Source organism: Streptomyces sp. NPDC001851, from assembly GCF_040297165.1.
Taxonomy (GTDB): domain Bacteria; phylum Actinomycetota; class Actinomycetes; order Streptomycetales; family Streptomycetaceae; genus Streptomyces.
Window position 1 is genome coordinate 59686 of the sequence record NZ_JBEOYR010000030.1, and the last position, 57271, is coordinate 116956.

The window sequence follows — 57271 nt, forward strand, 5'->3', positions numbered from 1 at the left end:
GCCGGGCTCCCCTCTGTGTCGGACGACAGGCGCCGCGTACGGTCGTCGCGGCGCTCGGTACGGCATGACGGTACGGGAGCGGCGCGGCCGGGGCACCTGGTTTTCCTGTACGGCGGCCGGTCGGCGGGGGTGCCGGTACGTCACCCGGTTGCTCTCGGGGCCCGCACCGGGGTCCGGGCGGCCGTCCTCCCCTTCCTCGCCGCGGGGGCCGCGCGGCTACCGCCGCGGGATGGCGAGCTCGCGGCCGCGGTAGAACCCCTCCCGCTCCTCGACGACGAAGGGGGCCATGGCCGCGCGCCGTTGCGCCTCGTGCTCGGAGGACCTCCAGGCGTCGCAGTCCTCCCGTGAGTCCCAGAACGACACACCGGTGATCTCCTGGCCGTCCTCGGACCAGTAGGCGTAGGCGCGGCGGAGGCCCTGCGGGGCGGGGGTCGGCCGCCAGGCCTGCTCGAAGTCCTCCAGGGTGTCCGGCCGGATGCGGCGTGTGGTCACCCAGATGTAGTGCTCTTCCATCGCGGCCTCCTCCGCCACGCCGGTCCGGTCGGCTCGCCGGCCTCTCTCCGCCCACCGTAGGCGCGGGCCGCCGCCTCCGCCCGCGTGACGGGCCCGGCCTGGCCCATCCGTGTCATGGCCCCGTGACATGGGCGTTCGCTGTCCGGCATGGGCGTTCCCCGGCTGCCGCCGACGGTGGACCATGGAAGCAGGACGCGTGCGGTCGCAGTGCACGAGTCGTCGGCGGTGAGGACGATGAGGGGTTCGATCCGGCTCGGGAGTGTGCGGGGAGTGGTGCTGCAGGCCCACTGGAGCGTGCCGTTGGTCATGCTGTTCTTCGCGTACGGTCTGGCCGCCCGCACCCTGCCCGGGTACGCGCCGGGCCTGGCGCCCGTGGTGTACGCGGTGGCCGGAGTGGCCGGAGCCGTGCTGTTGCTGGTGAGCCTGGCGGTGCATGAGACGGCGCATGCTCTGACGGCTCGCCGGGCGGGGATCGGTGTGCGGGACGTGACGCTGTGGGCGCTCGGCGGACTCACCCGGATGGACCGGCCGACGACCGCGCGGGCGGCCTTCGTGGTCGCGGTCAGCGGTCCCCTCGCCAGCCTGTTGCTCGGCGGGCTCGGGTTCGGCGCGGCGGCCGCGGTCCAGGCGGTGCCGGGCTCGCGGATCGTCGTCGCCGTACTGGGCTGGCTCGGTGGCACGAACCTGGTGCTGGGTGTGTTCAATCTCCTGCCTGCCGCGCCGCTGGACGGAGGCCGGCTGCTGCAGGCCGCGCTGTGGTGGCGTACCGGGGATCGTGAGCGGGCCCAGCGGGCGGCGGGGCGCAGCGGTCAGGCCCTCGGCATGGTGCTGGCCGTCCTGGGCTGGCTCGCCTTCGCCCGGGGTCTGTCGGGTGGCTTGTGGCTGATCCTCGTCGGCGTCTTCGTCGCGGGCGTCGCCGCGACCGAACGCCGGTGGGCCGAGCTGGCCACCGCCCTGCGGGGCCTGCGGGTCGGGCAGACGATGACCGCGCCGGTGGTCACCGGTCCCGACTGGCTGACCGTGGACCGTTTCCTCACCGAGGTGGCGGCCCCGGCACGGCACTCGGCGCTGCCGCTGCTGGACTTCGAGGGCCGGCTCAGTGGCGTCGTACGGCTGGACCGGCTGGCCGCCGTGCCGTCCGGGCAGCGTGCGTCGCTGCGGGCCCGGGATGTGGCGACCCCGCTGTCCCGGTGCGCGCTCGCCGCACCGGACGAGCTGCTGACCTCCGTCCTGGAGCGGCTCGGCACCGAGGGCCGCCCGCTGCCCATCCTGGTCATGGACGACAGCCGGCTGCTCGGGATCATCACCGCGCACGACATCGACCGGACCAGCCGCACCGCCCGGCACGCACCGGACGGAGACGCGCCCCCGTAGGGCACGGCGAAAGGGCCCTGCGCACACCGGTCGCCCACCGTGGCCGGAGGCCGGTTCCGCGGCGCCCGGCACCGGTGCGCGGCCACCCGAGTGTCTGAAAACGATCGTTGGTGGCCAGTGAACGATCGTTGATGCCCGGTGGCGGCATGCGTATGCTGCGAGGCGCATCACACCCGTAGATCCTCAACTGCCGGAGAACATCGGTGGAGTCACCCTCGCAGCTCCACGAGACTCTTCGACGCCTCACCGCCCTCATCGAAGAGCGGGGCCTCAAGCGATCGGAGCTTCTCAACCCGCGAGAACTCGCGGCCAGGACAGCTCTGCCCGAGACCGATGTCCGCGTCCTGCTGAAGGGCGGCACCCCGCCCGCCGACAAGGTCAACGACCGGGTCCGCACGCGGATCAAGGCGCTGGCCGACGCCCACCTCACCCGCACGGGAAGGCGCATGTCGGATCTGGCGGCGGACATCGGCAGCTGTCTGGGAGTCTCCGGCTACTGGGCGCGCCAGGTGTGCGACGGCAGGAAGGTGCCCAGCGTCGCGTTCCTGCACGGTCTGGTGGAGTACTTCGGGGTCGAGGGAGGAGAGGCCTTCTTCACCGCGCCGGCCGACGAGGCACTCAACCGTGCGTTGTTCCCCGCGCTGGTCAGGCTGGAGAACCCGCACACCGACCCGGTCCAGGCCCTGCTGGACCGCTACGGTGTGAGCACGACCGACCTGCGCACGAACGGCTCCCTGACACGCGGGCAGCTGGAGCGCCTGCTTGAGGGAGTCCTTCGGTCAGTACTGGCTCCTGAGGGAGAGAACAAGCCGTGACCAGCAAGGCGATGAAGTCCCTGCTGACCGCCCTGGGGCAGGAGGCAGCGCGGTCCCTTCAGCGGCCGGCGGAGCCGCGGGAGGTCATGGAAGCGTTCTGCACGGCCATGAGCGTGCGCTCCGGGCGGCCGATCCGGCTCGTGTTCCGGGCGTTCCCGTCGGACATCCCCGTTTCCGGCATGCGCCTGGACTGCGGGGACCGCTCGATCATCGTCGTGGAGGAACGTACGGTCCCCGAGGCCCAGTTGGTCATCCTCGGTCATGAACTGTGGCACGAGGAGGAGGGCGACTGCGGCCACCACATCGCCGGCATGCCCGCCGCCGCGCGTGCCCTGACCGCGGATCAGACGCCCGAGTCGATCCAGCGGGCCGTGGAGGAGATCCTCGCCGCGCAGGAGGAAGTCTCCCGCGACGCCCTCCTGACCGTGGCCGCCAGGGCCGGCTCGGTCGACGACCACGAGGTGGACGCGGAGACGTTCGGTCTGCTCTTCGGCCGTGAAGTCCGCACCTGGATGAAGGGCCGGTACGCCGAAGGCCCACTCCACCAGTCCACCGTCGAGGGGCGCATCAACGTGTCCCTCACCAGCCGGGGCGGTCGCATACTCTCATGACCCCGTCCCTCCACGTCCCCTACGCGGTCCCGACCGTGCTGCTGGCGCTCGCGCTGTTCTTCAAGCTCCCCACGTTCGTCCGTGCCTGGCGCGATCCCGAGGTGCGGGCGACCACCCTGCTGCTCTTCTGGGCCACGTCGGCCCTCGTCGTGATCATCCCGGTCAACATCGAGCGGCTCAACAAGCTGACGGGCATCCCGAACATCGCGGCCCCGTGGGCCTACTCCTTCCTCACCGCCTCGTGCGCCACCGGTCTGACCATGATCATGCGCTGGAGGGAGGAGCCGTCCGCGCGGCGCCGGCGCAGGATCCGGCTCATCTACTGCGTCTACCTCGGCATCATCGCCGCCCTGTGGCTGACGTTCTTCCTGGCCCACGTGCCGAAGCCGCGTATCTACGACCTCGACACCTACTACGCCACCACGCCGTGGATGCGCGAGCACATCCTGCTCTATCTCGTGGCGCACCTGGTCTCGTGCCTCACCGCGGCCGCCATGCTGTGGAAGTGGTTCCAGGAGGTGGCCAACCCCTGGCTGAAGGCGGGCGTCGTCTTCCTCCAGGCCGGGTACGCGCTCGGCCTGGTCTTCGACGCGGCCAAGCTGACCGCGGTGACGGCCCGCTGGTGCGGAACCGACTGGGACTGGCTCAGCACGAAGGCCGCACCGCCCTTCGCACTGCTGGAGGCCGGCTTCGCGGCTGTCGGCTTCATCATTCCCCAGTTGGGACCCGCTCTGAAGCGCTGGGGCCGGGACCAGAGCGAATACCGGCGGCTGTGGCCCCTGTGGCGGGCGGTGCGCGTACTCAGCCCGGCCGCCGCGCCCGCGCGCTTCGGTTTCTGGGTTCCTCTCGACCTCCGCGTGATGCAACGCCAACAGCGCATCCATGACGCACTGCGCATCCTCGCCCCGTACTTCGACACAGACCTGTACCGCAGGACGTACGCGGAGGTGGCGACCACCCGTCATGAGGCCAGGGCCCGTGCGATCGCCGGGGCCGCCGCCATCCTCGACGCGATCACCTCCTACCGCAACGGCACGCCCACCCACACCACCGCACAGCCCCCGCACATCGGCCCCGAGATCACCGACCACATCGCCGCCATCTCCGTCGCTCTCTACCGTCGTCGCTCACTCGACAGCGTCCACCGGCGGACGACCCACACAGAAAACCTCACCACACATGCCTGACAGCGCCACCGCAGGCCGGCCCGCCGCTCTCGTCATCGGCGCCAGCGCGGCCGGACTCTTCGCGGCCGCGGCACTCAGCGAGTTCGCCGATGTCGTGATCGTCGAACGCGACCACCTGCCCGACGGTCCCGTGCCTCGCCGCGGTGTCCCCCAGGCCCGGCACGCCCATGTGGTGTGGAGCGGCGGTGTCCTCGCCTTCAACGATCTGCTGCCCGGCCTCACCGACCGCGTCGTCGCCCGTGGGGGGCGCATGGCCCACATCATGGCCGACATGGTCTCCCGCGCCCCCAACGAAGTATGGTTCCGGCGCTTCCTGACCACCCGTCACCGCAACGTGGTGTGCTCCCGCGATCTGCTCGACGCCGTGATACGCGAGCGGGTTCTCGGCCACCCGCGGATCACCCTCCGTGAGAACACCACCGCCCTGTCGCTCGAAGGCAACGCCGCCCGGGTCACCGGTCTCCGGGTCAGGACCGGCGGAGAAGAGCTCACCCTCAGTGCCGACCTCGTCGTCGACGCCTCCGGCCGCGGCTCCCGCGCCGCTCAGTGGCTCGTCGACCTCGGCCTCCCGAAAGTCACCGAACGGGAGGTCAACGCCGGCGTCACCTACGCCACACGCCTCTACAAGGCCCCGGCCGGCACCGGCAGCGACTTCCCGCTGATCAATGTGCAGGCCAACCCCGCCAACCCGCCTGGCCGGGGGGGCATCATCCTGCCCATCGAGAACCGCCGGTGGCTCGTCACCCTGGGCGGCACCCGTGGCGGCGAACCCACGGCCGACCCGGACGCCTTCGTGCCCTTCGCCCTGAGCCTCGGCGACCCCGTCATCGGTGAACTCATCCGGAACGCCGAGCCCGTCAGCGACATCCTCACCACCCGCAGCACCGCCAACCACCGCCGGTACTACGAGAAGATGAAGCGCTGGCCGGACGGCTTCACCGTCCTCGGTGACGCCGTCGCCGCCTACAATCCCGTCTACGGGCACGGCCTGACCGTAGCCGCCCAGGGCGCCGTCGCCGTGCGGGACGTCCTGCGCTCCGCCGCCATCACCGCCCCCGGCACCGCGCGCCGTCTCCAGCGCGCGGCCTCGCGCCCCGTCGCCGCCGCCTGGGACCTGGCCGTCGGGCAGGACGCCTTCTACCCCGGCGCCACCGACGCCCCGCCCACCGCCGTGGAGAGGTTCCTGGCCCGCTTCGTCGACCGGGCTGTCGCCACCGGAGCCCGGAACCCGCGCGCCATGGGCGCCCTGCTGGACGTGATGAGCATGGAGAAGCCGGCAACCCGTCTCTTCTCGCTGGACATGCTCCTGCCCATGCTCGTCGGCCCGAAGAAGCGGCACCTGCAGGGGCCGCCCCTGACCGAGGCGGAGCGGAAGGCCGCCGTCCGCTGACCCGAGGGGCGCCTCGCGCGGGGAGCCCGTGCCGAAAGCCGTCTTCTCCGGGCGAACGATGACGTCACAGGCCGTACCCCGGCCAAGCCGGTATTCCTCGCTCGGGGTACGGCCGGTCGCTGCCGCCGCTCGCGGCACTGGATACTCGTTCCGTCACATGATCGGCTCGGTGTGCGGCGGTTGCCGTGCCCTGCCCGCCTCGGAGGAAGGTCCCAGCGTGTTCCAGGAAACCCCCATCTTCAACCGGCTCGTCGCAGAGCGCGGTGATGTGCCCGCGCAGGCTCGTGGTGAGGCCGACCGCGTACGCCACGAGCTGACGCAGGTCCTGCCCTCCGCACCCTGGCCTGCCGCCCACCTGCCCCGGCAGCAGCCGCAACTGCCCGGCGGGGGCGCGTCCGCCACTCTCTTGTGAGCCGTGCCCGGGCAGGGCGGCCGGCCTCGCAAGGGGACCCGCGCACACACCGGACCACAACGGCCCGCCGGAGGATCCGGCGGGCCGTCAGGCGGCGTTGCCCCCGGGAGATCAGAGCTGGAGCGACTTGGTCTGCAGAAATTCCATGAGGCCGTGCTCGCCGAGCTCCCGGCCGACGCCTGACTGCTTGTAGCCGCCGAAGGGCGCGAGCGGGTTGTAGGCGCCGCCGTTGACCGTCACCTGGCCGCACGCCATCGAACGCGCGAAGGCGACGGCCCGCTGCTCGTCGGCCGCCCAGACGGACCCCGCGAGGCCGTAGTCGGAGTCATTGGCCATGCGCAGGGCGTCCTCCTCGTCCTCGTACCGCAGGAAGGAGAGCACGGGACCGAAGATCTCCTCCCGGGCAATGCTCATCTCGGGGGTGACGTCGGCGAAGACCGTAGGACGGACGTAGTAGCCCTTGTCATGTCCGTCGGGGACCTCGGAGCCGCCCGCGACAAGACGGGCGCCCTCCGCCAGGCCCCGGCGGATGTGGTCGCGGACCTTCTCCTGCTGGGTGCGGCTGGCGACCGGGCCCAGACGGCAGCCGGGATCGGCCGGGTCCCCTGGAGGAAAGGCGGCGATCTCCGCGACGGCGATGCGAACGGCCTCTTCGTAGTCATCGGCGTGGACCAGCGTACGCGTCAGCGCGTTGCAGGACTGCCCCGCGTTGCGGACGACGTCGGCGACATTGGCGCGGACAGCCTGTGCGAGGTCCGCTCCGGGAAGGATGACGTTGGCGGACTTGCCGCCGAGTTCCAGGGCGACACGCTTGACAGCGGCGCCGGCGACAGAACCGATGTGCCTGCCGACGGCCGTGGAGCCCGTGAACGAGACCATGTCGACCCCGGGATGGCGTACCAGCGCCTCCCCGGCTTCGGTTCCCGTGCCGGTGACGAGATTGAAGACCCCCTCGGGGATGCCCGCGGCCGCGACGCACTCCGTGAACAACTGGGCCGACAGGGGGGTCAGTTCCGCGGGTTTGAGGACCACCGTGCAGCCTGCGGCGAGGGCGGGGACGACCTTGCAGACGATCTGGTACAGGGGATAGTTCCACGGAGTGATCGCACCGACGACACCGACGGGCTCCAGCAGGACGAGCGAGTTACCCGTCCGCTGCTCGAAGGCGAAGTCCGCCGCGAGCTCGGCATGCAGGCGCGTCACGGCGACCGGCAGCCCGGCCTGCACCCTGCGGGAGAATCCGATCGGGGTGCCCACCTCCGCTGTGATGAGCGAAGCCATCCGGTCCTGGCGCAGGGCGAGTTCGCCGGACAGCGCCATCAGTAACCCGGCACGGCGGGCGGGCGCTGTGGACGCCCAGCCCGGCAGTGCCGATCGCGCCGCGTCGACCGCGGCGTCGACGTCCGCGGCGGAACCGGCCGGAACGGTCCCGATGACCTCTTCGCTGGCCGGGTTGAGCACATCGATCGCACCGGTTCCGGCCGCAGGCCGCCAGTGCCCTCCGATGAACACCTTGTCGTACGCAGTCACCAGCGTCCTCCTCCATAGCTCCTGCCCACCGCGGGTGGACCGGCCGTCACGATCAGCATGACGGCACTGTCGCACACCCGGCCCCTGGCCCACGGGCCGGGCCTCGCCGTCCTCGCTCCGGGCGCCCGCGCAGCCGTGAGCGCGCGTCACATCGTGAGCGCGCCGCTCATGCGCGCCTTGCCCTGGCGTTCGGTCAGCCGGGAGCCGGACTCGCGCCGGGCGGCGCGGCGCAGCAGCGGGACGGCGAGCAGGAAGCCGGCGACGGCCCAGCCGGCCAGCACCAGCGCGACCGTCGGCAGCTGCCAGGAGCCGGACGGCTCGGCGGCCCGCGCGGCGTCCGGCAGCAGAGCCGAGCGCACGCCCTGCGCCATCCACCGGAGCGGGAAGACGGACGCCACGTCCCGCACCGCCGCCGGCAGCCGGCCGATCGGGAACATCGCCCCCGAGGTCACCAGCAGCGCCATCACGGGCAGCATGATCATCGCCAGCGCCTCACGGGCGTTGGGCAGCACGGCGCCGATGGCCGCGCCCAGCGGTACGACGGCGAGCAGACCGAGGGCGATGACCCATACCAGCGTCAGCCAGCCGCCGGGGCTGTGCGGCAGCGGCCCGTCCACGAACAGCGCGGCGGCGCCCAGCAGGACGGTGATGCTGCCCATCGCCATGCCGACGATCAGCACGGACTTGGCGACCAGATAGGCCGGTATGCCGCCGGGCGTGGCCCGCAGCCGCAGCAGGGTGCCCTCGTCGCGCTCGGTCACCAGGATCTGCGGGAGGCTGAGCAGTCCCACCTGGAACAGCAGATAGGCGGCGAACCCGGCGATCGTCAGGTGCGCGGCGGGGATACGGGTGCCGGGCAGGTCGTCGTGGATGAAGGAGGCGACCATCAGGGCGACCGCCACATTGCTGAGGTGGCTGGCCAACTCCTTGCGGTTGCGCAGGAGATGACGTACCTCGATACCGCCGCGCCGCAGCCCGGCCTGCCATGCGCGCAGCCGCCGGCCGCGGGCACGGCCCGGCCCCGCGGCGTCGGCAGCCCCGCCGGCAGCCCCTTCCGTCGCGCCCCGCGCGGTCCTGTGCCGCACCGCCGCTGTCATGTCCGTCTCCCTCATGCGGATCGTTCGCTCCCCGTCCCGGCGCCCGCCAGGGCTCTGTTGCCGGCCGTTTCGGTGTTCGCGGCGCTCCGGGCGCCCGTGGGGCCGCCGCCGTGCTCGTGCACCATGTGCAGATAGGTGTCCTCCAGCGTCGGGCGGCGGACCTCCAGGTCGGCGATCGGCCCGTCGGCCTCGCGGTGCAGCTCCCAGACCAGCAGGGAGGGATCCGCGGTGTGCTCGCGGCGCGCAGTGCCGTCCGGTGCCGTCCAGCGGACCTCCGCCCGGGCGGCGGCCCGCCGGGCGAGCTCGGCGGGTGTGCCGCAGACCCGGATACGGCCGTTGACCAGCATCGCTATCCGGTCGGCGAGACGCTCGGCCTCGGCCAGGTCATGGGTGGTCAGCAGGATGGTGACCCCCTCGTCGCGGGCCAGCCGCTCGACCAGGTCGTGGAACTCGCGCCGCGCCTCGGGGTCGAAGCCCGTGGTGGGCTCGTCCAGGAAGAGGAGCTCGGGGCGGCCGACGATGCCGAGCGCGACGTCGACGCGCCTGCGCTGGCCGCCGGACAGCTGGTCGACCCGGTGCCGGGCGCGGTGGGTGAGACCGACCAGCTCCAGCAGCTCTTCCGGGTCGCGCGGATCGGGGTAGTACGTCGCGAAGTGCCGCAGCAGCTCGGCGACCTGCCAGCGGTGGTGGTCGCGCCACGACTGGAGCACCAGGCCGATCCGGCCGCGCCAGGCGTCGCCGGCGTGCGCGGGATCCTCGCCGAGGACCCGGACCTCGCCGGCCGAGCGCTGCCGGAAGCCCTCCAGGATCTCGACGGTGGTGGTCTTCCCGGCGCCGTTGGGGCCGAGCAGGGCGAAGATCTCCCCGCGGTGGATGTCCAGGTCGACGCCCCGGAGCACCTCGGTGCCGCCGTACGACATCCGCAGCTGCCGTGCGGAGACGACCGGTTGGCGGGAGCCGGCGGCCGGGGTGGGGGTGCTGGTCATCGGCTCGCCTCCGCGTGCTGCTGTTCGGGGGCCGTCTGCCGCGCCGCCGCGGGGCCCGCGCCCTCGACGATGGCGCGGAGAGCGGCGACATGTCCTTCGAAGGCGGTGCGCCCGCGGGCCGTCAGCCGCACCCGGGTACGGCGTTTGCGCCCGCCGCCCTCCTTGCGGATCTCCAGATACCCGGCCTCCTCCAGGGTGTGCAGCTGCTTGGAGAGCGCGGAGTCGCTGAGCGAGAGGCTGTCGCGGATGAACGCGAAGTCGGCCCATTCCGTGGCGGACAGCAGGGCCACGACCGACAACCGGGTGGAGGGATGGATCAGTTCGTCGAAGCCCGTGGGGGTGCTCATGGGCCCGCCTCCTCGTGAACGGCCTGGGTGGCCTGGCCGCGCAGCGCGCGTTCCCGGAGCGGGCTGACCGCCCAGCGGTTCGCCGGTCCCGTGAAGAGGAGGAACACGGTGACTGAGGCGGTGGCCGTGATCAGGCTGGGGCCGGGCAGGGCGAGTGACTCCGCCAGGTGGTCGGAGAGCAGGATCGTGCCGCCGGTGAGGCACCCGCCCGCGATGAACGTGGCGCAGCTGCGCCAGCTGTACCGGGAGCGGTGCAGCCGCATCCGGGTGCGGCGGCTGTAGACGACGGCCAGGGTGCTCAGGGTGCCGACATAGGCGGCGAGCGTCACCCACAGCCCCCACGGCGGGAGCTTGAGTCCCATGCCGGCGAGGAAGACCCACATGATCACGGCCGTCACGTAGGTCGCCTTGGGATCACCGTGCGCGCATCGCTCGACCTCGTCGTACACCCGCTCCTGCGGCACCCGGATCCGCTGAAGATCCTGCCAGGCCCGCTCGGCATCCACCGATGTGGTCATGCCGTCGCCTCCCCGAAGACGTTGCTGGACCGCCGGGGCGCGTCGGACCGGAACCAGGCCGGACCGCCCCCGCGTTTACTTGCCTACTGGGAAAGTTAGCGCCGTGTTTCCCAACAGGCAAGTCGAAACGGCATCCGCCGGCGATCGAGGTCGGTGACCGCCCCGACCGCTCGGTGAGACCTCGACGGACACGCCTGTGTTCCCCGCTCCCGGGAACGCGCCCCCCGTCCTCCTCGCGGCGGCCCTGGTCCTGGCCGCCGCCCTCGGCCGGCAGTACCGGCAGGACAGGGCCGTCGTGCAGCTCTTCGTCAACAGGTCACACGGAGCACCCGGGTCCCGGAGCCCGGCTGGACCTGAACCGGGTGCGACTGACGCTCGGCGGCCGGCAGGTGAGCGGCGTCGGCGCCCTCTGAAGGGATCAGGTCAGGACGAGTTCCAGTACGGTGACGGAGAGCGGCGGCACGGTGCTGGTGAAGGACGCTGCCGCGCCGGTGACGGTACTGGTCCTGGGCACCAACGTGTCCGGTGCCGTCAGCGTGTTGGTGGCGGTGCGCGAGGGGCCGGTCAGGACCGTCGCGGTGGCCTGCCGCTCGACGCCCTTGGCCAGCCCCTTCAGTTCGACCGGCACCTTCACCTTCTGAGTCCCGCAGTTGACGACCGCGAGGTAGACGCGGTTCCCGGAGCGGGTGGCCACGGTGGCGAGGCCGGGCAGCGCCCGCGCGGCGGCCGGCAGCACCGCGGTGCCGAGCCTGCTCGTCAGCATGTGCTGGGCCCAGTAGCTGGGCGACACATAGCTGGTGAGGTTGTCGTAGGCGATCAGGTTGGTGGCCCAGCTGTTGTTCTTGACGTGGGAGAAGAGCGGCGCGTAGCACTCCATGAGGACCTGGTCGGAGTTGCGGATCAGTCCGGCCAGCCAAGCGGCGTCGCCGAGCGCCGCGTCGAGGTCGGGTGTGGGGCGGCCCTCCTGCGCGGCCCACTCTCCGACGAACACCTTCGTCGAAGCGCGGTCCCGGTTGTCGTACTTGTGGGTGGAGGCCTGGGCGGCGGACGGTGCGAGGTAGTAGTGCTCGTCGATCAGGTCCGGCGTGCGGCTCGTCACGGACGTCGTGGCGATCAGCTTCAGATGCGGGTACTTCGCCTTGATCGCGTCGTGGAAGGCCGCGAACCGCTCGTCGTACGATCCCGAGGAGTCGAGCCAGTCCTCGTTGCCGATCTCCACGTACTCCAGCGGGAACGGCTCCGGATGCCCGTCGGCGGCACGTCGTGCGCCCCAGGTGCTGGTGACGGGACCGGTGACGTACTCGATCTCGTCGAGTGCGTCCTGGACGAACGGCTTGAGCGCGTCGCCGGTGACGTGTTCGCCCTTGAGCGAGTAGCCGGCGTAGACGGCGAGGACCGGCTGGGCGTGCAGGTCCTCGGCCCATTGCAGGTATTCGAGGAGTCCGAGCCCGTCCGTGGACCAGTAGCCCCAGGCGTCGTCCATGTGGCCGGGGCGCTCCCAGACCGGGCCGATGGTGTTCTTCCAGTGGAACCGTGTCGCGACCGTGTTGCCCTCAAGGAAGTTCCCGCCGGGGAAGCGCAGGAACTTCGGTTTCAGCGCGACCAGTTTGTCCATCAGGTCGACGCGCAGGCCGTTGGGGCGGTTGCGGTAGGTGGGCGGGAAGAGGGACACGTGCTGGAGCCACAGGGTCTCGCCCGCGGCGGCGGGGTCGGCCGTGGTGACGGTCAGCCTCGCGTCACCGGTCACGGGGGTGCGCGCGCCGGTGCGCAGGGTCAGCTCGAACGGGCGGCCGGGGAAGGCGGTGCCGATGCGGGGCACGCGGGCGGACGCGTACACCGTCCTGCCGTCCGCGGACTCGATGGCCACCGTGAGCGGGCCGATGCGCCGTGACGCCTTGGCGAACAGCCGGGCGGTGTAGGTGGTCGCGGGCCGCACCGGTATGCCCCAGAAGCCGTCGTTGGCGACACCGGCCCGGCTTCCGGCCCCCGTGCCGCTCGGCAGCACGACCTTGAGGGAGCGGTCGAGCGCGGCGTTGAGCGGGGTGGCGGTGTCGAGTGCGAGGGTCGTCCCGCCGACGGCGGACCAGTGGACGGGCGTGGTGTCGCTGGCCATCATGGAGCGGTTCTGCACCAGTTCGGCGTAGATGCCTCCCTCGCCGGAGTGGTTGATGTCCTCGAACATCAACCCGGGCAGGACGGGGGACACGGCGTGCGCGGGGTGGGCGACGTCCACGCTCAGCAGCGGCGTCGTGGTCTCCACCGGGACCCCGGCCAGCGCCGCGACCTGCTCGGGGGTGAGGGCGGCCGGGAACATCCTCACGTCGTCGATCAGGCCGTGCCACGGGTCGACGTGCCCGCTGCCGTAGAGCGCACGGCCGATGGCGGTGTCGCCGCTGCCGGCCCAGCCCGCGGTGTAGGCGGTCTCCCCCTCCAGCACGCCGTTGACGTAGAGGCGGATGACGCCGGCGGCCGGGTCGCTGACGCCGGCCAGGTGGGTCCAGGTGCCGGTGGCGGGCGCCGAGGCGGCGGCCGCCACCGCGGCACCCTGCGGGGCGTCCGAGCCCAGCCGGGCGAAGGCGAAGGTGCCGGTGTCGTCGCGCAGTCCCAGGTAGAAGGAGCTGACGACCTTGCCGTCGACGCTGACGGCGGTCTGGTAGCCGCCGAGTCGGGCGAGGTTCACCCAGGCGCCCACCGAGAACGCCTTGGAGGTGTCGAGGGCCGGCCCGGACGCAGTGGCGTTGCCGCCCCCCGTGAGGCTCAGGCTGTGGGCGCCGGTCTTGCCGGTGCCCCAGCCGGCCGCGCCCTGGAGCGTCGCGGTGCGACCGTTGCCGGAGGAGTCGGCGGCCGCGGTGCCGGAGCCTTCGTCGAAGGTCCAGTGGGCGGCTGCGGCGGGAAGGTCCGCGGCGGTGGCGCTCGCGGTGGTGCCGGCGAGGGGGGCGGCCCCGGCGGGGGTGGCGGCGAAGGTCCCGGTGAGGGAGGCGGCGCCCAGGACGGTGAGGACGGTTCTGCGGGGCACTCCGGCTTCTGAAGGCATGCGGCTCATTCCTTTGTGACGGACCGTTGCACAGCCGATCTCGTTCGATATATCGGACATCGATCGATACTCCGAGCAGCAGGGATCTTAGGGTGTCGGCGGGACCCGTCAACACCCCCTGTACGGCGGTCGTCGGGGAGAGCGTCGGCGGCGCTCCGGCCGCGCGTGGAATTCGACACAATTCCTCCCATTGAGGGGGATGAATGCGTAAAGGTGGTTCTTCAGTGCCGGTTGCAATCCACCGGTAACCAGCGGCATGGGAGAAGCGTTTGATCACGGCACGCAAGCGACACACCGGACTGACGGCCGCGGCCGGCGTACTCGGCGGCGTACTCGCGCTGACGGCCTTCGGCGGCACCGGCTACGCCGCCACCGGCGGCAACGGCGCCGGGAACCAGCCGGCGCAGCCGGGGGCGCACCAGGCGGACGCCCAGGACGCTTCCGACGCCCGAATAAAGATCACACCCGGGCAGGGTGCCTACGGCGTCGGGGTCGACAGCAGCGTCAGCGTCACCGTCCGTGACGGCAAGCTCACCAAGGTGACCATGACCGCCGTCGCGACCGGTGCCGAGGTCCCGGGCACCCTGTCCGCGGACGGCACCTCCTGGAAGCCGGACGGGCAGCTGGAGCGGGCCACCAAGTACCAGATCGCCGCGGAGGCCGAGGACGCCCAGGGCCGCGCTGCCGGCGAGAACGCCGCGATCTCCACGGTGTCCCCGGCCAACGACTTCATCGGGCACGTCTCCCCCGAGGACGGCTCGACCGTCGGCGTGGGCATGCCGGTGACGGTCACCTTCGACAAGGCGGTCGGCGACAAGGCCGCCGTGGAGTCGGAGATCCAGGTCAGCTCCAGCAGCGGGCAGCGGGTCGTCGGCCACTGGTTCCACGACGACCGCCTGGACTTCCGCCCCGAGCACTACTGGCAGCCCGGCTCCACCGTCACCGTCAGGCTCACCCGCCACGGCATCCAGAAGACGGTCACGTTCAAGATCGGCCGGAGCCAGATCAGTACCGTCGACGCCAGGACGAAGCAGATGACCGTCGTACGGGACGGCAAGCCGATCCGGACCATCCCGATCTCGTCCGGCAGCCCCGAGCACCCGACGTACAACGGCCGGATGGTCATCTCCGAGAAGTTCAGCCACATCCATATGAACGGTGCGAGCGTCGGCCTCAGGACGAAGGACGGCAAGCCCGCCTACGACATCAAGGCCGTACCGCACGCCATGCGCCTGACCGACTCGGGCACGTTCATCCACGGCAACTACTGGGCTGCCGACTCGGTCTTCGGCAAGGTCAACACCAGCCACGGCTGCGTGGGCCTGAAGGACGTCAGGGGCGGCGGCGACGGCGACCAGCCCGCCGCCTGGTTCTTCGACAACTCGATGACCGGTGACGTCGTGGTCGTCAAGAACTCCGAGGACAAGACCGTGCCGGCGCCGGACAACGGCCTCGGCGACTGGAACATGCCGTGGAGCGCGTGGGTCTCGGGCAGCGCGACCCGCTGACCCCGCGCACTCCTCAGGAGCGGGCCCCGGCGGCGCTCGGAGTGCGCGGGGGGACGGTCACCGCTTCGGTGATGCGTCGCGCGATCGCACGCCTGTGCCGCTGGAGGTAGAAGTGGCCGCCGCTGTGCAGGTGGGGACCGCTGAAGCGTTGTGTGTGCCCGGCCCAGGCGGCGAGCCGCGCGCGTTCCACCAGGTCGTCCTCGGTGCCCCCGAAGGCGGCGAGCGGGACGGGCAGCGGCTCGCTGTCCGGGACCGGGCGCCAGGTGTCGACGAGCGCGAAGTCGTTGCGGAAGACCGGCCCGAAGGCCTTCCAGAGGCGCGCGCTGTCGAGGACCTTGTCCGGCGTGCCGCCCACTGACCGCAGCCAGTCGCGCAGTTCGGCGTCCGTCCATTCGTGGCGGCCCCGGGAGGCCGTCGCCGCGCGCTCGCGGGGAGCCCCGCGCGAGGACAGCCCGGCCCACAGCGGGAGCGGCCGCTCCTCCTCCACGAGGCGGCGCGTCAGCTCGTATGCGACCAGTGCGCCCATGCTGTGCCCGAAGAAGGCGAACGGCCGGTCCATCCACGGCTCCAGCTCGCCGAGGAAGTAGTCCACCAGGCGGTCGCAGGTGCCGATCAGCGGGCGGCCGAGGAGCCTGCCCCGCCCCGGGGCGTCGACGAGGCACAGCTCCCAGTCGGCGGGGAACTCCCGCTCCCAGCCCAGGTAGAGCCGGTGGGAGCCGCCGGCGTGGTGGAAGAGGAAGAGGCGCACCGCCGCGTCCGGCACCGGCCGGGGGACCGTCACCGGCCCGCGCGCGGTGGGGAGCCGCGGGATGGGGGTGGCCGCCCGGTCGGCGCTGGACGTCTGCTGCACGGTGCCGCGGTCCTCTCCTTCTGTTCCTTCTGTCAGGCGTTGCCGGCGTGGACCGGCTGTCAGGCGTTGCCGGCGGACACCCGTTCCGCTGTGGCCGGGCGGCCTTCGACGAGACGCGCCAGCTCCTTGCGGTCCACCTTGCCGTTGCGGCTCAGCGGCAGCGCATCGAGGACCACGCAGCGGCGCGGGATCTTGAATTCCTCCAGTTGGTCCTGCATCCGCTCCAGCACCTCGTCGGCCGCGAGGTCCGTGACCACGGCCAGGAGAGCGGTCTTCTTCCCCGACGGGGGCAGCACCGCGGCCGACACGACCTCGGGGACGCGGTGGGCGGCGGCCTCGACCTCGGTGGCGCTGACGCGGAAGCCCCGCTCCTTGTAGAGGTCGTCCCGTCGGCCGGAGAAGTACAGGTAGCCGTCCTCGTCCAGCCAGCCGTAGTCGCCGGTGCGCAGCTCGGGGAAGAGTCCGTCGCGGCGCGGGAACTTCTCCGCGTTGAGTTCGGGGCGGCGCCAGTAGCCGGCCATCACATGCGGTCCGCGCACCGTGATCTCGCCGATCTCGCCGTACGGCAGGGGGGCGCCCTCGTCGTCGACCACGACGACCTCGGTGCCGGGCAGCGGCAGGCCGCAGGATCCGGGCCGGTCCAGGTCCCCGTCCGGGGGCATGATCGTCGCCCGCTTGCATTCGGTGAGGCCGAACATGACCTGGCCGCGCAGACCGGGTATCGCGCTGCGCAGCGCGTTGAGGGTATCGGTCGACAGAGCCGCTCCGGTGTTGGTGACCAGACGCAGCGCGGGGCGGCGGGCCGCCCGCTTGACGAGCCAGGCCAGCGACTCGGCGACGGAGGGGACCGCGGGCAGCACCGTCGCACCGCTGTCCAGCAGGTTGCGCAGGAGGGCCGGCCCCGCCTCCGCCGCGCTGCCCAGGACGACGTGGGCCCCGCTGAGGGCCGCGAGGTAGAGCTGGTAGAGGCCGTAGTCGAAGGAGAGCGGCAGGGGGCAGTAGACGACGTCGTCGGGTCGGTACGCGAGGACCTGCTGGATGGCCTGGGCGGCGAACAGCACCTGCTGGTGCGTACTCACGACCGCCTTGGGCGCCGACGTGGTGCCCGACGTGTAGATGAGGGAGACGGGGTCCACCGCCAGGGGGGCGCCGGCGGCGGACTCCGGGGGCTCGGGTGCGTCGTCGGAGCCGAACGCGACCGTGGCGGCGTCGGCGGCGGAGACGGCCGTGATGCCCCGGTCCCGGGCGGTGTCGAGCACCGCGGGGTCGGCGCCCACGACGAGGGCCGGCTCGCAGTCGTCGAGCACGTGCTCCAGCGGTGCGCCGACGACCTGCTCGTGCAGCACCGTGTACACGGCGCCGGCCCGCGAGGCGGCGTAGACCAGGGCGGGCGTGAGGGTGCCGGGCGGGAGGGAGAAGACGATCCGGTCGCCGCGCGCGACGCCCCGCGCGCGCAGCCAGGAAGCGAGGCTGAGGCTCGCCCGCCGCAGTTCGCCGTACGTCACGGTCGCGTCGAGGCGTGTGACGGCGGGACGGTCGGGCGACCTCCCGGCCGCCGCGTCCAGCAGGTGGTGGAGCAGGGTGGGTTGAGACATGTGGTCAGTCCTTGCCGGGATACGGGTGGTCAGGGGCTGGGGATCGCTCCCAGCTGGGAGAGGAGGCCGAGGCCGTCGGAGAGCACCCAGTACTCGGCCAGCTTGCCGTCCCGCAGCCGGACGATGGACATGCCCGTGTAGCGCACCGGGGTGCCGGGGGCGACGGTGGCGGTGGGCGCGCCGCCCGCGTACCTGCCGGTGACGGTGTACCCCCCGGCCACGTAGTCGCCGTCGCGCAGCGGGCCGGGGTCCGTGGTGAAGCGGACGTCGTGGAGCAGGGTCCGCACGGCACGGACCCAGTCGAGGAGCCCGTCCCTGGTGGTGATCCGGTTGGAGTCGGGGAAGCCGAGATAGCGGGCGAGTTCGGCACTGTGCACGACGAAGTCGTCGGCGATGAAGTCCGGGGTGTCCGCGAAGTCGACCTCGCCGTTCCACAGGTCCACGAACCGTTCGAAGAGGACCTTCCCGAGATCCGTCTCCGGGCTGCCGAGGGGGCTCATGCCGTCTTCTCCTTCGGGGCCGCCGGCTCCGCGGCCGGCACGTCGTGAGACACCGTCACCCGTACGCCGACGAGCAGCGGGAGGACCGCCAGGGCGCAGACACCGCAGATCACGCCGATCACGCCGAACGAGACGCTGTTGTCGAGGAGGGCGGCCGCGAGGCTGGTGGCCAGCATCATCCCGGTGTACTGCGCGGAGCCGTTGAGGGCCAGCGCCGTGCCGCGCATCTCCGGCCGCAACTCGCTGACCAGGGCGTTGAGGGCGGGCTGGCCGACGCCGACGGCGGTGCCCCACGTGATGAACACGACGAGGACGACGGCGAGGTGATGTCCGATCAGCGGTACGGCGCTGACTCCGCCGGCCGCCACCAGTGCCGCCACCACGAGGACCCGGCGCTTGCCCAGGCGGTCGGCGATCCGGCCGCCGAGGAGGGCGCCGGCCATGCTGCCCGCTCCGGATCCCATGATCGCGAAACCGGTCTGTGCCTCGTTGAAGCCGAAGCGCTCGGCGAAGAAGATGCCGATGTTGGAGAACATCCCGTACAGGGCGGCGCTCCACAGCAGGGTCGAGCCGAGGACGCACAGCAGCGCGGGCGTGGTGACGGCGCGGCGGATCATGCCGAGGTAGGCCGCGACCGGGTTGCCGGACCCGCCCTGCGCCGGCGCCTTCGGCGCGACGGCCGGCAGGAGGGCGAGGACCGTCACGTAGACGGCGGCCGCGACGACGGCCACGGCGACGAACGCGGCACGCCAGTCCAGCAGGTACGCGAGGTAGGAGCCGAGCGGTACGCCGAGCACGGTGGAGCTGAGCAGTCCGGCCACGACGATGCCCATGACCTTGCCGCGCCGCTCGAAGGGGAAGTTCTCGGCGATCAGCGCGTACACACTGGGCATGATCATGGAGGAGCCGAGGCCGGCCAGGGCCCGGGTGGCGAGGACGAAGGTGAAGTCGCTGCCGAGGCTGGTCAGGACGTTGGCGACGGCGAACAGCACCAGACCGGTGCACAGGATCCGGCGGCGTCCGATCCGGTCGGACATGGCGCCGCACAGCGGTGCCACGACGGCGAACAGCAGAGCGTAGGCGCTGACGAGCAGGCCGCCGGAGCGGGCGGCGGTGTGGGTGTCGGACGCGATCTCGGGGATCAGCGGGACGGTGATCATCGAGTCGAGCCCGACGAGGAACGCGCTGCACACGGCGATGGCCAGGACGCGTCCCGGCAGCGCTGAGCGGGTGGGTTCGGGGGTGGGCATGCGAGATTTCCTTCTGGTCGCTTCTGTGGGGGGGGACTGATCAGGTGAGGACCGGCACGCTCGGCGCCGGGTCCGGGCGTGCGGCGACGCGGCGGGCGGCGGCCGGCGGCACCACGGCGGTGCCGACGGCACGGCAGACCAGCACCGGCTCGGCCGGCGTCTCCGCCCGGGTGGCCCCGAGGTCGTACCGGGACACGACGGTCTTGTGCGCGGTGAACTCGACGGTCCGGCGCAGCCGGCTGCGGCCGCGCAGCCGTGCGGTGGCCTCGATGTAGTCGCCCGGGGACACCGGGGCGAGGAACTCGACGTCCCGGTATCCGGTGAGCAGCCCCTCGTCTCCGTCGGTCTTGATGGTGATCTCGGTGACCAGGTCACCGAAGATCTGCAGCAGGCGGGCGCCGGACACCAGATGGCCGCCGTAGTGCGCGTCCTGCGGGCTCATCCGCACCCGAAGGGTGGCCGTGATCTCCTCCGGGTTCTCAGGCATTGCCATTCCTCGCATTTCCCATACCTGTTCGTAGCCGAGTGATGTTCCGTACGGCGGTTGTGGCGATCTGTTCTGCCTGGTGCCCGGTGGCTGCCGCGCTGCCGCCGCGGTCCTCTGCGAGGGCCACGGCGACGACGCAGGCCCCCTTGTGCGCGATGGACACCGTGATCGCGGCGAGCCCGAGCTCCTGCGCGTGGCGCGCGGCCGCGCCGGAGAGGCGGACGACCGGTGCCGAGCGGTCATCGCGCGCCACGCAGACCTGAGCCGGGCGGATGCCTCCGCCGAAGCCCGTCCCCAGGGCCTTCACGACCGCCTCCTTGGCGGCGAACCGGCCGGCCAGGAACTCCCGTTCCCGGCTGGGCGAGAGCGTCGCGGCGTACCCCAGCTCCTCGTCGGCGTAGGTGTGCCGGCGGAACCACTCGCGGGTGTTGAGCCGGTCCAGTTCGCCGAGGGCGAGGACATCGACACCGATGCGCATGCGGGCGTCCCGGGCTTCCGCTAGCCCGCGGTGCCGGTCGAGTGGAGCACGGCGAGGTGTCCGCTGCCGGACAGCGGGTCCACGTCGCACAGCACCACCAGGCGGTGGTCGCGCTGCCACTGCCGCCAGTGCCGGGCCAGGTCGAGCCAGACACTGGTGCAGTAGCTGCCCGGAGCGACGCGGTGGACCCGGGCCGTGCCGCCGAAGTCCCGCTCCTGGACCCAGGGGCCGGTGACCAGCAGGGTGTCCGGCCCGCCGGCGGCGAGTTCGCGCAGCCGGGCGAGGGTCGCCCCGGCGTCGTCGGACGACTCGACGGTGTCCGCCTGGAGTCCTTCACCGTTCTTCAGGAGCAGGAGCACTCCGGAGTCGGTGAGTTCGCCGGAGTCCACGAGCGGGTGCGGGGTGGGCAGCGTCGTCTGCTCCAGGACGGCGAGCGCGGCGCTCCGGGAGCGGCCCCCGCGCTGGTAGGCGGAGATGATCCGCAGCGCGGTGAAGGGGGCCGCGAGACCCTGCTCGCTGATGGAGAAGCTCTGCGCCCCGCCGCCGAGCCGCATGTTGAGGTGGGAGGCGACGGCCGTGAACGGGTGGACGTCGGGCAGCGCGTGGGTGACGACGACCAGGTCGGCCGTGGCGCCGCTGAGCTCCTCGCTCTGGACGAGGCGGTCCACGAGGTCCTTGTGGAACACGTTCCGGCCGCTGCGCAGCCGCTGCTCGTCCACGGTGGCGCCGAACGGCTCGGCCAGGTCGCGGTAGAAGCCGAGTATGGCCGGGTCGTCGTGGAAGGGGCCGCCGTCCGGGGAGACGACGACGGACGACGCGGTGAGGGTCGTCATGCCGCTCACCGGTCCTGCAGCTGCGGCTCGGGGCTGACGCGCGCCAGGTAGGCGGTCAGGGTGCCGATGGACTGGAAGTCCTCCATGTCGAGGTTCTCGGGGTCGATGACGATGCCGAGGCTGTCCTCGAGGAACATCAGCATCTCCATGACCGAGGTCGAGTCCAGGTGGAGGTCTTCGAGGAGCCGGGTGTCCTCGGTCAGGCCGGTGATCTCGCGCTCCAGTACGTCACTGAGGGCGGCCTCGACCTGGGCGACGATCTGCTTGTCCACGAGTGGACTCCTTGGTGTGAGAGGGGCGGGGTTCAGAACGCGACGAGCTGCTGCTTGCCGAGCAGGTCGTCGAGGGTGTCGCGGCGCCGCACCAGGTGGGCGGTGCCGTCGTGGACCATGACCTCGGCGGGGAAGCCATGGCTGAGGAACAGGCCGGGTGAGGCGGAGGGCCCGTACGCGCCCGAGCGCTCGACTCCGATGAGGTCGCCCGGGGCGACCTCGGGCAGCGCCACCCGCTTGCCGATCACGTCGTTGGGCGTGCACAGCGGCCCGGTGACGGTGTAGGTGCGGTCCGGCTGCTCGGCGTACCGGGTCAGGGAGCGGATCGGGAAGTTGCGCTTCACGAAGCTGCCCACGCCCACGGCCGCCATGTGGTGGTTGGTACCGCCGTCGGCGACGACGAAGTGTTCCCCCATGGACTCCTTCACCTGCAGTGCCCGGGTCACATAGGTGCCGCAGGGTGCGGTGAGGTAGCGCCCGAGCTCGTTGATCAGGCGGCAGTCCGGGTGGTCGCGGTGGAACTCCGTCACGGCTTCGTTGATGCCGGCCGTGAGCGCGTCGGTGTCCAGGGGCGTCTCGTTGTCGAAGTACGGGACGCCGAAGCCGCCGCCGAAGTCCACCGTGTGCAGCGGGATTCCGGTCTCGGCGGACAGTTCCCGTGCCGTCGCGAGGATTTCGCGCGTGTTGTGGACCAGGTCCTCGTGGTGGAGGAAGCGCGTGCCCATGTAGGCGTGCAGTCCCGTGACGTCCACGTGGCGCAGGCTCTTCAGCAGGTCCCGGGAACGGCGCACCTGAGCGACGTCGATGCCGAACTGGCGGGGCTTTCCGCCCATGGCGAGCCCGGATCCCTTGGTGTGGAAGTCGGGGTTGATCCGCAGCATCACCGGTGTCCTGCCCCGGCCCGTCCGCGCCGTCAGGTCGTCGAGCACCTGGAGTTCGTCGAGCGACTCGCAGATGACCGCGTGCAGCCCGGCGGCGACGCAGGCCTCCAGCTCGGCCCGGGTCTTGCCCGGCCCGAGGAAGATGGTGTTCTCCGGTGCGACGCCGGCCCGCCGCGCCGTCTCCAGCTCGGCCAGCGAGGAGACCTCCGCTCCGGCGCCCAGCGACCCGAGCAGGCCGATGACACTGATGTTGGGGTTGGCCTTCAGGGACAGGAAGATGTCCACCGCGGGGTGCAGCCGGTCCCGCAGCCCCTGGTACGTGTCGCGCAGTACGTCCGCGTCGTAGACGTACAGGGGTGTGCCGAACTCGGCGGCGATGTCCGAGACCGGCACGCCCTGCACATGGAACTCGCCGGTGCTCATGCTGCCTCCTGTGCCGCGCCGGACGCTCGGTGGGTGACGACCATGGCCGCGAAGGTGGCGCCGAGGCCGACGGTCGCGAAGACGTAGGTGTGTCCGTCCCGCAGGCCGCCCGCGTCCCGCAGGGTCGTGTAGTTGAGGAACACGTCGGAGGCGAAGCAGTGGCTGTAGCGCCCGACGTTGTCGAGGAAGACGCGGGAGCGGTCGATGCCCAGCTCGGCGATGGTCTGCCGCCAGGACTGCAGGTTGACGTTGTGCGGGATGATCCGGTCGATGTCGTCCAGGGTCATGCCCGCCTGTTCGACGGCCTCGCGCACGACCTCGGCGAGGACCGGCGCGTAGACCGTGCTGACCTCAAGGGACTTCTCCTCGTCGAGGAGCATGGCGGCGGAGTACTCGCCCAGGGTGCGGGTGGTGTACGAGCGGACCGCGTCCCCGGCTCCGTCCAGGCCCACCAGGCAGGCGGCCGCGGCGTCCCCCATGATGGCGATGTCCGGGATCAGCTGGATCTTCGGTGAGTAGGCCTGTTCGCCGGTGACCACCAGGGCGCGGTCGCCCGGGCCGCCTTCTGCCCTGAGCAGCTGGCCGGCGGCATCGACCGCGGCCATGCCGCTCGCGCAGTTCTGCTGGCTCACCGCGAACGCCTCGGCGTGCTTGAGGCCGAGCCGGTTCCTGATCTCCTGGGCGGGATCGATGTGGGCCGGGGCCACCGCCTGCGTGGTGTGCGCGTAGACGACGTACCGGATGCGTTCGGCGACGCCCGGTCCGGCCACGATCCGGCGGGCGGCCGGCAGCACCACGTCGTACAGGGACAGTTCAGGGTCGAACCGGATCTCCTGCAGGCCGTGGATACGGCGGAAGAGACGGACCTTGGTCGGACGCAGCCGCAGGCGCTCCGCCAGCTCTTCGATGGGCACGACGCGGTCGGGAGCGAACGACTCCACGGCCTCAAGGGTCGTCAGGGGCGTCGTCGTCATCGATGGCACTCCAGGGTTCTCGGTCGGGCGGGCTGCGGGGCGCGGTGTACGCCGGTGCCGTTCACCGGGTGCCTCCTCGGTGGGTCAGGGCCAGGGCGGTGAACGTTGCGCCGGCGCCCACGCAGGCCATCAGGTAGTGGCGCCCCTCGACGAGCCGTCCGGCATCGCGCAGCGTCGTGTAGTTGACGAACGGGTCGGAGGCGAAGCAGTGGCTGTAGCGCGGGACGTTGTCCAGGAACACGCGGTCCAGGGAGACGCCCAGTTCGGCGGCGGTGTTGCGCCAGGCCAGCAGATTGACGTTGTGCGGGATGATCAGGTCGATGTCGTCCAGGGTCAGTCCGGCTTCGAGGACGGCCTGCCGCATCACGTCGGCGAGCACGGGTGCGTAGCTCTTCCCGTACAGGGCGGCCAGCTCGGGGGGCATGCCGACGAGCTGCGCGTACTCGCCCACGGTGCGCGAGGCGTGCGAGAGCACCGCGTCCCCCGGGCCGCCCGCCGAGAGCAGACACGCCGCCCCGGCCTCGCCCATGATCGCCGTGTTGGGCACGGTCCGGATCACGGGCGAGTGCGGCTTCTCCCCGGTCACGAGCAACGCCCGGTCCTCGGCGTCCCCGTCGCGCAGCAGCCGCACCACGACATCGACGGCTCCGAGGCCCGCGGCGCAGTTCTGCTGGCCGAGGGCGAAGGCCTCCGCGTGGTGCAGTCCCAGCGCGTCGCGGATGCCGGCGGCGAGGTCGGTGCCCGCGGGCGCGACCTCGTGGATGGCGTGCGCGTAGACCACATAGCGGATGCGGCGCGGGTCCGGCACCTGCTCGACCACCCGCCGGGCGGCCGGAAGGACGAGGTCGTAGAGGGATTCGGACGGGTTCTCGTGCAGCGTGTGCAGGCCGTGGACCTTGCGGAACAGGGACAGCTTGGCGCGGCTGAGCCCCAGCGGCCCGGCCAGGGCCTCGATGGTCAGCCGCCGGTCCGGCACATGGGACTCGACCCGCTCCAGGGAGCCGAGCGGTGCGCTCATCACGCGCTCACCCCGGCGGCGGTGCTCCCGGCGCCGGCGAGGACCGTGCCCAGCCAGTCGGCCAGCGCCTGTGCGGTCGTCGCCGAGTGCTCGGCCAGCATCGTGAAGTGGTCGCCCGGGACCTCCACGGTGGTGTCCGCCAGGTCCCAGCGGGGCAGGGCGTGCGCGCCGGACCGTTCGCCCGCCTGGATGAGCAGCGTGGGTACGCCGCCGCGCTGCGGCTGCCAGCCGTCGAAGACCCGGATGTAGCCGCCCATCGCGATGAGCCGGTCGTCATCCAGCCACTGGACGTTCTGCTCGTTCAGCATCTGGTCCGACACCATCGACAGGTCGTCCAGGTCCAACGGGCTGGCCAGGGTGTCGATCAGCACGACGGCGGCGGGGGCGGCCCCCTGCTCCTGGAGGCGCTGGGCCACGGCGTGCGCTATCCAGCCGCCGGTGGAGCGGCCGAGCAGGACCAGCGGCCTCCCGTCGGCGGCCTGCGCCGCTTCGCGGGCCAGGGCATCGGTCAAGGCCGGCAGTGACGCGGGGAGCGCTTCGCCGCCGGTGAATCCGGGCAGCGCCGGGACGGAGACGGCTCGCTCTCCCAGGTGGGGGAGCAACTGGTCGTACTCCTGCGGGCCGGAGATCGCGATCATGGACGGGAAGCAGACGACCAGGGGCTCGCCGGCCGGTCCGTCGGCCTTCGGGAAGGCCGGCAGCCGGTCCCCCTCCTCGAACGCGGGACGGATCCGGGAGGCGGCGACAAGGAGCTCCACCGCGTGCTCCAGGCGGCCGCCCTCGTGGGCGGTGCGCAGCAGCTCGGTCAGTGCGCTGGACGGGGCCGGTGCGGCCGCTCCCGGGGCGAGCGCGCCCATCTGCTCGTGGATGTGCGACGCCATGGCGTCCACGCTCGGGCGGTCGAAGACGACGGTGGCGGGCAGCTTCAGGCCGGTCTCCCGGTTCAGCGCGTTGCGCAGCTCCATCGAGGTCAGCGAGTCCATTCCGAGTTCGCGGAAGGGGGTCTCGGGCTCGATGGCGTCGGTGGTGTCGTGCCCGAGCACGGCCGCCACGATGTCCTGGACCGCGTCGACGACGGCGGCCCGGCGCCGGTCCTCGGGGAGGTGCGCGAGCTTGTCCCGCAGCGACCCGGTCGCCCCGCCGGACGGTGAGGCGGCGGGGCCGGCCGGCCCCGCGGTGCCGGCGCGTCGGGCAGCCGTGCGTACGAGGCCCCGCAGGACGGGCGCCAGGTCCTCGCCCAGTCCGCGCAGCGCCTTGCGGTCGAGGCGGGCCGGGACGAGGACGGGTGCCGCGTCCGCGACGGCGGCGTCGAACAGCTCCGTACCGAGTTCGGGCGAGATCGGCAGGATCCCGGAGCGTTCCATCCGCTTCAGGTCGGTGTCCCGCAGGGTGCCCGCCATGCCTCCGGTCGGCTCCCACACGCCCCAGGCCAGGGAGGTCGCGGGCAGCCCGCTGCTGGCCCGGTGCTGGGCGAGGGCGTCCAGGAAGGTGTTGCCCGACGCGTAGCTGGCCTGGCCCGGGCTGCCGAGGACCCCGGCGATCGAGGAGAAGAGCACGAAGGCGCCCAGGTCCAGGTCCCGGGTCAGGTCGTGCAGGTGCCAGGCCGCGGAGACCTTGGGGCCGAGCACGCGGTCGAGCCGCTCGGGGGTGAGCGAGGTGAGGATGCCGTCGTCGAGGACGCCCGCGGTGTGGACCACCGCGCTCAGCGGGTGCGCGGCGGGGATCGACGCGAGCAGCTCCGAGAGGGCCGCGCGGTCGGTGACGTCGCAGGCGACGACGGTCGCTTCGGCGCCGAGGCCGGCGAGTTCGGCGACGAGTGCGGCGGCTCCCTCGGCCTGCGGGCCGCGCCGGCTGACCAGCAGCATGCGGCGCGCGCCGTGGGCGGTGACCAGGTGGCGGGCGAGCAGTGCGCCGAGGCCGCCGGTGCCGCCGGTCACCAGGACGGTGCCCTGCCATGCGGCGGCGGGGGCGGCGGCGTCGGCCACGGCCGGTGCCGCCTTCAGCCGGGGTGCGAGCAACACACCGCCGCGCACGGCGAGCTGGGGTTCGCCGGAGGCGAGGGCGGCGGCGAAGACGCTGTCGGCCGCGCCGGTTGCTGTGCCGGTCTCGATGTCGATGTCGGTGTCGGTGTCGACATCGACGAGCGCGAACCGCTCGGGGGCCTCGGACTGGGCCGAGCGCACCAGACCCCACAGCGGCGCGGCGGCGAGATCCACCACGTCCTCGTCGGGGCGGGCGCCGATCGCCCGGCGGGTGACGAGGACCAGCCGGGACGGCGCCTCGGGGCCCTGATCCAGCCACGTCTGGAGCAGGGAGAGCACCTCGTGGGCGGTGCGGCGCACCGCGTCGGGGGTGTCGCCGGAGGCGTCCGGCAGGCAGTTCACCACGGTGGTGCGGGCCGTCACCGGCCCGGCGGCGAGGGCGTCGAGCAGTGCCGCCGGGGAGGCGAAGCGCAGCGCGTCCGCGGCCCGGCCGCCGGGCGTGGGCACGGGCGTCCACTCCGTCCGGAACAGCGCGTCCTTGAAGACACGGCGCCCCGCGCCCAGTTGCTCCGGAGCGGCCGGCCGGGAGACGAAGGACTCCACCGTGGCGACGGCGGTGCCCTCCCGGTCGGCGACGGTCAGCGCGATCGAGTCGGGGGTGTCGTAGGTGAACCGCACGCGCAGCGCGTCGGCGCCGACCGCGTGCAGGCTCACCCCGTTCCAGGAGAACGGCAGGCGACCCGAGGCACCGCCGGTCCGGAGCTCCTCCCAGGCCAGGGCGTGCAGTGCCGCGTCCAGCAGCGCGGGGTGGAGCCCGAAGGAACCGGCCTGGTCCTGCTGCTCCGCGGGCAGGACGACGTCCGCGAACAGCTCGTTGTCGCTCCGCCACGCGGCACGCAGCGCCTGGAAGGCCGGACCGTAGTCGAATCCGGTGTCGGCGAGGCGTTCGTACAGGCCCTCAAGGTCCACCTCTTCGGCGTCCTGCGGGGGCCAGGCCGTCAGGTCTTCCGGAGCACGGCCGCTGCCGGGGGCCAGCCACCCGGAGGCGTGCCGGACCCACTCGGTGCCTTCGGGAGCGTCGTCGGCGACGGAGTGCAGCAGCACCGGGCGCCGGCCCTCTTCCTCGGGCGCGCCGACGGACAGCTGCACGCGGATGCCCCCCTGCTCGGGGAGCGCCATCGGCGCCTGGAGGGTGAGTTCCTCCACGGTGCCGTACCCGACGTGGGTCGCGGCCCGGGTGGCCAGCTCCAGCAGGGCCGTCCCGGGAACGAGGACCATGTCATGGACGACGTGGTCGGCGAGCCACGGGTGGGTCTGCCGGGACAGCCGGCCCGAGAACACCACCGTGTCGCCCGCGGCGAGTTCGGTGACGGCGCCGAGCAGCGGATGCTCCGCGGAACTCAGGCCGAGCGCGGTCACGTCCCCGGCGTCCGCGGGCTCGTCGAGCCAGTAGCGCTGCCGGTGGAAGGCGTACGTCGGCAGGTCGACGCGGTGTCCCCCGAACGCGTCGAGCACCGCGGCCCAGTCCGGCGAGACGCCGTGCACGTGCAGCTCGGCGAGCGCGTTCAGGACCGCCTCGGGCTCGCTGCGGCCCGGCCGCAGCAGCGGTACCACGAGGGCCTGCCGGTCGTCGCCCAGGCAGCCGCGGACCAGGCCCGACAGGGTGCCGTCCGGGCCGATCTCCACGAACGTCCTGGCGCGTTCACCGTAGAGCGTCTCCACGGCGTCGCTGAAGCGCACCGGCCTGCGGACGTGCTCGACCCAGTAGCCGGGGCGGCACAGCTCCTCGGGGCCCGCGAGCCGCCCGGTCACGTCGGACACCAGCGGGATGTCCGGGGCGCTGAACGTCAGACCGGCCACCACCTCGGCGAACTCGTCCAGCATCCCGTCCATGTGGGGCGAGTGGAACGCGTGGCTGACCGGCAGGTTCTTCGTCCTGCGCCCCTGCTCGCGGAAGGTGCCGGCGATCTCGTCCACCACGTCCGCGTCACCGGAGAGCACCACCGACCGGGGGCCGTTGAGCGCGGCCACGGAGGCCTGCTTCTCCCGCCCGTCGAGCGCGGCGAGCACCTCGGACTCGGTGGCCTCGATCGCGGTCATCGCGCCGCCGCCGGGCAGCGCCTGCATGAGCCGGCCGCGGGCGGCGACCAGTTTCGCCGCGTCGGCCAGGGACAGGACGCCCGCCACATGGGCGGCCGCGATCTCGCCGATGGAGTGCCCGGTGACGTAGTCGGGGCGGATCCCCCACGCCTCGGCGAGCCGGAAGAGGGACACCTCCACGGCGAACAGCGCGGGCTGGGTGAACTCCGTGCGGTTGAGGGTCGCCCGGCCGGCGTCGTCGTCGGCGAAGAGGACCTTGCCGAGGGGCACCTCAAGGTGGGCGTCCAGGGCCTCGCACACCTCGTCGAAGGCCGCGGCGTACACGGGGTGGGTGTCGTAGAGCTCGCGGCCCATCCGCAGCCGCTGGCTGCCCTGGCCGGTGAACAGGAACGCGGTCCGGCCGTTGTTGCGGGTCGTGCCGCGCACCACGTGTCCTGATGGGGTCCCGGCCGCGACGGCGTCGACGCCGCGCAGCAGCTCGTCGGCGTCGCTGCCGATGACGACCGCGCGATGCTCCATCGGGGTGCGGGCCGTGGCCAGCGTGAGGGCGGCGTTCACCGGGTGTGCGGCGGCGAGGGCGTCGCGCAGCTTGCGCGCCTGGGCGGGCAGGGCCTCGGCGGTGCGGGCCGAGATGATCCAGGGCAGTGGTGCGGCCGCGGCGGGCGGGGCGGCGGGGGCCTCCTCGGCGGGCGGCTCCTCAAGGATGACGTGGGAGTTGGTCCCGCTGATGCCGAAGGAGGAGACACCGGCGCGGCGCGGCCGCTCGCGGCGGGGCCACGGCACCGGCTCGGTCAGCAGCCGCACGTCTCCGGCCGACCAGTCGACGTGCGAGCTGGGGGCGTCGACGTGCAGCGTGCGCGGCAGCCGCTCGTGCTCCATCGCCTTGATCATCTTGATGACGCCGCCGATCCCGGCGGCGGACTGGGTGTGTCCGGTGTTGGACTTCAGGGAGCCGAGCCACAGCGGCGTGCCCTCGCGGCCCTGCCCGTAGGTGGCGATCAGCGCCTGCGCCTCGATGGGGTCGCCCAGCTTGGTGCCGGTGCCGTGGCCCTCGACGGCGTCCACGTCGGCGGGCCTCAGGGAGGCGGCGGCCAGCGCGTCGCGGATCAGCTTCTCCTGGGAGGGGCCGTGCGGGGCGGTCAGCCCGTTGCTGGCGCCGTCCTGGTTGACGGAGGAGCCACGGATGACGGCGTGGATGCGGTGGCCGTTGCGGCGTGCGTCGGACAGCCGCTCCACCAGGAGAACGCCGGCGCCCTCCGCCCAGGCGGTGCCGTCGGCCCCCTCGGCGTAGGACTTGGCCCGGCCGTCCGGGGCGAGGCCGCGCTGGCGGCTGAACTCGGTGAAGGAGAACGACGTCGCCATGAGCATCACGCCGCCGACCACGGCGAGCGAGCACTCCTTGCGCCGCAGCGCCTGCCCGGCGAGGTGCAGGGCCACGAGGGAGGAGGAGCAGGCCGTGTTGACGGTGACGGCCGGGCCGTCGAAGCCGAAGGTGTACGAGATGCGGCCGGAGGCGACGCTGCCGGCGCTGCCGACCCCGAGGTAGCCGTCGATGCCCTCGATCGGGGTCTTGAGGAACCTCAGCCCGTATTCGTCGCACATGATGCCGACGTACACCCCGGTGTCGCTGCCGCGCATGCCGTCGACGACGATCCCCGCGTCCTCGAAGGCCTCCCAGGTCGTCTCCAGGAGCAGTCGCTGCTGGGGGTCGACGGTGAGTGCCTCGCGCGGGGACATGCCGAAGAAGGCCGGGTCGAACTCGGCGGCGTCGTGCAGGAATCCGCCGCGCCGCACATAGGTCTTGCCCACCCGGGCCGGGTCGGGGTCGTAGATGCCCTCGATGTCCCAGCCGCGGTCGGTGGGGAAGTCGGTGATGGCGTCGCGGCCCTCGTCCACCAGCTGCCACAGCTCGTCGGGGGTCGTCACGCCGCCGGGGAAGCGGCAGCTCATGCCCACGATGGCGAGGGGTTCGAAGGCGCGTTCCCGCTCCTCGCGCAGGCGGGCCTCGGCGCGGTCGAGCTCGGCGGTGGTGCGCTTGAGGTAGTTCAGGAGTCGTGCTTCGTCGGACATACGGCTCTTCTCTTCGCTGGGCGCTTCGTCGGGGCCGCTGAGCTGGTGGGCGCTCACTGGGGCTGCCTGGTCGTGCCGAGCCTGCTGTCGAGGTAGGCGAACAGCTCCGTGGCGGAGGCGTTGTCGAGTTCTTCGGGCGCGGTGCCGGCTGCCGGTGCCAGGCGCTCGGCCAGGGCGGCCAGCCGGTCGGCCAGCTGCGCGCGTTCGTCTCCCTGCGACGCGGCGGCGAGCTCCTCCAGGCGGTCCAGGGTGGCGGGCAGGTCCGCGGGCGGCGTGCCGTCGGCGCTGTTGAGCTGTGTCCACAGGTGATGGGCCAGGGCCTGCGGGGTGGGGTGGTCGAAGACCACCGTGCTGGCCAGCGCCACCGCGTACTCCGTCTCCAGCTGGTCGCGCAGCGCCACGGCGTGGAGGGATTCGAGGCCGAGTGAGAGGAAGGTCTCGGTGCCGGCCGTGTCCCGCACCCGCTCGTCCTCCAGGAGTTCGGCCGTCAGGTCGAGGACGTGCTCCAGGAGCAGGGAACGCCCGGCGTCCGGGGAGAGTGCGGCGATCTTCTCCGCCGGCGCGGGCCGGCCCTGCGGTGCCGCGGGGCCGCCGACCGCACCGAGCTGGTCGTACAGGTCGAGCTGGTCGTCGGAGAGCCAGTACTCGGCGACGCGCCCGTCCTCGAAGCGGAGGATGTCCACCCCGCGGAAGGTGACTTCGGTACCCGGTCCGGCGGTGGCGGTGGCGGGCCTGCCGCCCTTCCAGGTGCCGCGGAAGACCCAGCGGCCGATGGCGTAGTCGCCGGCGAAGAAGGGGCCGAGCTCGCCCGTGATGGACGCGTCGTCCTCGTAGGAGGAGCGGAAGGCCGAGATCCAGGCGGCGATCTGCGGGCCGTCGGTGAGCGTGCCGGGGTCCGGCATGCCGTGCCGGGGGATGTTGACGCGCATGGTGCGGGACACGAAGTCGTCGGCGATGGCGTAGTCGCCGTTCCACAGCCGGTTCCAGGCGTTCCAGAGGTCCTGCGGGGAGCGGCCGGGTCCGGTCGGGTGTGCGGGAGTGGCTGCGGTGTTCATCGGGTGGCTCCTACGGACTCGTCCTGGGCTGCGGCGTGCTGGGAGGGCTGCTCTTCCCCGCCTGCCAGGAGGCGCAGGGTCTCCTCGGACAGACCGTGGCCGTTGACCTTCTCCATGCGGGCCACGACGTCGGGGGCGAGGAACTCCTCCACCGTCATCAGACGGGAGCCGAAGGTGTGGAAGTGCGCGGCCATCTCGGGGTCCCTGGCGGCGGCCGAGAACGAGAACTCCTCGATCTCGTTGAACGGACGGGTCGTCGCGAAGTCCGCGATGAGGTGGTGGTGCGGGCCCGTCTCGCGTGCGTGGCGGGCGCGGTAGCGGCCGACGGCCGCGTCGAGCGCGGTGGCGGCGTCCGGTGTCCGGTCGGGGGCCGTCAGCTCGGCGGAGGTCTCCGTCACCAGCCAGTGGGCCGACTGCATCGCCCAGGCGCAGCCCACGGCCGAGAGCGGGTCGCTGGTGAGGGCCGCGTCGCCGATGAGAGCCCATCCGGGACCGCCGGGTACGCGGGAGACGAGGGGGTAGTTGAGGGTGCCGATGATCTTGGAGATGCGCTCGGCGCTGTCGAAGTCGGGCGCCTCGGGCAGCGACCGGATGAACTTCAGGTAGGCGCCCTCAAGGTCGTCCTTGAACTCCGGCAGGCGGTCCTTGGAGACGACGGCGGCGACGACGGTGACGCCGTCCTCGTTGGGCATGATGTAGGCGTTGTCGGGCTCCAGGTAGTAGACCCGGGCCACGTTGTCGCTCACCTGCGGCAGCCCCCGGAAGTACGCGAAGTAGCTGAAGCGGTTGTTGTCGCTGGTCTCGGCCGTGGCTCCGGCCAGCTGTGCGACGGTCGAGTCCTTGCCGTCGGCCCCGACGACGAGGGGTGCGCGCAGCGCGAAGCGCTCTCCGCCGGCCGTTCCCTCGACTCCGACGACCCGGTCCGCCTCGTACAGCAGCCCGTTCACGGTGTGGCCCAGCTTGAGGTCCACGCCCTCGGTGGCGGCGGCCAGCCCGCGTACCAACGGGTCCATGGTCTGCCGGCGCACGCTGTAGCCGTGGGCGCTGGTCTCGTCGTGAGGCGGCCGGATCCAGCCCCAACGCGTCCAGTAGTGCGCGGTGTTGGCGATGGCACCGGCCTTCTCCAGCTGCTCGGCCAGACCGGTTGCGGCCATGACGGGATAGGCGGAGGCCTGTATGTAGTGGGTGCACAGGATCTTGTGCGCGGATGGGTCGGAGCGACGCTCCAGCAGGGCCACCCTGGCCCCGCGCTGTGCGTAGAGGATCGCCGCCGTGCATCCGGCGACGCTCCCCCCGTTGATGATGACGTCGTACGCGTTGCTCATGGCTTGCTGTGTCCTCTCAACTCCCGGGCAGGGCGAACCGGCCTACCGGGATGTAGGGATGGGCAAGGGCGTCCGAAGCGGCGGTTACAGGCCCTCTACGACGGCGCAGGACCAGGTGAAGCCGCCACCGCCGCCGAGGACGACGGCGAGGTCGCCCGGGCGCAGCACTCCGGGTGCGGCGAGGTGCGCCAGGTTGGCCAGCAGGTCGCCCGCGCCCAGGTGCCCGCTGGCTTCGCGCAGGTCGAGTACGTCCGCCTTCACGAGGCTTTCCACCACGGGGCGGTACATGAGGTCGAGTGTGCCGTCGCTGAGCCGTGGCAGCGCCACGTGGGTCAGGCGCGGATCGGTGTGGTCCACTTCTGCGTCGTGCAGGGCGCGGCGCAGGGCTTCGCCCACGCAGTGTGTGGCGGCGTGCCGGAATTCCTCGATGCCTTCGTGTATTTCGAGGTACGCCTTCTTGGGGCGCCGTACATCGACGCCACCGCCGCGGGCCAGCGGGGCCGGGCTGAAATCGTCCCGCCCCCGGTACATGTCCTCGAACGAGGCGTCCGTGACAAAGGCGAGGGATTTCAGCAGAAGGGCGCCGGAAGGGTGTGTGCCGTTTCGGCGGCGGAGTACCGCGGCGGTTCCGGCGTCTCCGTAGACCACTCCGTAGTCGGCGGCCCAGCGGTCGAATCCGGGCAGGGTAAACCTGTCCGCGGTGGTCACCAGCGCCGCGTCCGCCTCCGGGGCGGCGACCAGTTCCCTGACCGCCATGCCCAGAGCAGCGGCGCCCCCGTTGGACAGCTGCTGCACTCCCACCGGGAACGCGGCGTGGGCGCCCAGCTGGTGGGCGATGTAGTGGGCAGGTGACCAGAAGTCGTGCCCCTGATGGTATGTCCAGGCGTGGGCGAGCAGCCCAACTCGGCCCGGATCTGTGTTACTTGCGGCTAAGGCGCGGCGGCCGGCGAGTACGGCCATGTCGGGCGCCGAGCGGTCCGCGACGGGTACCTCGGTGAGCCCGAGGCCCTCGGCGTCGTCCGCGGCCAACCGTCCGGCGCCGACCATTTCCTGCACGGTCTCCCGGCCTGACGGCAGCCATACGGCCGCGCTCAGGACGAGTGGCTGAGCCAACCTGACACCGTGCGCACCTGCTTCCGGTAATCCCGGAGTGCACATCAACGATCCCCCCGTTGCTTCCCCGTTGCGACCTGACTGCTCGCGCCAACACGCGCTTCACGAACGAAGAGACAGCGTGCCGTCTTGAATCTGTCCCCCGTGTTGCGGCACGTTGACGAAGCAGTAACATCAGGGCAACAACTCCGCGAGTGCGAAATCGGTCTTCTGTTGCCTGATTCTCAGAGAACTTAGATCGAAACAAGCCTCACGGTCAACGTCTTTTCGGCGCCGCCGCGCTGTGCCCTGGATCACTCCCGGTGGGGGCTTCATCGGACCGCGCCCGCCTCGGCGACGGAACCGGAGAAGTCAGTAGAGGGCTTGTGGCCTGCTCTGTTACGGTCCTGTGGCCGGCCGCGGGACTCCGGTGCGACTTCCGGAACCTGCCTCTGAAGCAATGATTCGCAGCTCGTGCCCCCATTCCCCGGCCGGCATCCGCACCCTGGGGGAAGACTCGGATGGACTCGTACGGGGACCTCGTCGCAGCCGACGATGTGCTGCTCTTCGTCAACGCGGCGATCACCTCCACCGGCCAGCGTGAGTTCCACGGCGACGCGGGCGAGCAGCGGCTGTCCCTGGACTTCCTCCATGCGTACATGCTGGGGAACTACCGTGACCTGTACGCCGGGGTCCTCGCGCTCGACATCAACGACCACAACGCGGTCCTCGTCATCCGACGGCTGCTGGAGACCACCGGTGAGGCCACTGCCGACCAGCGCCGCAGCGAGGGCCGTCTGATCGCGTCCCGCCTTGCGACGCTGCCGCCCCAGCGCGTCTACGGACTGTTCGATGCCCTGCGCCGGGCCCGGGTGAACAACCGTCGCACCCGCGCGATCATGCGTGACTGGCTGTCCGCCCGCCCCGACCCGGCGTTCGATGCCGTGAAGTACCGCAGCGGCCTCAAGCGAGCCCTTCGCCACGCACACCTGGCCCCCGCCACCGAGGAGCTGGGGGCGTTCCTGTTCGCGCCGCCGGCCCGCCCGCACTATGCGACACCCCTCCTGGAGACATGGCGCCGCGCGCACTACGAACAGGCCGCCCTGTATGAGCTGCCCTATACGGTCGCCGAGGGCTTCGCCGCCAAGTACGGCATTCCCCGGGATGTCTTCCTGGAGCGCATAGCTCCCCGGATGACCCGTCTGGAGACCTTGCGGCTGCAGGAGTCCGCGCACACCCGGGGGACCACAGGGGTGCGGGCGGACCTGGCGGGGATGCCGCTGACCCGCTTGGCAACCTATGTGCTGTCGCTGCCGGCCGAGGACCGCCGGCGCCGGCGTGCCGAGCTGACCCACGCCCTGGAATCGGCCGCCGACCGGGTGGCCGGCTGCCACCGGGGAAGCTGGGGCAAGGTCACCGCGGTCCTGGACGACAGCTTTTCCGCCTTCGGTTCGGTTCACAAGCGTCGGCGGCCGCTGGCCGTGGCCCTGGCCTGCCACTATCTGCTCGCGGCCCTGGCCGGCGACTACACCGGGCTGTGGACGTCCGGGCGGACTGACGCGCTGCTGGCCTGCCCGTACGGTCCGACGCCGGTGGGCCGGCGGATCCTCGACGCGCTGGACACCGCCCCGTCCAGGCTGGTGATCGTCTCCGACGGATGGGACAACGCGCCTCCCGGCCTGGCCGCCGAGGTGCTGCGCATCTGGCGGACCCGGCTCGACCCCGGGCGTCGCACCGGCGTCGTGCATCTCAACCCCGTCTACGACGCGGCCGATTTCGATGTGCGCCGGCTGTCCGCGACGGTGCCCACCGCCGGTATCCGCGACGCCGAGGACCTTCCCGCACTGGTGGAACTCGCCCAGTTCGCGGAAGGCCGGACCGGCCTGGCCGAACTGATCACCTACATGGACACCCGCGCGGCCCGGATGACGAGCGGACACCACCAGGAGCGGGCGCGATGACCACACTGGACCTGACCGGCCTGGCCACCCGCCCCTCCCAGGTCTGGAACGCCGTCCGGCTGGTGCCGCTCGTGCGTGACGAACCGGTCGGCGACCTCCGTCTGCACGCGCGGCTCTACGGTGATGTGCCCGGGCTGGTCGAGGTCGGCCCGCGCCATGCCTATGTCTCCTACATCCCGCACGGATTCGTCGCCACGTGGACCGATGACGGCACGCCGGCGGCCGCCTACGGCACGCAGCTCTCCGCCGGCGCCGACCCGGCGCCCGCCGCCACGATGGCCCTGCGCTTCCACCGCAGGACGGCCCGCCGCCAGGCCAAGGACCGGCTGCGGTTCCTCCCCATGCACCTGGCGCTGGAAGGCTACCTGGCACTGCACTTCGGCGGCCCCTCCGTCGCCTGGGAACAGTGGTCGCAGCGTGCGATCCGCCAAGGACTCTCTCCGCGCGCGGAGGAGGCCTGTGCGGGTGCCGAAGTACGCGGGCTCGCCGACGCGCTGCGCGTCTTCGAGATCCACCCCGGCCAGTGCGGCGTGATGGTCTACGTCGCCGACGCGCTCGCTGCCGCGTTCGCGGTCCCGCATCCCGACGACTACCGTGCGCTCCACCCCACGCTCCTGCAGGACCTGTACGGCGAACTGATCCACCACTACGCCACGCTGATGCCGCCGGTGCCGGACTTCCGGACCCGCATACCCGACGCGCGGATCCGCTCCCTGGCCGACCTGCGCACGGCAGCTGCCGAACAGGAACACGCCTGGAGGCGTTTCCACGACACGACCATGGCGACCGGCCTGCTGGACCACGACTACACCTGGCAGTCGGTCCACCGGATGGGACGCTTCACGCTCTCCCGCTTCCTGCCGCCGTTCCGCCCCAAGCAGGAGAACCACATCGGTGAGGCCATCACCGACGACCGGGGCGGGATCGCCTACCTCAAGACCTTCCGCCTGTCGGAGAACCAGGTTCGTCGCGGCCACCTTCTCAGCAGGCTTGCCGCCCACGACTGGCACCTGGCGGACACCGCGGCCGGTCTCGGTATCGGTGAGGCTCAGCTGGGGCTGCGGCTGGAGTCCGCCGGTTTCGGTTTCCTGCTCCGCCAGGACGTCCTGGACGGATACCGCAGGCAGGGCCGGCCCCGAGCCGGATGAGCGCGGCACGATCGGCTGTTCCCGCCGGGAGCGAGGGCACCTCGTTCACAGCGCCGGTGGGAGAGAGGCGCGCGGGGAGGGCGAAGTGAGAGGGGCGGCGGGGCCTGCCCGCCCGCTGTGTCCTTCGTCGCCGTGGGATGCGCGATCGTGTCCGGCCGGCTGGTCCGCGGGCGGAGGAGGCCCGGTGACCTCGACGCGGGCCGGACGCAGCAGTTGGTCACCGAGCCGGTACCCGGATCGCAGGATCTCCGAGCAGATCAGCCGGTCGGCATCCGGCGACACGTGATGCGTCACGGCCTCGTGGCAGGCCGGGTCGAAACGGTCGCCCACCCGACCGACCGCCTCCAGGCCCAGGGACCCCACCTGGGTCCGGAGGGCGTCGGCGATGTCCTTCAGGCCCGGGGTCATGGGCTCGTGCGCGCATGTGCGGTCGACGGCGTCCAGGACCGGCAGGAGGGCGCGCAGGACGTTGGCGACAGCGATCTCGCGCACGACCATGCGGTCCCGGCGCACCCGCTTGCGGTAGTTGTCGTACTCGGCCTTCACCCGCTGCAGGTCGTCCGTGCGCTCCTGAAGGAGACGCTGCAGCCGGCCCGGGTCGGTGTTCTGCGGCCGACCGTTCTCCATCGTCAGCCTGCCTCCCCCTTCTCGTCGTCGACGATCTCGGCGTCCACCACCTCGTCGTCCGTGCCGGACTCGCCCGCCGGGGCCGTTCCCGCCGATGTGCCGCTGTCCGCACGGGACTGCTCGTACAGCGCCGTACCGATCTTCTGGGCGGCCTGTGCCGTGCGGTCCATGGCCTGCCGGATCGCCGCGGTGTCCTCGCCCTTGAGCTTCTCCTTCAGGTCGGCCAGGGCCGTCTCGGTCTCGTTCTTCGCGTCGGCCGGGATCTTGTCGGGGTTCTCCCGGACGAGCTTCTCCGTCGAGTAGACGAGCTGCTCGGCCTGGTTCCGCGTCTCCGCGGCCTCCCGGCGCCTGCGGTCCTCCTCGGCGTGCTGTTCCGCCTCGCGGACCATCCGGTCGATGTCGTCCCTCGGCAGCGCGGAACCGCCGGTGACGGTCATCTTCTGTTCCCGGCCGGTGCCCAGGTCCTTCGCCGAGACGTGCATGATCCCGTTGGCGTCGATGTCGAAGGCCACCTCGATCTGCGGGACACCCCGCGGCGCCGGCGGCAGACCGGTCAGCTCGAACATGCCGAGCTTCTTGTTGTACGCCGCGATCTCCCGCTCGCCCTGGTAGACCTGGATCTGCACCGACGGCTGGTTGTCCTCGGCCGTCGTGAAGATCTCCGAACGCCTCGTCGGGATCGTGGTGTTGCGCTCGATCAGCTTCGTCATGATGCCGCCCTTGGTCTCGATGCCCAGGGACAGCGGGGTGACGTCCAGCAGCAGGACGTCCTTGACCTCGCCCTTGAGGACACCGGCCTGCAGCGAGGCGCCCACGGCGACGACCTCGTCGGGGTTGACGCCCTTGTGCGGGTCCTTGCCGGTCAGCTCCCTCACCAGCTCGGTCACCGCCGGCATCCGCGTGGAACCGCCCACCAGGATCACATGGTTGATGTCGGACACCTTGATCCCGGCGTCCTTGATCGCGTTGTGGAACGGGCCCTTGCAACGCTCCAGCAGATCGGAGGTCAGCTGCTGGAACTGGGCGCGCGAGAGCTTCTCCTCCAGGTGCAGCGGGCCTTCCGCCGAAGCGGTGATGTAGGGCAGATTGATGTTGGTCTCACTGGACGCGGACAGCTCGATCTTGGCCTTCTCCGCCGCCTCACGCAGCCGCTGCACGGCCATCTTGTCCTTGGACAGGTCGACGCCGTAGTGGTTCTTGAACTGCGTGACCAGGTGATCGACGATCCGCTGGTCCCAGTCGTCACCGCCCAGGTGTGTGTCGCCGTTGGTGGCCTTCACCTCGATGACGCCCTCGCCCATCTCCAGCAGGGACACGTCGAAGGTGCCTCCGCCGAGGTCGAAGACGAGGACCGTCTGGTCGTTCTCCTTGTCCAGGCCGTACGCCAGTGCCGCCGCCGTCGGCTCGTTGATGATGCGCAGGACGTTCAGGCCCGCGATCTCACCGGCCTCCTTCGTGGCCTGCCGCTGGGCGTCGTCGAAGTACGCCGGGACGGTGATCACGGCGTCGGTGACGTCCTCGCCCAGGTACGCCTCCGCGTCCCGCTTCAGCTTCTGCAGCACGCGCGCGGAGATCTCCTGGGCGGTGTACCGCTTGCCGTCGATGTCCCCGTGATCCGGGAAGCGCCACGCCTGGTCCCCCATGTGCCGCTTGACCGACCGCGCCGTGCGATCGACGTTGGTGACGGCCTGCCGCTTGGCGACCTCGCCGACGAGCACCTCGCCGTTCTTGGCGAAGGCGACGACCGACGGGGTGGTCCGCGCCCCCTCCGTGTTGGTGATCACGGTGGGCTCGCCGCCCTCCAGGACCGAGACCACCGAGTTCGTCGTACCGAGGTCGATACCTACCGGACGCGCCATGTGAGCTCCCTCCTCGTCCTTCCCCGCCTGCAAGGCCCTTGTTCACCGGCTGGGCTCCCATCGGACCGGTCCCGCGCGCAGCGGCGGTTCGGGGGCTGGGACGCCGAGTACGACGACGTACCTGCGGGGCGGCCGGGAGGAGGCCAGGGCCTGGTCGGGCTCGTCCGGGCGGCGGTACGTCCGCTCGTACGTCTGGTCGTAGGCCGCGCGCCGCACCGGGTCGCGCAGCGTCTCGTACGCCGACCGCACCTGACCGAACCGCTCCGCCGTGACGGCGTCCACCCGGGTGTCGGGACGCAGCTCCCGCACCTGGCGGCGGAAGGCGGAGATGATCACCTCGACCGTGGCCGAGGGCTCCACCCCCAGCACCGAGTACAGGTCGGGCACCTCCATCCAAGCCACCTCCCGCCCACTGTGAGCTGCGGTTTCGGACCTAGTTGCCTACACCTCTGAATAAAACTTGAGCGCCACCTTGTCAAGTCTGAGCCGACGGGGTACATCGGAGTGGAGACGCCTTCATCGTCCACTTCGACCTGCCCGGTGTCGACCCGGACGCCGTCGGCGTGAACGCGGAGCAGAACGTCCTGGCCGTCCGGGCGGACTGAGCGGCCCATGCTGTCGGACCGTGAGCGCGAGGTGCTCCAGCTGGTCAGCGCCGCAGCCGCTCGTCCTGCCGGGGCGAGGGTCACAGCGCCGTGAACGTCCAGAGCAGGTTGGTGCTGTTTCCGTAGGCCCACTGGTTGGTTGCGGAGCCCGGGGCCACGTTGCCGCCGCCGTCGAGGACGAGGCCGGTGGTGCGGTTGGCGATGGTGTGGCGGCCGTCGCCCCGATGGGTGATCGTCCACTGCTGGTTCGTGCCGCCGTTCCACGGCGCCTGCCTGGCCGCTGAACCGTTGCCGGTGGCCCCCCAGCCGTCGGCGACCATGCCGTTGGTGCGGTTGACCAGCTTGTAGTAGCCGCCGCCCACCTCGACCGCCTGCCACTGGAGGTTGGGACTGCCGTCCCAGGTCCACTGCTTGAGGCCGGACCCGGAGGCGACGTTGCCGCCGCCGTCCAGGACAAGGCCGTCGGTGACGTTGGTGAGCCGGAAGTACGTCGACGGGTCGAACTGCACCTTCAGCGAGGTGACCTGGTCGTTGTTGCCCGTGACCCGGAGGTCGGGGTGGTCGGCGGTGAAGGTCCATGAGGTGCCCGAGAAGTTGTCTCCCGAGTAGCCGATCACCTGGAAGCCGGGCGCCAGGCGCAGGGACGAGAGGGTGCGTGGGCCGAGGCCGGCGAGCGTCAGCTGGTCCGCCGTCCAGTCGCCGACGGGAAGCACGGCGCTCGTGCCCGAGTAGTCGACGTCCCCGAAGACCACGGCGCCGGAGAGGGGCCGCAGGCTGGGGATCCGCCCGGAGAAGGTGAGCTTCAGGACGTACGCGTGGGCGCTGAACGGCGCCGCCGACGGCAGGGTCACCTTCAGCCCGGACGCGTCCTGCGTGGGCGTGGCGAGACTGATGTAGCTGCCGGCCGTCGAGTCGAGCAGCTTGACCGAGGTCAGCGAGGACAGGTCGGTCCGGTCGGAGCTGAGCGTCCTGATCGTGAGCGAGCTGCCGGGCCAGCCGAGGACGGTGGCGTACAGGACCGTGCCGGCCTTGTTCCGGGTGAAGCGGATGTCCTGCGCGGTGCCGGCCGTCGGGTGAGTGAAGGAACCGCCGCCCATCTTCGTCGGGCCTTCGCCGTACGCCGTCCAGGGCCGGGTCGAGTAGACCGACTCGCCGAAGCGCTTCAGGTAGTCGCCGATGCCGAGCAGGACGTCCTTCTGTCCCTGCGGGATGGTGCCGTCCGCCATCGGCGCGATGTTCAGCAGCATGTTGCCGTTCTTGCTCACCCGGTCGATGAGCGAGTGCAGCATCTGCTGGACGCTGTAGTAGCCGATGCCCTGTGTGTAGCACCAGCTGGAGCTGGAGATGCTGTCGTCGGTGAGCCAGTACGGGGCGGTCAGGTCGGCCGGGCCGCCGCGCTCGTAGTCGAAGACCTCGCCCTTGCTGTCGAGGCCGTCCTTGTAGGTGGCGACGACCTCGCGGCCCCAGGCTCGTGCCTGGTTGTAGTAGTACGACAGGAAGTTCAGGCGCTGCGTCTCGTCGACCCTGCTCAGATCGAAGTCCTGCCAGAGGATGTCGGGTCGGGCGAGGTCGATGACCTCCTTGAGCTTGTCGTACCAGAGCTGGTTCTCCTGCGCCCTGCCCAACTGCCCGTACAGCTTCTGCAGGCTGGGGTCCGACTGCGCGGGGACATGGTCGTAGTAGCCGTTGAAGTGGTACGCGTGGTGCATGGCGACCAGCAGCTTGAGCCCCTTGGCCCGGATCGCCGTGGTGAACAGCTGCAGCAGATCGAGCTTCGGGCCCTTGGCGGCCGAGTTCCACTCGTTGACCTGGCTGTTCCACATGGAGAAGCCGTCGTGGTGTTCGGCGACCGGTCCGGCGAACCTCGCGCCCGCGTCGACGAACAGCTGCGCCCACGCGTCGGGGTCGAAGGTGCCGCCCGCCGACTTCGGCTTCGGCGCGAACTGCACGGTGTTCCCGGCCCGGTCCTTCGCCCCGTTGATGAAGTTGTGGTACGGCCACACGGACGGGTCGCCGTAGGTCGCGATGTGGTGCTGGTTGCACGAGTCGCCGCTGATGTACATCCTGCGCGGATACCACTCGTCGCCATAGGCCGGAACGCTGAAGACACCCCAGTGGAAGTAGATGCCGAACTTGGCGTCCTGGAACCACTCGGGGGCGGGCGGGTGCTGGTCGACCGAGGGCCACGCCGGTGTGTAGGTGCTCGGTGCCGCCTGTGCGACGCCGGAGCCCAGGCCGCCGCCGGCGACGGCCGCCGCCGCCACACCTGTGGCGGCGGCCAGGAACTGGCGTCTGCTGAACGAGCTCGACATGAGGACATCCCTGATGTGGGGGACAAGGGAAGACACGGCGCCCACGGCACTGGAGCGCCGGACGTTACGCACGAAGTTCGAGCATGTGACGCCCTGATGTCAACGGGCGTGCAGGGATGAAAGCGCCTTGCGGCAGGCACTTTTATGCAGCTACAGACACTTGTGTTCCGTTTGTTGAGCCTCAGACATAGCATGTCTGCGCGATGCGCGAAGGGTTCGACGTCCCCACGGAACGTCCGCGGGCCGGCCGTCGGCGCATCACAGATACCCCACATTGATGGGATTGATTCAGTCCCGCCAGTCGCAGCGGCAGCTCCATGACCGCCTCTTTTGCGGCGACTTCGCCGGAGACCTAGACAGCCCCCTCGGTCGCCACCTATACATACATCCCATCTCTTGGCTGCGGCGGCACACGGCTGTCGCCCTGCGACCCATCTCCCGCTCCGGACCAGCGCGAGGAATGCCCGATGAGACTCAGCACAGCCCTCTGCTCCACCGCCTCCGTCCTCTCCGCACTGGCGCTGCTCACCGCCTGCAACGGCTCCGGCACCACGGCGTCGTCCAGCGGCGCGCCGCTGGTCGGTGTCGACTACCCGCGTTCCGACACGGACTTCTGGAACTCGTACATCAAGTACACGCCGGAGTACGCCAAGCGGCTCGGCCTCTCGGTCAAGACCACCAACTCGCAGAACGACGTCGCCAAGCTGACCGCCGACGCCCAGACGTTCATCAGTCAGGGCGTCAAGGGCATGGCGATGGCCCCGCAGGACACCGCCGCCATCGCGCCCACCCTGGCTCAGCTGGAGGCGAAGAAGATCCCGGTCGTCACGGTCGACACCCGTCCCGACACCGGCAAGGTCTTCATGGTCGTCCGCGCCGACAACCGCGCGTACGGCGAGAAGGCCTGCCAGTACCTGGGTACCAAGCTCGGCGGCAAGGGCAAGGTCGTCATGCTCCAGGGCGACCTGTCCTCCGTCAACGGCCGTGACCGCACCGAGGCGTTCAACGACTGCATGAAGAAGAACTACCCCGGCATCAAGGTGTTCGGCGAGGCCACGAACTGGGACGGCGCCGTCGCCGCGCAGAAGCTGCAGACGGACCTGACCGCCAACCCGGACATCAAAGGCGTCTACATGCAGTCCAGCTTCGCGCTGTCCGGGACGCTCCAGGTCCTCAGGCAGAAGGGCCTGCTGGCCGGTCCGAAGGACAAGAGGCATGTGTTCGTCGTCTCCAACGACGGCATCCCGGAGGAGCTGAAGGACATCGCCGCCGGGCAGATCGACGCCACGGTCTCCCAGCCGGCCGACCTCTACGCCAAGTACGCCCTGTACTACCTGAAGGCCGCGATCGACGGGAAGACCTTCCGGCCCGGCAGGACCGACCACGACAGCACCATCGTCAAGGTCCGCGACGGGCTGCTGGAGGACCAGCTCCCGGCTCCGCTCGTCACCGCCGACGGCGGCACCTACGGCGGCGTGCCCAGCATCAAGAGCGACGACAAGTCGCTGTGGGGCAACAACCTCGGCTGACACCGCGTCCCGATGACCAACGGCGAACCACACCAAGGCGGTTGAGATGAACGACGGGGAACGAGCAGTCCGCCCCGCACCCGCCCCGGCGGACGACGGACGGGTCCCCGAGGATCCTCCCGTCGTCGAGGCGACGGGCATTGTCAAACGATTCGGTCCGACGGTGGCCCTGAACGGCGCCCGGATCACCATCAGGCCCGGCGAGACCCATGCCCTGGTCGGCCGCAACGGCGCCGGCAAGTCGACCCTGGTGTCCGTCCTGACCGGCCTGCAGGCCCCGGACGAGGGAACGGTGGCCTTCGGCGGCAGCCCGGCGCCACGGCTCACCGACCGCGACGCCTGGCGCCGGCACGTGGCGTGCGTCTACCAGAAGTCGACGATCATCCCCGCACTGACCGTCGCCGAGAACCTCTTCCTGAACCGGCACGACCGCGGCCGCCACCGGCTGATCAGCTGGCAGGGCGTACGGCGCCGTGCGAAGGACCTGCTGTCGGCCTGGTCCGTGGACGTCGACCCGCAGACCCCCGCCGCCGATCTCAGCGTGGAACAGCGGCAGTTCGTGGAGATCGCCCGCGCGCTGTCCTTCGGCGCCCGGTTCATCATCCTCGACGAGCCGACCGCCCAGCTCGACGCCGCCGCGATCAACCGGCTCTTCGACCGCGTCCGCGACCTGCAACGGCAGGGCGTGACCTTCCTGTTCATCAGCCACCACCTGCAGGAGGTCTACGAGATCTGCGACATGGTGACGGTGTTCCGGGACGCCCGCCACATCCTGACCGCACCGGTCGCCGAACTCCCCCGCACCGAACTCGTCGCCGCCATGACCGGTGAGGCGGCGGCCGACCGGCGCGAGGAACGGGCGAGCACCGTCGACGCCGGCGCCACGGCCGCGCTCAGCGTCCGGGGTCTGAGCGGCGAGACCTACGGCGACATCACCTTCCAGGTCGGCGCCGGGGAGATCGTCGGGCTCGCGGGGGCCGCGGGCAGCGGACGCACCGAGGTGGCCGAGACCGTCGTGGGACTGCGGGCCGCCGGCAGCGGCGAGGTGGAGATCGCCGGCAACCGTCCGCGTCCCGGCAGCGTGCCCGCCGCGCTCGCCGCCGGCGCCGGGTTCGTCCCGCAGGACCGGCACCACCAGGGCCTCGTGCCCGGCATGTCGATCGCGGACAACGCCACCCTGTCCGTTCCCCGCAGACTCGGCAGGAACGGATTCCTCAGCCGCAGCCGGCGGGACCGGCTCGCCGAGGGGATGATCGAGCGCCTGGCGATCAAGACGCCCTGCCCCGACCTGCCCGTCTCCGCCCTCTCCGGCGGCAACCAGCAGAAGGTCGTCATGGCCCGCGCCCTCGCCGACGACCCGCGGCTGCTGGTCCTGATCAACCCGACCGCGGGCGTGGACGTGCGTTCCAAGGAGTTCCTCCTCGGCAAGGTCCAGGAGACCGCGGGGACCGGCACCGGAGTGCTCATCGCCTCCGACGAACTCGACGACCTGCGCATGTGCGACCGGGTCCTGGTGATGTTCCAGGGCCGTGTGACCTCAGAGATCGCCCGCGGCTGGCACGACCACGAACTCGTGGCCGCGATGGAAGGAGTGGACCTCCATGCCTGACACCGTCCTCGCGGCGGACACCCCCGCCCCCGGGACCACCGGGCCGACGGCCGGGCGCGGTCTGTTCGGCGGCCGGATACCTCTGGCCCGGCTGCGCGATCTCGCCCTCGTCCCCGCGATCGTGGTCATCGCGATCGTCGGCCAGCTCGTCAACCCGGTCTTCCTGCAGGCGGACAACCTCATCAACGTCCTGCAGACGATGTCCGAGATCGCCCTGCTGGTCCTCGCCCAGACGATGATCCTGATCGTCAAGAAGATGGACCTGTCACTGGAGTCCACCATGGGCCTCGCACCCGGCGTCGCGGCCTGGCTCGTGGTTCCGGCCGGCGCGGGCCACGGCCTCGGCCTGCTCCCCGGCGCATGGGCGATTCCCGTCACGCTCGCCGTGGGCCTGCTCGTCGGAGTGGTCAACGCCCTGCTGATCATCCGTTTCGGCCTCAACGGCTTCATCGTCACGCTCGGCATGCTGATCGTGCTGCGCGGCGTCCTCACCGGCATCTCCGGCGGGCAGACGTTCTTCCAGCTGCCGAAGTCGATGCTCTACCTGGGCACCGCGGAATGGTCCGGGATGCCGGCCTCCATCTGGATATGCCTCGCGCTGTTCGCCGTCGCCGTCGTCGTCCTGGGCTGGACCGGCTTCGGGCGCTCGCTGTACGCCATCGGCGGCAACGTCGACGCGGCGAAGGCGGCCGGCATCCGCACCGACCGGGTGCTGTGGATCGTGATCGTCACCGGCAGCGTGCTCGCCGCCCTCGCCGGGCTGCTGCTGTCCGGGCGGCTGGCCTCCGTCGCCTCGGCGCAGGGCAACGGCTACATCTTCACCGTCTTCGCCGCCGCCGTCATCGGCGGGATCAGCCTCAACGGCGGCAAGGGCACCATGTTCGGCGCGTTCTGCGGCATCCTGCTGCTCTTCATGATCCAGAACGTGCTCACCCTGGCGGGCGTCCCCGCTCAGTGGATCGGCGCCCTCAACGGCCTGATCATCCTGGTCGCCCTCGCCATCTCCCGTATCACCGGCGGCAAGGTCCAGGAGTGAACCGGGCGGCCGTCGCCGCCGCACACCGCTCGCCGCTCGCCCTTCCGTCGCAGGGGCCCGCGTTCCCGCCTGCTCTCACAGGAGTTTCCGTCATGTCCTCTGCCGTGTCAGCTCCATCGGCATCTGCCCGCATCACCGCCCTGGACGTCCTGGACGTGCGGTTCCCCACTTCCGAACATCTCGACGGCTCGGACGCCATGAACCCCGAGCCCGACTACTCCGCCGCCTATGTCGTCCTGCGCACCGACGCCGGCGACGGACTGGAGGGACACGCCCTGGCCTTCACCACCGGACGCGGCAACGACGTGCAGGCCGCCGCCATCGCGGCCCTCGCACCCCACGTGGTCGGCCTCTCCGTCGACGAGGTCTGCGGCGACCTCGGAGCGTTCTCCCGCTCCCTCGTGCACGATCCCCAACTGCGCTGGCTGGGCCCGGAGAAGGGCGCCATCCACATGGCCACCGGCGCGGTGGTCAACGCCGCCTGGGACCTGGCCGCCAAGCGCGCGGGCAAGCCCGTGTGGCGCTTCCTCAGCGAGATGCCGCCCGGGGAACTGGTCGCCCAGGTCGACTTCCGCTGGCTGAGCGACGCACTCACTCCCGAGGAGGCACTGGACATCCTGCGCCGTGCCGAGCCGGGCCGCCAGGAGCGCACCGCCCGCCTGCTGGAGCGCGGCTACCCCGCCTACACCACCACCCCCGGCTGGCTCGGCTACTCCGACGAGAAGCTGGCCCGCCTGGCCCGGGAGGCCGTCGCCGACGGCTTCACGCAGATCAAGCTGAAGGTCGGCGCGTCGCTGGAGGACGACGTACGGCGGATGCGCACCGCCCGCGAGACGGTCGGCGACGGCATCCGCATCGCCGTGGACGCCAACCAGAGATGGGACGTGGCGCAGGCCGTCGACTGGATGCGCGCCCTGGCCCCCTACCAGCCGTACTGGATCGAGGAACCCACCTCCCCGGACGACATCCTCGGCCACGCCGCGGTCCGCGAGGCCGTCGGCCCCATCAAGGTCGCCACCGGCGAGCACGTCGCCAACCGGGTCGTCTTCAAGCAGCTTCTCCAGGCCGGCGCGGTGGACATCGTTCAGATCGACTCGGCCCGGGTCGGCGGCGTCAACGAGAACGTCGCGATCCTGCTGCTCGCCGCGAAGTTCGGGGTGCCGGTCTGCCCGCACGCCGGCGGCGTCGGTCTGTGCGAGATGGTGCAGCACCTGTCGATGTTCGACTACGTCGCCGTCTCCGGCACCCTGGAGGACCGGGTCATCGAGTACGTCGACCACCTCCACGAGCACTTCGTCGACCCGGTGCGCGTCGCCGGCGGCCACTACCTGGCCCCCGAACTCCCCGGGCTGGGCGCGCAGATGCACCCGGAGTCCCTCAAGGAGTACGCGTACCCCGACGGCCCCGTCTGGACCGCCCGTGTCTGACACCCGGGCCCTCGTCGACGCCCACCACCATGTCTGGAACCTTGACGTCCGGCCGCAGCCCTGGCTGGACGAGCCCGGGCACGAGCCGCTCCGCCGCAACTTCAGTTCGCACGCCCTGCGCTCGGCCGCGACCCGGCCGATCGCCGGACGGCGGCTGACGAGCACGGTGGTCGTCCAGTGCATCACATCCGTCCCCGAGACCCGTGACCTCCTCGCCCTGGCCGACAGCGACCCGCTGATCGGCGCCGTCGTCGGCTGGGCGGACCTGACGTCCCCCGCGATCGGCGACGTACTCGACGACCTGCGGACCGGCTCGGCGGGCCGGTACCTGCGGGCCGTACGGCACGTCGTGCAGGGCGAGTCCGACCCGCACTGGCTCCAACGCCCCGAGGCCGAACGGGGCTTGCGAGCGGTCGCCGAGCGCGGACTCGGATACGACGTGCTGATCCGCAGCCACCAGTTCCCGCAGCCGATCCGTCTCGCGGAGAGACTGCCGGAACTGCCCCTCGTCCTGGATCACGCGGGCAAGCCGCCTCTCGTCACGCGGGAACTGACCGACTGGGCACAGCAGGTGCGGACACTGGCCCGGCACCCCCAGGTCCGCTGCAAGGTGTCGGGGCTCGTCACGGAGGCCGACCACGAGAGGTGGACGGTCGAGGACATCCGCCCGGCGTGGGACGTCCTGCTCTCCGCCTTCGGCCCCGACCGGCTGATGTTCGGCTCCGACTGGCCGGTCTGCGTCCTCGCCGGCGGCTGGAACCGCTGGGCCGCCGCCGTCGGGGAACTCCTGGACGGCTGCTCGGGCGCCGAGATCCACGCGATCCTCGCCGGCACCGCGACGGACTTCTACCACCTGACGCCCGCCCCGGCGAAGGAGGGGACGACGTGCTCCTGACGGAACTGCTGCACCCCGGAATCCTCGAAGCCCTGGCCGGAGCCGGTCACGGCGCCCGCGTCCTGCTCGCGGACGGCCACTACCCCGCCGGTACGGCCACCTGCGAGCGGGCCAGAATCGTCCACCTCAACCTGAGGCCGGGCCTGCTGGACGTCACCACCGTGCTCGACGTCCTCCTGCGGGCGGTCCCCGTGGAGTCGGCCCAGGTGATGGTGCCGCCCGCGGGCGAACCGGAGCCACCGGCCATCGCCGAGTACCGCGCCCGGCTGGCGCCCGCCCCGGTGGAGACGCTGGACCGGTTCGCGTTCTACTACGCGGCACGCTCCCCCGACCTGGCGCTGGCGATCGTCACCGCCGACATCCGCACCTACGCCAACCTGCTGCTGACCATCGGCGTCCGCGCTGAAGGGACCCTGACCCCACGATGACACTCGCAGTCCGCTACACGGCCCCCCGCACCCTCGGCACAGCACCCGCGGAGATCCGCTCCCCCGGCCCGGGCGAGGTGGAACTGGCCCCCGCCTATGTCGGCATCTGCGGCACCGACCTGCACATCTTCCACGGCGACATGGACGCCCGGGTCGCCGCGCCCGCCGTCCTCGGACACGAGATGTCCGGCCGCGTCGTACGCGTCGGGCCGGACGTGGAGGGCTGGCAGCCCGGTGACGCGGTGACCGTGATGCCGCTGCGCTGGGACGGCACCTGCCCGGCGTGCGCCTCCGGTCACCGGCACGTCTGCCAGAACCTCGACTTCATCGGCATCGACTCGCCGGGCGCGATGCAGCAGCGCTGGACCGTGCCCGCCGCCACCCTCGTCCGGCTGCCCGGCTCCCTCGCCCTGGACCGGGCCGCGCTCGTCGAGCCCACCGCCGTCGCCGTGCACGACGTCGGCCGGGCCGGGGTGCGGGAGGGCGAGCGGGTCGTCGTGGTCGGCGGCGGGCCGGTCGGGGTGCTCATCGCGCTGGTGGCGCGGGCCGCCGGTGCCGAGGTCCGGGTGGTGGAGCTCAGCGCCCATCGGCGCCTGCTCGCAGAGGAGTTGGGCCTGACCGCCTGGGACCCGGCCGCCGACGACGTGCCCGAGCTCGTCCTGCGCTGGACCGGCGGCGCGGGCGCGGACGTCGCCTTCGAGGTCTCCGGCGCGGCGGGCGGAGCCGGCACCGCCGTGGAGGTGCTGGGCGTGCGCGGCCGGCTGTGCCTGGTGGCCATCCATCCCCGGCCCCGCGAGGTGAACCTGCACCGCTTCTTCTGGCGCGAACTCACCCTCGTCGGCGCCCGGTTGTACGACCGCTCGGACTTCGAGCGGGCGGTGACGCTGGTGGCGGACGGCACGATTCCCGCCGAGCGGCTGATCAGCAAGGTCGTGCCCCTCACCGAGGCGCCCGCGGCCTTCGAGGCGCTTGAGGCGGGCGGGGACGTGATGAAGATCCTGGTGGACTGCGGCAACGGCACGACGGGAGCCTGAGATGCCTCTGTTCGACCTGACCGGCCGGCTCGCCGTCGTCACCGGCGCCCGGCGCGGCATCGGCCGGGCCATGGCCCGCGCGCTGGCCGAGGCCGGCGCGGACGTCATCGGTGTCAGCGCCTCGCTGGAGGAGTCCGGCAGCGCGGTGGAGAAGGACGTCGTCGCCGCGGGGCGCGCCTTCGAGGCGATCCGGACCGACTTCGCCGACCCCGACGCCGTACGGGCCCTGGGCGCGGACCTCGCGGGCCGCCGGCGGCCGGTGGACGTCCTGGTCAACAACGCGGGCACGATCCGCCGGACTCCTGCGGCCGAACACTCCGACGCCGACTGGGAGCTGGTCCTCCAGGTCAACCTCAGTGCCCAGTTCGCGCTCACCCGGGCGGTCGGCGCGGCGATGGTGGCCCGCGGCCAAGGGAAGATCATCTTCACGGCGTCGCTGCTCAGCTTCCAGGGCGGCATCACCGTGCCCGGCTACACCGCGGCCAAGCACGGCATCGCCGGACTGACGAAGGCGCTGGCCAACGAGTGGGCTCCGCACGGTGTCAACGTCAACGCCATCGCGCCGGGCTACATCGCCACCGACAACACCCGGGCGCTGCGGGACGATCCGGTGCGCGGCAAGGCGATCCTGGACCGCGTCCCGGCCGGACGCTGGGGCACCGCCGACGACCTCGCGGGCGCCACCGTGTTCCTCGCCTCCGAGGCCGCCGCCTACGTCCACGGCACCGTCCTGCCCGTCGACGGCGGATGGCTCGGCCGATGACCGCCGGCCTCGCCTCCGTGCTGGCCGGCGCCCGGATCCTGCCGGTGCTCACGGTGCCGTCCGTCGCGCACGCCGGCCCGCTCGCCGACGCGCTCACGGCGGGCGGGGCGCGGTGCGCCGAGGTCACCTTCCGTACCCCGGACGCCGAGCACGCGGTGAAGGCGATGGCGGCGCACGGCGGGCTGGCGGTCGGCGCGGGGACCGTGCTCACGCCCGAGCAGGCGGAGCGGGCCGTGGCGGCCGGGGCCCGGTTCGTCGTCAGCCCCGGCCACGACGCCGAGGTCGTCGCCAGGTGCCGGGAACTCGGCGTGCCCGTGGTACCGGGCATCGCCACCGCCACGGAGCTGATGGGCGCCCTGCGCGCCGGTCTCGACACGGTGAAACTGTTCCCCGCCGAGCCGCTCGGCGGCATGGGGATGCTCAAGGCACTCGCGGCTCCGTTTCCCCGGGCACGCTTCCTGCCGACCGGGGGCATCGGCCCCGCGCACCTGTCCGCCTATCTCTCCCACCCGGCGGTCCTCGCCGTCGGCGGCAGCTGGATGGCGACCGCCGACCACCTCCGGCGCGCCGACTACACCGCGATCCGGCGGCTGACCGCCGAAGCCGTCGAGAGGAGTACGGGATGAGCGTCCCCGAGGTCATCGCCCTCGGCGAGGTGATGCTCCGCTTCGACCCGGGCGAGGGCCGTGTCCGCACCGCCCGCACCTTCCAGGTCTGGGAGGGCGGCGGCGAGTACAACGTCGTACGGGGCCTGCGCCGCTGCTTCGGCCTGCGCACGGCCGTCGTGACCGCCCTGGTCGACAACGCGGTGGGCAGGCTTGCCGAGGACCTGATCCTCCAGGGCGGGGTCGACACCTCACTGATCCGCTGGGTGCCCGACGACGGTGTCGGCCGCACCGCCCGCAACGGGCTGAACTTCGTGGAGCGGGGCTTCGGCATCCGGGGCGCGCTCGGCGTCAGCGACCGCGCGAACACGGCGGTGTCCCAGCTACGCAAGGGGAACGTCGACTGGGACTCCCTCTTCGCCGGGGGCCCGCGCTGGTTCCACACGGGCGGCGTCTTCGCCGGCCTGTCGGACACCACGGCGGACGTGGCGGACGAGGCGATGGCCGTGGCACGCCGGCACGGCGTCACCGTCTCCTACGATCCCAACTACCGCCCGAGTCTCTGGGCCCACCGTGGCGGCGCCGAACGGGCCCGCGAGGTGGACCTGCGGCTCGCCCGGCACGCCGACGTGGTGGTGGGCGCCCTGGGCCTTGCCGGACCGCACCCCGGAGCGGTGCGCGTCCGCGCGGGCGAGGTGCCGGACGCGCTCGCCGAGGTGGCCGGCCTGCTGCCCGGGGCGAAGGTACTGGCCACGACGCTCCGCGGCGTGCCCTCGGCGGGCGTGAACGACTGGTCCTCGGCGGCCTGGTCACCGGCGACCGGCTTCGTCCCGGGCCCCGAGATGCCCGGCCTGCACGTCCTGGACCGCATCGGCTCCGGCGACGCCTTCGCGGCCGGACTGATCTACGGGCTGCTGGCCCCGGCCCCCGGCCCCGAGAACGAGCCCGAGGCCGATTCCTGGCCGGCTCACGGACGGCGGGGCGGAGCGGTTCCGGGGCAGGACCCGCTCGGCCGGCCCGGGTCGGCCGACGCACGGCTCGGGCGCACCGCCTCCGAGGCGCTCACGGATGCCGAACCGACCGGCGGCCCGCTCACCCTCGCCGGTCTGCACCGGGCCCTCGCCTACGGCACGGCTCACGGCGCACTCGCCATGACCACGCCCGGCGATGTCTCCATGGCCTCGCTCGCCGAGGTCGAGGCGCTCGTGGCGGGCGGCTCGGCCGCCGTCAGGCGTTGACCGGCACCCCTGTCCGACCCGTAGCCCCGAGGAGCATGTCGTGCGTACCCGGAAGATCACGAACACCACCGTCGGCGTCACCGAACTGGGCTTCGGGGCCTCCGTCATCGGCAACCTCTACCGGGTCACACCGGTCCAGGACGCGGCGTCCGCGATCGAAGCGGCCTGGGACAGCGGCATCCGGTACTTCGACACCGCGCCGCACTACGGGCTCGGCCTGTCCGAGCAGCGGCTGGGGGCCGCCCTGCGCGACCGCCCCCGCGAGCAGTACGTCGTCTCCTCCAAGGTGGGCCGGCTGCTCGTGCCCAACGAGCGGCCGCGGGGCGTCGACAGCGAGGGTTTCGCCGTCCGGGACGACCTGCGCCGCCAGTGGGACTTCAGCCGGGACGGCGTGCTCCGCTCCCTCGACGCCACCCTGGAGCGTACGGGTCTCGACCGCCTCGACATCGTCTACGTGCACGACCCCGACGACCACTGGCGGCAGGCCGCCGAGGAGGCCCTGCCCGCCCTCGCGGACCTGCGTGACCAGGGGGTGATCGGCGCGATCGGCGCCGGCATGAACCAGTCGGCCATGCTCGCCCGCTTCCTGCGCGAGACCGCGGCCGACGTGGTGATGCTGGCCGGACGCTACACGCTCCTCGACCAGTCGGCGCTGGACGACGTGCTGCCCGCCGCGCGGGAGCACGGCAAGAGCGTGATCGCCGTCGGCGTGTTCAACTCGGGCCTGCTCTCCCAGGACCGTCCCACGCCGGGCATGAAGTACGACTACAAGGACGCTCCGCCCGAGATCGTCGCCCGTGCCCTGGCCCTCGCCGAGGTCTGCGAACGTCACGGCACGACCCTGCCCGCCGCCGCGATCGCCTTCCCCTTCAGCCATCCCAGTATCATCAACGTCACCCTGGGAATGAGGAACCAGGAGCAGGTCAGGCACAACGTGGAACTCCACCGTCGGCACGTGCCGGAAGCTCTCTGGGACGACCTTCGCGCCCAGGGCCTGATCAGGCCGGACGTACCCACGCGGCACAGCGCGGAGAACACTCCGGAGAAAGGGGTGCGCGTTGTCCCTGACGGACAAGGCCATTGAGCGGATCCGTGAACTCATCCGCACCGGGGAGCTGCCACCGGGCTCGAAGCTGCCGCCGGAGCCGGAGCTGGCGGCCCAGCTGGGCCTGTCCCGCAACCTCGCTCGCGAGGCGGTCAAAGCACTCGCGGTCGCCCGCGTGCTCGAAGTCCGCCGGGGCGACGGCACCTATGTGACCAGCCTGCAGCCGAGCCTGCTGCTTGAGGGCCTGGGCGGCGCCGTCGAGCTGCTGCAGAGCGACTCGGCGGCGCTGCTGGACCTCATGGAGGTGCGCCGGCTCCTCGAACCGGTGGCCACCGCGCTCGCCGCCACCCGGATCTCCGACGACCAGCTGGCAGAGGTCAAGCAGCACCTGGACGCCATGCGAGCCGCACGCGACGATGTCGAACAGCTGAACGCGCACGACGCGGCGTTCCACCGCGCCGTGGTCTCGGCCACCGGCAACGAGACGCTGCTCACCCTGCTGGAGGGCATCTCGGGCCGCACCTTGCGCGCCCGCATCTGGCGCGGCCTGGTCGACGACCAGGCCGCGGGCCGGACCCTCGCGGAACACGAGGCGATCTTCGATGCCCTGTCCGCCCGCGACGCCGTCCTCAGCCAGGCCGCCGCACTGATGCACGTGAGCCACACCGAGCAGTGGCTGCGGGAACATCTGCGGAGCACCGGCCCTGCGGGGTGATGCCGCCCCACCGGATGCCCGGCCCGGTGCCCGCTATCCCAGTGTCCACCGCTGGTTGCTGCCGCCGTTGCAGGTCCACAGCTCGGCGAGGGTTCCGTCGGCGGTGGCCGCTCCGGTGACATCCAGGCACAGGCCGGACTGGACGCCGGTGACGGTGCCGTCGGGGTTCAGCGTCCACCGCTGGTTGGCCTGGCCGTTGCACGGCCAGATCTCCACCTTCGTCCCGGGAGTGGTCCGGTTGTCGTAGGCGTCCAGACACATCCGGGCGCTGCCGGAGTAGACGGTGAGCTGGCCGGAGGCGGAATGCGTCCATGTCTGGTTGCCCCCGCCGTTGCAGCCCCAGATCTCGACCTGGGTCCCGGCGGTCGTGGTGGAGTCCGGTACGTCCAGGCACTTGCCCGCACCCACCGCGTGCAGCGCACCGGTCACGCCGGCGCCGCCGCTGCTGGTGCCGCCCGCGACCCGGTACATCACCGTGCCGTGGGCCGGCACCGAGGCGCTGATGGTGCCGGAGGTGGTCGAGGACGCCCCCGACCACAGGTCGGTCAGGGCATAGGCGGACGCCCCGGTCTTCCCGATCGCGGCCGCGGTGGTGGTGATGGTCGCCGTCGATCCCGTCTCGTTGAACAGCGCCACCGACACATCCCCGTTTGCCAGCGGCTTCGCCAGCACGTCCAGGCCACCCGAGGACGACACCATGGTGCCCTGCTTGCCCAGGGGGTCCTGGTCGACCGCGATCACCCGGGAGTTGGTCAGGACGGACAAGGTGTCGGAACCGGCCGAGGGGATGTTGGTGCCCGCGATCAGCGGCGCGGCCATCTCCGCCCACAGACTGAACTCACTGCGGCTCTCGGTGGCCGTCAGCGAGCCGTTGCCGATCTCCAGCATGTCCGGGTCGTTCCAGTGGCCGGGGCCTGCGTACGGGGCCAGTCCCGCATTGCTGTGGAAGATCGACAGCATGCTGGAGTAGGTCGGGCTGATGTCCCCGGTGGTGCGCCAGCTGTTGCCCACGTCCGCACCCCAGGTCCACACGTCCTCCTGGCCCCAGTTGCACAGGCTGAACAGGATCGGCCGGCCGGTGGCCGCCAGGGCGTCCCGCATGGCGGTGTACCGGGTCCGTGCCGGCACCCCGGTGTTGTTGCAGTTGTCGTACTTCAGATAGTCCACACCCCACGACGCGAACGACTGCGCGTCCGTGGTCTCGTGCCCCAGGCTGCCCGGGTACCCCGCACAGGTCGCGGTGCCCGCGTCCTCGTAGATTCCCAGCTTCAGCCCCAGCGAGTGCACGTAGTCCGCGGTGCCCTTGATGCCGTCGGGGAACTTGGCCGGATCCGGCACCAGGCGGCCACCGGAGTCGCGGCTGTGCGTCATCCAGCAGTCGTCGATGTCGACGTACGAGTAGCCCGCCGCCTGCATGCCGTTGGTGTGCATCGCCTGCGCGGTGGACTTGATCAGCGACTCGGAGACATCGCAGCCGTACGCGTTCCAGTCGTTGAATCCCATCTGCGGCGTCAGCGCGAGCCCGTTGCCCAACGCCGCGGCGGGCTGCGCCGTGCCGAGGGAGAGGAGGGGGACGGCCACGGTGAGCAGCACGGCCGAGAAGGTGAGTGCCAGGGTTCTGCGCAGGGACAGCAGCAGGGACAGCAGCGGGGGCAGCGGTCGGAGGCGTCTGGCTCTCGCAGTGGTCATCGGAGCCCTCACCGCAGGCTCCTGTGCTGGTTGGCGCCGCCGGTGGCGTCCCAGACCTGCACGGACGTGCCGTTCGCGGAGGTCCCCCTACTGCCGCCCAGCGCGGACAGCACCGCGCCGTAGGCCGGCTTCTTGTTGCCGCCCGCGTCGAACAGCAGCGGGTTCTCCCCCGTCCGCCACGAGTCGCTGTCCCTGATCCCCCACACGGTGATGCCGGTGCAGCGGGCGACGCGCATGCA

48 protein-coding genes and 1 pseudogene (1 of these 49 cut by a window edge) are annotated in these 57271 nt (G+C 71.7%); 21 read left to right on the top strand and 28 right to left on the bottom strand.

All coding sequences use genetic code 11. The features are described 5' to 3' along the window. Positions 1-216: 216 nt before the first annotated feature. The gene (locus ABT171_RS33930) at positions 217-513 is read right to left on the bottom strand and encodes an antibiotic biosynthesis monooxygenase (protein WP_351250241.1); all 297 of its coding nucleotides are present in this window, start codon (positions 511-513) and stop codon (positions 217-219) included. A gap of 234 nt (positions 514-747) precedes the next feature. Here ABT171_RS33930 and ABT171_RS33935 point away from each other — a divergent pair, with 234 nt between their 5' ends. The 6 genes from ABT171_RS33935 to ABT171_RS33960 all read left to right on the top strand — a co-directional run bounded on the left by ABT171_RS33935 (position 748) and on the right by ABT171_RS33960 (position 6302). Further along, positions 748-1887, top strand: a complete 1140-nt coding sequence (locus tag ABT171_RS33935) for a site-2 protease family protein (RefSeq protein ID WP_351250242.1) — start codon at positions 748-750, stop codon at positions 1885-1887. Positions 1888-2090: 203 nt separating this feature from the next. After that, on the top strand, positions 2091-2702 hold the full coding sequence (locus tag ABT171_RS33940) for a ferritin family protein (protein WP_351250243.1): 612 nt from the start codon (positions 2091-2093) through the stop codon (positions 2700-2702). Then, entirely contained in the window at positions 2699-3313 is a 615-nt protein-coding gene (locus tag ABT171_RS33945) for a toxin (RefSeq protein WP_351250244.1), read from the top strand. The genes ABT171_RS33940 and ABT171_RS33945 overlap by 4 nt, the downstream gene beginning before the upstream one ends. After that, positions 3310-4500 (top strand): MAB_1171c family putative transporter, encoded by a 1191-nt coding sequence (locus ABT171_RS33950; protein ID WP_351250245.1) that lies wholly within the window; start codon positions 3310-3312, stop codon positions 4498-4500. Before ABT171_RS33945 ends, ABT171_RS33950 begins: the two co-directional genes overlap by 4 nt. After that, entirely contained in the window at positions 4493-5890 is a 1398-nt protein-coding gene (locus tag ABT171_RS33955; RefSeq protein ID WP_351250246.1) for an NAD(P)/FAD-dependent oxidoreductase, read from the top strand. The genes ABT171_RS33950 and ABT171_RS33955 overlap by 8 nt, the downstream gene beginning before the upstream one ends. Positions 5891-6107: 217 nt before the next feature. Beyond that, positions 6108-6302: a hypothetical protein gene (locus ABT171_RS33960; protein WP_351250247.1), complete on the top strand. Its 195-nt coding sequence runs from the start codon at positions 6108-6110 to the stop codon at positions 6300-6302. 111 nt (positions 6303-6413) lie between these two features. Here ABT171_RS33960 and ABT171_RS33965 read toward each other — a convergent pair whose 3' ends face one another. The 6 genes from ABT171_RS33965 to ABT171_RS33990 form a co-directional block, all read right to left on the bottom strand. Beyond that, a complete protein-coding gene (locus tag ABT171_RS33965; RefSeq protein WP_351250248.1) occupies positions 6414-7832 on the bottom strand; it encodes an aldehyde dehydrogenase family protein in 1419 nt (472 codons plus the stop codon). A gap of 146 nt (positions 7833-7978) precedes the next feature. Then, entirely contained in the window at positions 7979-8929 is a 951-nt protein-coding gene (locus ABT171_RS33970) for an ABC transporter permease (protein WP_351250249.1), read from the bottom strand. Positions 8930-8940: 11 nt separating this feature from the next. Then, positions 8941-9915 (bottom strand): ABC transporter ATP-binding protein, encoded by a 975-nt coding sequence (locus ABT171_RS33975; protein WP_351250250.1) that lies wholly within the window; start codon positions 9913-9915, stop codon positions 8941-8943. Beyond that, positions 9912-10262 carry a transcriptional regulator gene (locus tag ABT171_RS33980; protein WP_351250251.1) on the bottom strand — a complete coding sequence of 117 codons (351 nt, stop codon included), beginning with the start codon at positions 10260-10262 and terminating at the stop codon, positions 9912-9914. Before ABT171_RS33980 ends, ABT171_RS33975 begins: the two co-directional genes overlap by 4 nt. After that, positions 10259-10780: a hypothetical protein gene (locus tag ABT171_RS33985; RefSeq protein WP_351250252.1), complete on the bottom strand. Its 522-nt coding sequence runs from the start codon at positions 10778-10780 to the stop codon at positions 10259-10261. Before ABT171_RS33985 ends, ABT171_RS33980 begins: the two co-directional genes overlap by 4 nt. Before the next feature lie 418 nt (positions 10781-11198). Then, entirely contained in the window at positions 11199-13814 is a 2616-nt protein-coding gene (locus tag ABT171_RS33990) for an alpha-L-arabinofuranosidase family protein (protein ID WP_351250253.1), read from the bottom strand. A 269-nt stretch (positions 13815-14083) separates the two neighbouring features. On the opposite strand from ABT171_RS33990, the gene ABT171_RS33995 reads away from it, so the two are divergent. Beyond that, positions 14084-15322 carry a L,D-transpeptidase gene (locus tag ABT171_RS33995; protein ID WP_351250254.1) on the top strand — a complete coding sequence of 413 codons (1239 nt, stop codon included), beginning with the start codon at positions 14084-14086 and terminating at the stop codon, positions 15320-15322. Positions 15323-15335: 13 nt separating this feature from the next. Here ABT171_RS33995 and ABT171_RS34000 read toward each other — a convergent pair whose 3' ends face one another. The 15 genes from ABT171_RS34000 to ABT171_RS34070 all read right to left on the bottom strand — a co-directional run bounded on the left by ABT171_RS34000 (position 15336) and on the right by ABT171_RS34070 (position 34528). Continuing rightward, positions 15336-16172, bottom strand: coding sequence for a thioesterase II family protein (locus tag ABT171_RS34000; RefSeq protein WP_351250255.1), 837 nt, complete (start codon positions 16170-16172; stop codon positions 15336-15338). A 59-nt stretch (positions 16173-16231) separates the two neighbouring features. Beyond that, positions 16232-17767 carry a class I adenylate-forming enzyme family protein gene (locus ABT171_RS34005; protein WP_351250256.1) on the bottom strand — a complete coding sequence of 512 codons (1536 nt, stop codon included), beginning with the start codon at positions 17765-17767 and terminating at the stop codon, positions 16232-16234. 29 nt (positions 17768-17796) lie between these two features. Then, positions 17797-18267, bottom strand: a complete 471-nt coding sequence (locus tag ABT171_RS34010; RefSeq protein WP_351250257.1) for an ester cyclase — start codon at positions 18265-18267, stop codon at positions 17797-17799. Continuing rightward, complete coding sequence (locus ABT171_RS34015) at positions 18264-19517, bottom strand: MFS transporter (RefSeq protein WP_351250258.1); 1254 nt, start codon at positions 19515-19517, stop codon at positions 18264-18266. The genes ABT171_RS34010 and ABT171_RS34015 overlap by 4 nt, the downstream gene beginning before the upstream one ends. Positions 19518-19557: 40 nt before the next feature. Continuing rightward, on the bottom strand, positions 19558-20004 hold the full coding sequence (locus ABT171_RS34020) for a 3-aminobutyryl-CoA ammonia lyase (RefSeq protein WP_351250259.1): 447 nt from the start codon (positions 20002-20004) through the stop codon (positions 19558-19560). After that, positions 19997-20482 carry a holo-ACP synthase gene (gene acpS, locus ABT171_RS34025; RefSeq protein ID WP_351250260.1) on the bottom strand — a complete coding sequence of 162 codons (486 nt, stop codon included), beginning with the start codon at positions 20480-20482 and terminating at the stop codon, positions 19997-19999. The genes ABT171_RS34020 and acpS overlap by 8 nt, the downstream gene beginning before the upstream one ends. A gap of 20 nt (positions 20483-20502) precedes the next feature. Continuing rightward, a complete protein-coding gene (locus tag ABT171_RS34030) occupies positions 20503-21315 on the bottom strand; it encodes a hypothetical protein (RefSeq protein WP_351250261.1) in 813 nt (270 codons plus the stop codon). Positions 21316-21320: 5 nt separating this feature from the next. Beyond that, positions 21321-21587, bottom strand: a complete 267-nt coding sequence (locus ABT171_RS34035; protein ID WP_351250262.1) for an acyl carrier protein — start codon at positions 21585-21587, stop codon at positions 21321-21323. Positions 21588-21619: 32 nt separating this feature from the next. Next, positions 21620-22891 (bottom strand): type III PLP-dependent enzyme, encoded by a 1272-nt coding sequence (locus ABT171_RS34040; RefSeq protein ID WP_351250263.1) that lies wholly within the window; start codon positions 22889-22891, stop codon positions 21620-21622. Then, complete coding sequence (locus ABT171_RS34045; protein ID WP_351250264.1) at positions 22888-23865, bottom strand: 3-oxoacyl-ACP synthase III family protein; 978 nt, start codon at positions 23863-23865, stop codon at positions 22888-22890. The genes ABT171_RS34040 and ABT171_RS34045 overlap by 4 nt, the downstream gene beginning before the upstream one ends. Before the next feature lie 61 nt (positions 23866-23926). Next, complete coding sequence (locus ABT171_RS34050; RefSeq protein ID WP_351250265.1) at positions 23927-24883, bottom strand: 3-oxoacyl-ACP synthase III family protein; 957 nt, start codon at positions 24881-24883, stop codon at positions 23927-23929. Beyond that, positions 24883-31035, bottom strand: a complete 6153-nt coding sequence (locus ABT171_RS34055; protein WP_351250266.1) for a type I polyketide synthase — start codon at positions 31033-31035, stop codon at positions 24883-24885. Before ABT171_RS34055 ends, ABT171_RS34050 begins: the two co-directional genes overlap by 1 nt. 53 nt (positions 31036-31088) lie before the next feature. Next, complete coding sequence (locus ABT171_RS34060; protein WP_351250267.1) at positions 31089-32090, bottom strand: ester cyclase; 1002 nt, start codon at positions 32088-32090, stop codon at positions 31089-31091. Beyond that, on the bottom strand, positions 32087-33415 hold the full coding sequence (locus tag ABT171_RS34065; RefSeq protein ID WP_351250268.1) for an NAD(P)/FAD-dependent oxidoreductase: 1329 nt from the start codon (positions 33413-33415) through the stop codon (positions 32087-32089). Before ABT171_RS34065 ends, ABT171_RS34060 begins: the two co-directional genes overlap by 4 nt. Before the next feature lie 84 nt (positions 33416-33499). Next, positions 33500-34528: a ketoacyl-ACP synthase III family protein gene (locus ABT171_RS34070; RefSeq protein ID WP_351250269.1), complete on the bottom strand. Its 1029-nt coding sequence runs from the start codon at positions 34526-34528 to the stop codon at positions 33500-33502. Between the two features lie 500 nt (positions 34529-35028). Between ABT171_RS34070 and ABT171_RS34075 the strand changes: the two genes are divergently transcribed. Beyond that, on the top strand, positions 35029-36468 hold the full coding sequence (locus ABT171_RS34075; RefSeq protein ID WP_351250270.1) for a hypothetical protein: 1440 nt from the start codon (positions 35029-35031) through the stop codon (positions 36466-36468). Next, on the top strand, positions 36465-37616 hold the full coding sequence (locus ABT171_RS34080) for an ARPP-2 domain-containing protein (RefSeq protein WP_351250271.1): 1152 nt from the start codon (positions 36465-36467) through the stop codon (positions 37614-37616). The genes ABT171_RS34075 and ABT171_RS34080 overlap by 4 nt, the downstream gene beginning before the upstream one ends. A gap of 45 nt (positions 37617-37661) precedes the next feature. Here the strand turns inward: ABT171_RS34080 and grpE are convergent, their stop codons facing one another. The 4 genes from grpE to ABT171_RS34105 all read right to left on the bottom strand — a co-directional run bounded on the left by grpE (position 37662) and on the right by ABT171_RS34105 (position 43019). Next, complete coding sequence (gene grpE, locus ABT171_RS34085) at positions 37662-38243, bottom strand: nucleotide exchange factor GrpE (RefSeq protein ID WP_351250272.1); 582 nt, start codon at positions 38241-38243, stop codon at positions 37662-37664. A gap of 2 nt (positions 38244-38245) precedes the next feature. Then, on the bottom strand, positions 38246-40102 hold the full coding sequence (gene dnaK / locus ABT171_RS34090) for a molecular chaperone DnaK (protein ID WP_351250273.1): 1857 nt from the start codon (positions 40100-40102) through the stop codon (positions 38246-38248). A gap of 42 nt (positions 40103-40144) precedes the next feature. Next, positions 40145-40495: a J domain-containing protein gene (locus ABT171_RS34095; protein WP_351250274.1), complete on the bottom strand. Its 351-nt coding sequence runs from the start codon at positions 40493-40495 to the stop codon at positions 40145-40147. Between the two features lie 292 nt (positions 40496-40787). Further along, positions 40788-43019 carry an alpha-L-fucosidase gene (locus ABT171_RS34105; protein WP_351250275.1) on the bottom strand — a complete coding sequence of 744 codons (2232 nt, stop codon included), beginning with the start codon at positions 43017-43019 and terminating at the stop codon, positions 40788-40790. A gap of 467 nt (positions 43020-43486) precedes the next feature. On the opposite strand from ABT171_RS34105, the gene ABT171_RS34110 reads away from it, so the two are divergent. The 12 genes from ABT171_RS34110 (at position 43487) to ABT171_RS34165 (ending at position 55343) form a co-directional block, all read left to right on the top strand. Continuing rightward, the gene (locus ABT171_RS34110) at positions 43487-44548 is read left to right on the top strand and encodes a sugar ABC transporter substrate-binding protein (RefSeq protein ID WP_351250276.1); all 1062 of its coding nucleotides are present in this window, start codon (positions 43487-43489) and stop codon (positions 44546-44548) included. A gap of 46 nt (positions 44549-44594) precedes the next feature. Then, positions 44595-46157: a sugar ABC transporter ATP-binding protein gene (locus tag ABT171_RS34115; RefSeq protein ID WP_351250277.1), complete on the top strand. Its 1563-nt coding sequence runs from the start codon at positions 44595-44597 to the stop codon at positions 46155-46157. After that, a complete protein-coding gene (locus tag ABT171_RS34120; RefSeq protein ID WP_351250278.1) occupies positions 46150-47193 on the top strand; it encodes an ABC transporter permease in 1044 nt (347 codons plus the stop codon). Before ABT171_RS34115 ends, ABT171_RS34120 begins: the two co-directional genes overlap by 8 nt. Before the next feature lie 92 nt (positions 47194-47285). After that, on the top strand, positions 47286-48620 hold the full coding sequence (locus ABT171_RS34125; protein WP_351250279.1) for an L-fuconate dehydratase: 1335 nt from the start codon (positions 47286-47288) through the stop codon (positions 48618-48620). Continuing rightward, a complete protein-coding gene (locus tag ABT171_RS34130; RefSeq protein ID WP_351250280.1) occupies positions 48613-49515 on the top strand; it encodes an amidohydrolase family protein in 903 nt (300 codons plus the stop codon). The genes ABT171_RS34125 and ABT171_RS34130 overlap by 8 nt, the downstream gene beginning before the upstream one ends. Then, on the top strand, positions 49506-49943 hold the full coding sequence (locus tag ABT171_RS34135) for an RbsD/FucU domain-containing protein (protein WP_351250281.1): 438 nt from the start codon (positions 49506-49508) through the stop codon (positions 49941-49943). The genes ABT171_RS34130 and ABT171_RS34135 overlap by 10 nt, the downstream gene beginning before the upstream one ends. Beyond that, positions 49940-50977, top strand: a complete 1038-nt coding sequence (locus tag ABT171_RS34140) for a zinc-dependent alcohol dehydrogenase (protein ID WP_351250282.1) — start codon at positions 49940-49942, stop codon at positions 50975-50977. The genes ABT171_RS34135 and ABT171_RS34140 overlap by 4 nt, the downstream gene beginning before the upstream one ends. A gap of 1 nt (position 50978) precedes the next feature. Beyond that, positions 50979-51740 carry an SDR family NAD(P)-dependent oxidoreductase gene (locus ABT171_RS34145; RefSeq protein ID WP_351250283.1) on the top strand — a complete coding sequence of 254 codons (762 nt, stop codon included), beginning with the start codon at positions 50979-50981 and terminating at the stop codon, positions 51738-51740. Further along, positions 51737-52366, top strand: coding sequence for a bifunctional 4-hydroxy-2-oxoglutarate aldolase/2-dehydro-3-deoxy-phosphogluconate aldolase (gene eda, locus ABT171_RS34150; protein WP_351250284.1), 630 nt, complete (start codon positions 51737-51739; stop codon positions 52364-52366). The genes ABT171_RS34145 and eda overlap by 4 nt, the downstream gene beginning before the upstream one ends. Next, complete coding sequence (locus tag ABT171_RS34155) at positions 52363-53583, top strand: PfkB family carbohydrate kinase (protein ID WP_351250285.1); 1221 nt, start codon at positions 52363-52365, stop codon at positions 53581-53583. The genes eda and ABT171_RS34155 overlap by 4 nt, the downstream gene beginning before the upstream one ends. 40 nt (positions 53584-53623) lie before the next feature. Further along, positions 53624-54667 (top strand): aldo/keto reductase, encoded by a 1044-nt coding sequence (locus ABT171_RS34160; protein ID WP_351250286.1) that lies wholly within the window; start codon positions 53624-53626, stop codon positions 54665-54667. Continuing rightward, entirely contained in the window at positions 54642-55343 is a 702-nt protein-coding gene (locus ABT171_RS34165; protein ID WP_351250287.1) for a FadR/GntR family transcriptional regulator, read from the top strand. The genes ABT171_RS34160 and ABT171_RS34165 overlap by 26 nt, the downstream gene beginning before the upstream one ends. Positions 55344-55376: 33 nt before the next feature. Here the strand turns inward: ABT171_RS34165 and ABT171_RS34170 are convergent, their stop codons facing one another. Together ABT171_RS34170 and ABT171_RS34175 are read right to left on the bottom strand one after the other, a co-directional pair. Beyond that, positions 55377-57032 (bottom strand): glycoside hydrolase family 27 protein, encoded by a 1656-nt coding sequence (locus tag ABT171_RS34170; protein WP_351250288.1) that lies wholly within the window; start codon positions 57030-57032, stop codon positions 55377-55379. Between the two features lie 26 nt (positions 57033-57058). Continuing rightward, positions 57059-57271 (bottom strand): annotated as a pseudogene (locus tag ABT171_RS34175) (endo-1,4-beta-xylanase); its annotated part runs 174 nt beyond the window's last position; the annotation flags it as partial.

Bases quoted from the DNA above. Each gene is read 5' to 3' on its own strand.
- ABT171_RS34080 (WP_351250271.1), top strand. From the start codon at position 36,465: ATGACCACACTGGACCTGACCGGCCTGGCCACCCGCCCCTCCCAGGTC.
- ABT171_RS33975 (WP_351250250.1), bottom strand. From the start codon at position 9,915: ATGACCAGCACCCCCACCCCGGCCGCCGGCTCCCGCCAACCGGTCGTC.
- acpS (WP_351250260.1), bottom strand. From the start codon at position 20,482: ATGCGCATCGGTGTCGATGTCCTCGCCCTCGGCGAACTGGACCGGCTC.
- ABT171_RS34155 (WP_351250285.1), top strand. From the start codon at position 52,363: ATGAGCGTCCCCGAGGTCATCGCCCTCGGCGAGGTGATGCTCCGCTTC.
- ABT171_RS34125 (WP_351250279.1), top strand. From the start codon at position 47,286: ATGTCCTCTGCCGTGTCAGCTCCATCGGCATCTGCCCGCATCACCGCC.
- dnaK (WP_351250273.1), bottom strand. From the start codon at position 40,102: ATGGCGCGTCCGGTAGGTATCGACCTCGGTACGACGAACTCGGTGGTC.
- ABT171_RS34105 (WP_351250275.1), bottom strand. From the start codon at position 43,019: ATGTCGAGCTCGTTCAGCAGACGCCAGTTCCTGGCCGCCGCCACAGGT.
- ABT171_RS34170 (WP_351250288.1), bottom strand. From the start codon at position 57,032: ATGACCACTGCGAGAGCCAGACGCCTCCGACCGCTGCCCCCGCTGCTG.
- ABT171_RS34065 (WP_351250268.1), bottom strand. From the start codon at position 33,415: ATGAGCAACGCGTACGACGTCATCATCAACGGGGGGAGCGTCGCCGGA.
- ABT171_RS33990 (WP_351250253.1), bottom strand. From the start codon at position 13,814: ATGCCTTCAGAAGCCGGAGTGCCCCGCAGAACCGTCCTCACCGTCCTG.
- eda (WP_351250284.1), top strand. From the start codon at position 51,737: ATGACCGCCGGCCTCGCCTCCGTGCTGGCCGGCGCCCGGATCCTGCCG.
- ABT171_RS34055 (WP_351250266.1), bottom strand. From the start codon at position 31,035: ATGTCCGACGAAGCACGACTCCTGAACTACCTCAAGCGCACCACCGCC.
- ABT171_RS34030 (WP_351250261.1), bottom strand. From the start codon at position 21,315: ATGACGACCCTCACCGCGTCGTCCGTCGTCGTCTCCCCGGACGGCGGC.
- ABT171_RS34095 (WP_351250274.1), bottom strand. From the start codon at position 40,495: ATGGAGGTGCCCGACCTGTACTCGGTGCTGGGGGTGGAGCCCTCGGCC.
- ABT171_RS34005 (WP_351250256.1), bottom strand. From the start codon at position 17,767: ATGTCTCAACCCACCCTGCTCCACCACCTGCTGGACGCGGCGGCCGGG.
- ABT171_RS34015 (WP_351250258.1), bottom strand. From the start codon at position 19,517: ATGCCCACCCCCGAACCCACCCGCTCAGCGCTGCCGGGACGCGTCCTG.
- ABT171_RS34060 (WP_351250267.1), bottom strand. From the start codon at position 32,090: ATGAACACCGCAGCCACTCCCGCACACCCGACCGGACCCGGCCGCTCC.
- ABT171_RS34010 (WP_351250257.1), bottom strand. From the start codon at position 18,267: ATGAGCCCCCTCGGCAGCCCGGAGACGGATCTCGGGAAGGTCCTCTTC.
- ABT171_RS34110 (WP_351250276.1), top strand. From the start codon at position 43,487: ATGAGACTCAGCACAGCCCTCTGCTCCACCGCCTCCGTCCTCTCCGCA.
- ABT171_RS33935 (WP_351250242.1), top strand. From the start codon at position 748: ATGAGGGGTTCGATCCGGCTCGGGAGTGTGCGGGGAGTGGTGCTGCAG.
- ABT171_RS34120 (WP_351250278.1), top strand. From the start codon at position 46,150: ATGCCTGACACCGTCCTCGCGGCGGACACCCCCGCCCCCGGGACCACC.
- ABT171_RS33980 (WP_351250251.1), bottom strand. From the start codon at position 10,262: ATGAGCACCCCCACGGGCTTCGACGAACTGATCCATCCCTCCACCCGG.
- ABT171_RS34115 (WP_351250277.1), top strand. From the start codon at position 44,595: ATGAACGACGGGGAACGAGCAGTCCGCCCCGCACCCGCCCCGGCGGAC.
- ABT171_RS33970 (WP_351250249.1), bottom strand. From the start codon at position 8,929: ATGACAGCGGCGGTGCGGCACAGGACCGCGCGGGGCGCGACGGAAGGG.
- ABT171_RS34020 (WP_351250259.1), bottom strand. From the start codon at position 20,004: ATGCCTGAGAACCCGGAGGAGATCACGGCCACCCTTCGGGTGCGGATG.
- ABT171_RS34145 (WP_351250283.1), top strand. From the start codon at position 50,979: ATGCCTCTGTTCGACCTGACCGGCCGGCTCGCCGTCGTCACCGGCGCC.
- ABT171_RS34040 (WP_351250263.1), bottom strand. From the start codon at position 22,891: ATGAGCACCGGCGAGTTCCATGTGCAGGGCGTGCCGGTCTCGGACATC.
- ABT171_RS33985 (WP_351250252.1), bottom strand. From the start codon at position 10,780: ATGACCACATCGGTGGATGCCGAGCGGGCCTGGCAGGATCTTCAGCGG.
- ABT171_RS33950 (WP_351250245.1), top strand. From the start codon at position 3,310: ATGACCCCGTCCCTCCACGTCCCCTACGCGGTCCCGACCGTGCTGCTG.
- ABT171_RS33955 (WP_351250246.1), top strand. From the start codon at position 4,493: ATGCCTGACAGCGCCACCGCAGGCCGGCCCGCCGCTCTCGTCATCGGC.
- ABT171_RS34140 (WP_351250282.1), top strand. From the start codon at position 49,940: ATGACACTCGCAGTCCGCTACACGGCCCCCCGCACCCTCGGCACAGCA.
- ABT171_RS33930 (WP_351250241.1), bottom strand. From the start codon at position 513: ATGGAAGAGCACTACATCTGGGTGACCACACGCCGCATCCGGCCGGAC.
- ABT171_RS34075 (WP_351250270.1), top strand. From the start codon at position 35,029: ATGGACTCGTACGGGGACCTCGTCGCAGCCGACGATGTGCTGCTCTTC.
- ABT171_RS34050 (WP_351250265.1), bottom strand. From the start codon at position 24,883: ATGAGCGCACCGCTCGGCTCCCTGGAGCGGGTCGAGTCCCATGTGCCG.
- grpE (WP_351250272.1), bottom strand. From the start codon at position 38,243: ATGGAGAACGGTCGGCCGCAGAACACCGACCCGGGCCGGCTGCAGCGT.
- ABT171_RS34045 (WP_351250264.1), bottom strand. From the start codon at position 23,865: ATGACGACGACGCCCCTGACGACCCTTGAGGCCGTGGAGTCGTTCGCT.